This is a genomic window from Natronomonas sp. (assembly GCF_046483325.1).
GTDB lineage: Archaea > Halobacteriota > Halobacteria > Halobacteriales > Haloarculaceae > Natronomonas.
Genome location: NZ_JAWODL010000009.1, coordinates 1 through 55,155 on the forward strand (window position 1 = coordinate 1; position 55,155 = coordinate 55,155).

A 55,155-nucleotide genomic window follows, 5' to 3' on the forward strand; every position below is an offset into this window, starting at 1 on the left:
CTCCGACGAACTCGAAGCGCTGCGGATGTATCTCGACAAACGCCGCAAGCGCGATCCGTTCTGGGGGAAGTATGCGTTAGGGGCATGACACGACTTTTCGCTCGGAACCAATAACAGAACAGGATTATCGTCGGATTCGTCATCGTGGTGCTCGTCCTTAGCTACGGGAGTGTTCGGCCCTACTGAGATAAGCATTATCTGACAGTACCGGCGTGCTGAATACAGGGCGCGAATGCAGCGTGTCGCTCGGCACCGATATCACGGGGACTGAACCAACAGAGATCGGTACGATCAATTCCAATGAGCAGATGGAGAGACAGTACCGAGCGGAACGGTCCACTTACTCTGGCGGTTCCCAACATCGCGAGAGTATCGATGCGGCTTGGGGTAGAAATCGATAACGGTGGCTGGCCAACTGGTTCGCGGGCGACGCTTGAATCTCTCACTCGACTCCGCCGCAAAAAAGAATCTATCTGAGATTACGCTTCTTCTTCACAGTTCTCGTTCAGTTCGAACGTCCCACACGTCGCGAGGTCGGTGTACTGCTTGGTCGTCGCGACCACGTCGCTCACCTCACCGGTCGCTGGGTCGACGGTCCGCCATTCACCGTCACTCGCGTCGTGTGCCCAGAGGGTCTCGGTATCGTCGAATGCGAGCTGGCTGAGAACCGCGTAGCTGTCACGGTCACTCTCGCCGGAGACGATGACTTCGTCGTTGGCCGAATCGGCCAGATCGACTTTGAAGAACGCTCCGTTCACACTGAAGTACAGCACTCCGTTGTCATCAGCAGCGATGTCACCGAACGTGTTGCCGGTGATTGGTAGCGTACGAACGTTCTCCGCCGTCACACTCCCGCTGTCTTCCACGACACTTCCGTCGCTATTCAATTCGACTTTGAACAGGGCGTCGCCGCCTTGCGGAGTGAAGTAGTATGCACCGTCGTAGACCGTCGCACCTGCGATGTCGCCTCCGCCGGAGATACCGTTGTACACCTTGATCCCGAGACAGCCGTCCTCGTTCATCGTCTTGAGGAGGCCACCTTTTTCCGCGAAGTACCAGACCTCGGTGGCCGGATCGAACGCGAGTCCATTCGGGTAGTTCGCATCGGAACTGTTGTCCGGAATGTCCCCGACGACGGCTTCGACGAGCTCGCCTTCATCAGCGTCGTCTCGGATACTCCAGATGTCGACTTTGCCCTCTTCGCCTCCAACCCGTGACGTTCCGTACATCGGACAGTCTGGGAACGGCGTCTCTTCGAGGCAGAACTGGAGGTTGCTGATAGCAGCCGTGTTCCCCCCGTTGTTCTCGAGGCCCGACATATAGACGGTGCCCGGGTCATCCACAGTGTCACAGTCGCCACCGCCGAAGGCCATCACCGTCGTCGCGACGTATCCGTCCGCCTCCCATTCGACGGAGACTGGTTCGCACTCCTCTCCATCTTTGCTGTCCCAGTCCGTTATCTCGACGAGTCCAGTGTCCGTCTCCTCCTCGAAATAGCAATCGGTGATGTTCCCATCCTCATCCGTCTCGGTAACGAATTCGAATTTCACGTAGGCATCACCTTCAGTACACTCGAAGGCCTTGTGGCAGGGTTTCCCGCCCCCCTTGGCTGCGGCCACGCCACTGAACGAGACTCCGATGAGCGCTGCACCAGAGGCCGCCCCCGCGCTCTTCAGTACGGTTCGCCGGTCTATGCCCCACGCTTCTTTGAACTCTTCGCTTGTCATGGTAGTCACTCGAATTTGAGAGCGTCATATTCCAACGCGTGAGAAATCCACTCCTACTGCGGGTTACGCGCTCTTCGTGTTATAATATACTGCAGATGATATAAACTCATGTATTATCTAACATGTGCTAACACAGAGCCATGGCTCGCCAGTATTGATTAGGGAGCTACACTGCAAGGACAACTGTCAAACTGCTGAATACATCCTCTGAAGTCAGCACGCTATTTATGACAGAAGTCGAGTAATTCATCTGGTCATTCTGACTCTAGACCACGTATCTATTAGCATCCCAGCGTCCAGGATCACTCTGTGAATACCCGTGAAGGAGCCACGGCCAGTCCGATGAGGATCACAGGCCCAATGATAAAACCTGCCCAAGTCAGGAGCACGAGAGTGCCAGTGATTGCGAGACCAACGCGTCTCCGGGAAGTGAGCCTGTAATCGGGTTGCAGTCCGAGCCCTACCACCCAGCTGCCACCGACAACCGGGATTATGACAAACACTGTAGTGAGGAGTGCTGCAAGTGTCAGTCCGGTCTGTGCTAACGCAATACTCATTTGAACAGCAGTATTCACTGCTGTTCCAATCGCCAGCAGTCCGGCTCCGGTCAGCGCAATGCGGAGCCGTATCCCTCCCCATTCGCTATGCCATCGTCTTCGAACGACCCCTATTCCCACCAAAATCGTCAGAAAAAACGGACCAAACACCAAGAGAGGATGCTGGCCCTCCCAAAGATGTGTTCGAAAGAGATCGAATGGAATGGTTAGATACTCCATCGGGGACCACTCCTCTTGGTACCCGATTGTGACGCCGACTGGACCGGCTTGGTTTGCTGGCTCGTAGACGGCGATCACGTAGATCCGCTCCGTTTCGACTTGCTGATCAAAGCTGGCCGTATGATAGTTAGCCGACGGCGTGAATGGTTCGTAGGTCGCGGTATTGGGACGATTTCCCTCAACGACGATAGCACCCATACCGTCCGGCACAGTCACCCCCTCTGGGACAGGGTCAGTTGCATGAAGCGCTGGACTCATAACGACGATTGACGGAGTGAACCCCCCTGTACGAGGAGTGAACGTCCCAACGTGGAGGCGTTCACCTGTATGCAGGGTTACTCGATAGTACTTGACCGTACCTTCGCCGAGCGAATCGTAGAAGGCCCACGATTTTATCGGATCCGAAATCTCAACGGCTTGTTCTGGGGTCGTGTTGTCGTCTGGGTATTCCGGAACGTGAGCCAGTACCGGCGACGCAATCAGGAAAAATACAAGTAGTATAATAAACAGACGTCCTATTCGCATCGGTTTGACCATGATTCTGCAACGGATTAGCCGTTGTGTAAATTCTTAATCGATGAGTGGGTATAGCAGTGGTGCTACATAGATACTGTAAGGACACCGTAAGAAACGGGTGAGCTGGAAATTTGTCACCTAATATCCGGCGGCAGAGCTTTTGATTCCTCTATTTTAACCTGGGAAACTTTTCACTGCGCCCTCATACTCTAAGTCGTGCATGACAATAAGAAACAATATCCACGCTCCGCGTGTTCGATAAGGGCAGACAGGATTTCCGAGTCACTCAGATCAACAGTCAGCCCTCTTCAACCACCTCTACTGCCACTTCATTCCGTCTCATAAACGGCGGTGTCCACGGATCATTATACCGGAGGAGAGTGGGGTCGCCTACCGGTTCGATTCCTTCACCTTCAAGTGCGGACAGAAGCTTCCGTGTCCGCCGTGCAACCCGCCACTCGGGAGCATACCATGAAAACTGGTTCACAGCGACAGTCTTCTGTGGCTCGGTGACGAGTGTAACATCCGAGTCCGTCGGCTCTGGTGCAGTCTCAGGACTATACTCTGAAGGTAGATAGAACGCCATCCGGACCGTGTCAGCGTCGGTCTCAGTCGCCTCTGACCGAACAGGAGCAGTCATCGAGATTGATGTCCCTCTCTGTGTTTCGACGGGGGTAGTCATCGAGATCGACTCGTTACCTCGGTTGGCTCCCGAGAGGTATCTGAAGAGTTGCCGAAACGCAATCCACTGATTTGGTGCCGTCGTTTCGACGAGAACCGTCTGGGGATACTGACGCAGTTCACCGCCGTTTAAGATTCGTAGCTGTTCATACGGCACTGAGTTCGCCTTCCTAGTTGAGTAGATACCCCATCCAACCCAGCCGGCAAATACCACGCCACCGCCAACAAGTACCGCCTTCGTGAGCGGTTTCATACAACACCTTCGTCGTCCGTACGGATTAATGAACTGCCGAGACAAGCTCTGACGTGATTTTCTGCATACTGCATGGACACTCTGTATCGGTCACGTCGCCACTGAACGGCGTTTGGGAAGTTTCTACCCGTGATGGACACGGCGTAGTGCATCAGCCGTCGCTGTCCCCGAGATACGGATGTATTTCTGCGCAGTCGCCAGATCGCTCCACCCCATTAGCGCTTGGAGCGGCATCGGGGCAACGCCCTTGCAGGCGTGGTAGCTGGCGGCGGTCGCTCGTAGACAGTGTGGATAGACACGCCCCGAAAGGCCAGCTTCCTCGGCAGCAGCCTGCACTCGTTTGTTGAATGTTGACCGCGAGCGGGAAAATGCATCGTACCGGTTAGCGAAACGCTCAACGCACAACTCCAGTCGAAGCGAGAGATCTTTTTCACCATTCGTTTCCCACGGCTACAGAACAGAGGTGGGTATCTAAAAAGCCCGTGTACGATGAAAATAGGCCGTGTATTACAGAGAATCGAGGAGAAAGCCTCGCGCTTTAGCGCGGGGAGGATGTCAACGGTTGTGTCTTTGTTCTACCTTGTTCAACTCGATCAGCAGCCGAAAGATCGCCTTCACGAGGTTCGCGTCCACGTCGAACTGTTCGGCGTTCGCTCCGGCGCGTTCCATCACCGCTTCCTCTTGAGATTCGTCCGTCGTCGGCAACCCCTTCTCTCGCTTTACCGCGGCGATACTCTCGGCGACGTACGTTCGTTGAGCGATCCGTTCGACGATCTCTTGGTCGATCGACCTGATCTCCTCTCGGAGTTCGTCGAGGTCCATCTCCGCCGGATCACCGCGCATCATCGTATCGTTGCTCCCGTCCGTTGTGTCGTTGTTACCCATGTGTGACCCTCCCGTTTACTCCAGGTCTCCGAAAGCGCTTCGAGCGTCTCGCGGTCGCCGACGGCGGTGTAGCTCGGTCCGGTCCCCGACAGCGAAGCGGCGGCGGCAGGTAGCGCCTCGACCAGCGGTTCCGTGGAGCGCTCCAATGCCGCGCAGAAGGCGAAGCCGTTGACGCACATCGCGTCCAGATACTCCCCCTCCATGGCGAGGTCGTACACGATGTCCGCCATCGGAGCGATGCGTTCACACCGTGACACGTCCGCGTCGGCCGAAAACCCCTGCTCGTCGGGCGTGTACACCAACACGTCCCAATCGGGATCCTCGCGCCGAAGCACCTCATCGGTCGTGTTGTCGGTCACGGTCACACCCCCGAGCATCGACGCCGATGCGTCGTCGAATGCGCCGGTTACCGTGACGCCGACCTCCCGCGCCGCATCGACGCCGATCCGGCAGGCGTCCTCTCGGTCGAGGTCAGCGTCGAGGGCGTCGAGCGTCGCAAGTACCGTCGCGTTTGCTGCCGCGCTGGAGCTTTTCAGCCCGGACGCCATCGGAATTTCGCTTTCGGTTCGTACGTGGCCGCCCTCTTCGTCCCCGAACTGCTCGATCACCGATTCGACGCAGCGTTCGACGAGCCGGGTGTCGCCGTCGGGTTTCTTGGCTATCTCGGCGGTTACCTCCCCGGTGTCGTCGAGCTCCACGGTCGCCTCGGTGTAGGCGTCCTCGATCGCGAACGCGGAGCCGTACCCGTTCGCGAGCGCGTTCAATACGGTACCGGCCGCCGGAGCGGCTGCACGACCAACCATCGCTTCACTCTCCCCGTGGGTGCTACAAAGCGATGACGGTCGCCGTGCGAATCCTGCACACGACGTGACACTTTGGAAATCCGCATCACGATCGAGTGTCGTCCGGCAGCCGCAGGGCTCCGGAACCCAGCCCACGAAAGATATGGATGCTCGCTAGGGGATTTGAACCCCTGTCATCGGCTCGAAAGGCCAATATGATTGGCCGGGCTACACCAAGCGAGCGACGTTTCCGAGTCCGATTCGGGACGGTATAAAACTGTCTGTATCGATCCGCGAACCGGATGCTTGCGCGCGGTTGGGTGCGCTTTCGCACGTCACGTCGGATCGTCTTCCGCAGCGATTTCGGCCTTCACTGTTCACACGTCGAAGACGACGTAAGCCCGCCATTCCGACGACTCCCGTTCGAGCGCCATCTCGGAGTACGTCACTGCTTTGATTTCGCGGGCCTCGATATCCTCGACTGGGACTCCCCGCGCCGACGCCTCCAGCGTCAGCGTGCCGTCCTCGTCGATCGAGGCGTGGTGATCCACCGGGAGCACGTCTCGGACGTCACGTTGATAGATTAGTTCGTCGAGATAGTCGAAGAGGAGCGCTTCTTTCGATTCGGCTCGTACGGTCATGGAGAATCGATCGCCGGTCTCGGGGATCGACTCACAGTGAGCGGCAGAGAGCCCGCTAGCGACGGCCTCGAAGACGTCGCTCAGCGTTTCACCGCTCGCTTCGACGGCGATATCGGCCGTGTGCTCGCGTAATTCGAACGTCATACCCTCGCTTCGATCTGGTGGATCAATACGCCCGCGGATCGAGTGTCCATCCCCCTCGAACTCGCACGGGTCGATGGAAACCCTTGCGGGGGAGTGACGTTCGAGGGCGGTGGAGTTATATTTGACCGAATCGTACGCTGTGGCAGTGAGTGTCACCATCGATCTCCGTGCGTTCGGCCCCGGTGACGACGCGTTCGTCGAGGAGGCGTGGGCGCTGAAAGAGCGCATTCGGCGGCGTGAAAACGTTCTCAAACAGCGCCGCGGCTTCTTCACCGACGCCTATCGTCGCTCGAAGGTGTACGCACTCGTCGAACCGGGATACGACTCGGAGACGCTAGTCGGGTTCGCGTCGACACGGCGCGACGGGTACATTCTCTTTTTGGCGGTCGCGCCGGAGTACCGTGGCGAGGGGCTCGGTCGACAGCTCGTCGCGGCGGTCGCCGACGAACACAGTTCGGTCACGTGTCACGCGCGATCCACGAACGACGGCGCGCTCGCGTTTTACGAACGCCTCGGCTTCGAGGTCGAACGACGGGTGGAAAACTACTACGAGGATCGTGGCGACGCCTACTACCTTCGGCTCGGCGACGGCGGCTTGGCGTCGAAGCTCTCGCGGTTCGTTCCCGGCGCGTAGCTCGCGACGGCAACGCTTTTTCACCCCCCTGTCCAAACCGAGGTATGGACGGCCGGACCCGTGAGTACCTCAAAGGCCGGTTCGGCGACCACTACCGCCGAACGACCGTTTCGCCACCCCCCGCGGGCAACGAACGCGAGTGGGGATACATCACGTGGGGGGCGGGCGGCACGACGATGGTTCGGCACAATTCGTACCTCGATCTCGCTGGCGGCGGCGACCTGGGCGGGTTCTTGGCCGGCGAGCGGCCGCGACACGTCTACTTTTCGGCGGGACGATACGACGATCCCGGTGCGGGATCGATGGGCGAAAAGGGGTGGCGCGGCTCGGATCTCGTCTTCGATCTCGACGCAGACCACCTCCCCGGCGTCGATCCCGAAACGACGACCTACGCGGCGATGCTCGACGCGTGTCAGGACGCCCTCCGTCGGTTGCTCGATCTCCTGGAAGTTGACTTCGGCTTCGAGAATCCCGAAATAGTGTTCTCCGGTGGTCGGGGCTACCACGTTCACGTCCGACGAGGCGACGTCTCCGGCTTGAGTCGACGCGCGCGCAGAGAAATCGTCGAATACGTCCTCGGCGAGGGGATCGAGTTCGAGGATATCGTCTCGACGCGAACCGTAAGCGGGAGCGCCGGCCGGCGTTCGCCCGCCCAGAAACGGACGTTACCCGACGGCGGGTGGGCCGAACGTACTCGACGCCGACTCGACGAGTTCGTCGACGAACTGCTGTCGATGGAAGAGTCGGACGCGATCGCCAGACTCCGGGAGTTCGACGGGATCGGCGAGGGGAAAGCCAACGCCGCGCTCAACGCGGCGCGGAACAATCGGGAGGAACTCGCCCGGGGGAACGTCGACGTTCATCCCGCAGTCCACGGTATCGCCCGCCTGATCTTTTCGGAGGTGGTTCGAGCGCAGTCAGCACCGATCGACGAGCCGGTGACGACCGACATCAATCGGCTCATCCGGCTGCCGGGGAGCCTCCACGGCGGGACGGGACTCGAAGTTCTGCGCATCGACCGCGCGGACCTCGATGCGTTCGATCCGCTGGTCGATGCGGTTCCCGATACGTTCGTCGGCAACGAGATCATGGTGTACGCCGACGAGGCGACGACGATCGAACTCCGGGGCGAAACATTTAGCATCCAGGAGGGTGTGCGTTCCGTCCCGGAGTACGTGGGTATCTTCGCGATGGCCCGCGGACACGCGAGCAAGGCAGGAGAATGAATCTCGACGAACTTCAGTCGGTGCAGGCACGCGAGCGTCAATCGAGCGACCTCCAGCACCTGCGTTCGTCGTTTTACAAGGAGGTCGGTGACTTCATCGGCGAGCTCAACGACAAGCGCGCGCGAGTCGTCGAGGCGGCGGATGATCCGTTTTCGGAGCCGGAAGTTAGACGGCTCACCGACGACATCGAAACGGCCGAGGGGACCATCGAGGCTATCTACGAACGTCGCGTTGGAAAGGTGGTAAAGAAGGCTTCGATCGCCGCAGCGGGAATGCCGGTCGAAGAGGACGGCCTGACCCGCGAGGAGGAGTCGCTGTTCACGGATCTCGTCGACCGGATCGAGCAGAACCGCGATCAGGTCCTCTCTGTACTTGACGGCGAGACGACGACGGTCTCGTGTACGATCGACGAGCGGTCGGACGACGCGTCGGTGGATTCCGTGTCAGACGACACTGCGACGGCCGACCCAGAAAAAACTGGACAGTCGCCAGCCTCGGAACCGAAGCCGGCGTCGACCGAGACCGACCCTACACGGAGCGGAGGCGGGATTAGCGCGGCCGATCTGATGGGCGGTGCGTCGGGCGGGGCTGCTCGTGCCTCGGACGCGGACCCTTCACTCGCGCCGCCGGACCGGTCATCGGAGTCGGCATCTGCCCCGGATACCCCATCAGCCGAGGCCGTGTCGCCCGAATCGCCGCCCGATGAGACCGCGCCGGCTTCGCCCTCGAACACCGAGGTCGAGATCGACGCCGAAGCGCGTGAGATTCCCGGACTGCCGCGAACGACCGTCCGAATCACCGCGAACGTCGGCGAGATCGTCGGTGCGGACGATCGTGATTACGACCTCAGCGCCGAGGACGTCGTCACGCTCCCGGAGCCGAATGCGGACGTCCTCGTCGAGAAGAACGCGGCTGAGCGTCTCTAGTCCGGGGACCGCTTTCGAGTTCACACCGGCGAGCAATCGCTTTGTTCCCCCCCGGTTCGGTGCGATATTTCCGCGAGATATTTGACCGACTCGGGTGTGAACCGCAACTCTACCGAATACGTTTGACGCGTTCTCTGCCTGCGTTTTTGAGAATAAGATTTAAATATCTTAGACACTAACTCGTAGTTAGTATGACTGAATATACGCAGTCGATTCGCGGCGATATCGACGGAGTGGTTCGTCACTACGAATACGACGACAGCACCGTTCTCGTCGCCGATTTCGGGTTCGTCAACGGGAGCGTCGATGTCGTCGACGGCACCGCGATAGTGGTCGTGGACGACGACCAGTACGAGTTCGACGTTCCGGACGGAGCCACCCGTGCGATTATGAACAATGGGATCGTCAGTATCGAGGTGGAGCGATAATCAATGAGACTCACGGTTAAACCGCTGAAACAGAAAGATGCTGGCCGTGGACTGGCAGCCATCGACCGAGCCGCAATGGAGGAGTTGGAGCTCGAAAACGGCGATTACATCGTCATCGACGGCGGTGACTCGCGCGCTGTCGCCCGCGTGTGGCCCGGCTATCCGGAGGATCAGAGCCGCGGCGTCGTCCGTATCGACGGTCGGCTCCGACAGGAGGCAGACGTCGGCATCGACGATAAGGTTCAGATCGAGCCCGCGGACGTAAACCCCGCAAAGCAGGTGACCGTCGCGCTGCCGCAGAACCTCCGGATCCGCGGCAACATCGGCCCGCACATCCGCGATAAGCTCAGCGGCCAGGCAGTTACGACCGGGCAAAACGTTCCGTTCTCGCTTGGTCTCGGCCCGTTGTCAGCCCAAAGCGGCCAGCGCATCCCGCTTCGAATCGCCAATACGGACCCCAGCGGAACCGTCGTCGTCACCGACTCCACGGAGATCAAAATCAGCGAAAAGCCCGCCGAACAGATCACGCACGCCGGCTCGGGTAGCGGACGGGCAGCGAGCGGCGGCACGCCCTCGATAACCTACGAGGATATCGGCGGCTTGGACGACGAACTCGAACAGGTTCGTGAGATGATCGAACTGCCGATGCGACACCCCGAACTGTTCCAACAGCTCGGTATCGAGCCGCCGAAAGGCGTCCTCCTCCACGGTCCACCCGGGACGGGGAAGACGCTCATGGCGAAGGCCGTCGCCAGCGAGATCGACGCTCACTTCACGGATATCTCCGGCCCGGAGATCATGTCGAAGTACTACGGCGAGTCCGAAGAACAGCTCCGTGAGGTGTTCGACGAGGCCGCCGAAAACGCGCCGGCGATCGTCTTCATCGACGAGATCGACTCGATCGCCCCCAAGCGCGGTGAGACGAGCGGCGACGTCGAACGGCGTGTCGTCGCCCAACTGCTGAGCCTGATGGACGGACTCGAGGAGCGCGGCGACGTGATCGTCATCGGCGCGACGAACCGCGTCGACGCCCTCGACCCCGCGCTGCGACGCGGGGGGCGCTTCGATCGGGAGATCGAGATCGGCGTCCCGGACAAGGACGGCCGCATGGAGATCCTGCAGGTCCACACGCGTGGGATGCCGCTCGCGGATGGGATCGACCTCCACCAGTACGCGGACAACACCCACGGATTCGTCGGGGCCGACCTGGCGAGTCTGACGAAGGAGGCCGCGATGAACGCCCTCCGTCGGATCCGTCCCGAACTCGACCTCGAGCAGGAGGAGATCGACGCCGAGATCCTCGAATCCATGTCGGTCACCGAAGGCGATTTCAAGGACGCACTGAAGGGGATCTCACCCAGCGCGATGCGAGAGGTCTTCGTCGAGGTCCCGGACATCACTTGGGACTCCGTCGGCGGCCTCGAGGACACCAAGGAGCGTCTCAGGGAGACGATCCAGTGGCCGCTCGACTATCCCGAGGTGTTCGCGGCGATGGACATGCAGGCCGCGAAGGGCGTCCTGCTGTACGGGCCGCCCGGGACGGGGAAGACGCTCATGGCGAAGGCCATCGCCAACGAGGCCAATTCGAATTTCATTTCGATCAAAGGACCCGAACTCCTCAACAAGTACGTCGGGGAGTCGGAAAAAGGCGTCCGCGAGGTCTTCGAGAAGGCCCGCTCGAACGCCCCGACGGTGGTCTTCTTCGACGAGATCGACTCGATTGCGGGCGAACGCGGCCAGCGGATGGGTGACTCGGGCGTCGGCGAACGTGTCGTCTCGCAGTTGCTGACCGAACTCGACGGGCTGGAGTCGCTGGAAGACGTGGTCGTCATCGCAACGACGAATCGACCGGACCTCATCGACTCGGCGCTGTTGCGCCCCGGTCGCCTCGACAGACACGTGCATGTTCCCGTCCCGGACGAGGATGCGCGACGGGCGATCTTCGCCGTCCACACCCGGAACAAGCCGCTCGCCGACGACGTCGACATCGACGAACTCGCTGATGAAACCGACGGCTACGTCGGTGCCGATATCGAGGCGGTCTGTCGGGAGGCCTCCATGGCCGCGACGCGGGAGTTCATCAACAGCGTCTCCGCGGAGGAGGCGGCTCAAAGCGTCGGCAACGTCCGGATCACCCGCGAGCACTTCGACGAAGCGCTCGACGAGGTCGGCCCGAGTGTCGACAACGAGACCCGAGAGCGCTACGAGCAGATCGAAGAGGAGTTCACCCCCGGCGAGGAACCGGCCGAACCCGAGATCAGCCGAACCTTCCAGTAAGCGCCGGGTCAGCATTCCCCGGTCGATTCTGAGCACGGTCGCCGGCAAGCATTTATCAGTCGATCACCCTCCATCCTGCGATGACTACGGACACCGAACCTCCCGATGGCGGATCTATCTCGAAGGCCACGCTCTTTATCTGTCCCGCGACCGGACGGCTCCGATCGACGAGGTGTGGCCGTTCGACACGCGAGACGGCCGAGCGGACGTGACGTGGCCCGACTGCGGTTCTTTGATCCTCAGTCAGCCGGAGTTCGACTCGGACGGATCGAAACGCCTCCTCCTCGTCTGACCACCACCCCCACCGCCGGACCGTGCCGACGACTTGCGAACTGTCCGGCCGTGTCGTCCCACTCGAACGGATCGACGACCCACAGGTCCTCCAAGAACATCATCTCCGCCCGGAAGCGCGTGCCGAGAGTCCGACGGTCATGTCCTGTCGACCCTGCCACGAGTAGATTTACGCAAGGCTTGGCAACGACGAACTCCGTGGAGGCTACGATACCATCGAGGCGCTTCGGGACGGGCTCTCGGGGTACGTCGAGTGGATCCGCGCCACGAACAAACTCGACATCAAGGTGCGACGAAGCGGCGGCTTTCGGAATCGGTAACGAGCGCCGGCCGGTGGCCAATCGAGGTCGCATCGTTCGCTCGTTGACGGCCCCCGCAGATTGGTGTCGGTGTCCCGCAGGATTAATCCATTCGACCGGGTAGATCACGTACATGAGTACCCTCCAGTACGTCGGCCTTTTTGCCTGTCTGGGCGGGCTCGCGGTCGTCTCCTCCATGGCCGTCCGCCGAGAGAACATCTCGGCACTCGTCAACGTGCTCGTATCGATTCTGTTGGTTCTCGTTCCCATACTCGTTGACGTGCTCGCTCACCGCGTGTATCAGGTCACTCTCGGGCTCTCACCGGAACTCCCACTGTGGATCGCCGTCGCTGGCTTGCTCCACGCCTCCGGGATGCTCGGCGTGTACGACGATGTCTGGTGGTGGGACCATCTCACCCACGCCCTCTCGGCCTCCCTCGTCGCGGCGCTAGCGTACGCGGCCCTTCTGGTCACCGTGGATCATGTTTTTTTCTCCGCTGGCAGCGGTCTCATCTGGATCGTGGTCGTGCTGTTGACGCTCCTTGCTGGCGTCTTCTGGGAGTTGCTGGAACTGCTGGGTAGAGTCCTCGAGCGTCAGTTCGGGGTTCCAAGTGTGCTCGATTACTACGGCCGACGCGATACGATCATGGACCTCTGCTTCGATATCGTCGGGGCTCTACTCGTTTTATTCCTCGATGTACGCCTCTTCGTGCCGATGGTGCAAGTCTCTCCCGACGCGACGGCGACGACGCTAGTGTTGGCTCTCGGTGGGTTGACCGTCGGCTCACTCGTCGTGTCTTTGATCCTCGCCATCGGTCACACCACATAATGCGTCTCCCGTTCGATCGGGAGCTTTCGAGGTTCGATCGACCGCGGCGCCAGCATTTATGCGCTGCCACCCGCAGTGTCGGTATGGAGTTCGTACGCTTCGCCCCGATCATCCTGGTCGCGATGCCGGTGGTTTGGCTCTGCGTGATGGCTGGCTACGCCTACGTCGACGCGCCGAACCACGGGATGTCACCGAACAAATGGGCCGCGATATCGTTTTTCGTCCCCCTCTTCGGATTCTTCGCGTACCTCTTCGAGCGCGAAGAACGAAATCGAGATTCCGACGACCGTGAGATGTTCACCGACGGCTTCGAGATTCACAAATCCAGACGTGACGACGTTTCGCTCGACCAACCGGACGAATCACCCGACGACGAACACCGTCGGTGAACGCGGCGGTACCGAAGTGCGAACAAAAAGCCCCGTGCTCTAGCGCAGGGAGGATGTCAATCGATCCGCTCGACGCCCGATTCCGTGATGACGTTGTCGAGGAGGTGAACCGGCGTCGCGTCGTACGCCGGATTGGCGACGGCGAACCCCTCGGCTGGTTCTCGCATCACCTCAGAGGACGACCGGTACTCGTTTTCGAAAATGAACCCGTTTTCGATCCGTTTCTCGCTCGCACCCACGACCGAGACGGGGACGGCGAGTTCGGCCGCCGTCGCCGCGATCGGGAACGTTCCGACGCGGTTGTACAGCGTCTCGTCGACGATCGAGGAGACACCGAGTAGCACTCTGCCGCAGTCGTCGAGGTAGTGGCCCACAGCGCCGTCGACGATGAGTGTGGTGTCGACGCGGTCGATTTCGGCGAGTGTTCGTGCGGTTTTCCGGCCGAGATACCGCGGGCGCGCCTCCGTGACGTAGACGTCGAGGTGATGTCCCTCGCGAGCGGCGAGTTCGATCGCCTCGACGACCGTCGAGGAGTAATCGTGAGTCAACACCGTGGCCCCGTCGGGCAGAAACTCGACGGCGTTCGCCGCCGCGCCGTGCTTGGCGGTTTCGACCGATTCGACCACTGCATCGATGGCCGATTCCGTCTCGACTTTCGCCGCCTCGATCGTCTCGAACGCCCCGTTTTCGACCCTCGAGAGGATCTCACGCTGGGTGTTGTGCAGCGACGCGTGGGAGGGTTGGGCGCGCCGGAGGGCGCTGGAGTTTCGATCGAGCGATCGAACGTACTCTTCGACGGTCGCGAAATCCCGGTCCAACAGCTCCCGCAACGCCTCGGCCGCCTTAACCGCGACGACCGATGACGAGTGCGTTTGCATCTCTCGAATCTCCTCGACTGTTTCGTCGATCATGCCCGTGAAATCGACCGGCGGCGGCATATGCCTTCGGGCGCGTTTCGCGTCTCGGCGTGTCGGTCTCCAACGACGTAGACGATTTCGAATCGGGTCCCGCCTCCATGCCGTTCGTGACGAAGATACGCCAACCGTGGGCGGCGACGACCCCCTCTACGATCGAGAGGTCGAGTTCGATCCCCTCCTCCCCGGTCGTGAAGTCCGATTCGAACACTTGCGCTCTGTGATCCGGCGGAACACCGGATCCGTCGTGTTCGACCGCGTTCCGAAACAGGTTCTCGAACGGCCGTTCGACGCGCACTCGGTCGGCTCGAACGTCGTACTCACCCTCTAGAACGCATGTCGGGTCCCTCGTTCGGGAGTGGTTCCAACAGCGGCGGGCTCCGACGGGGACGTGACTTTTGTGTGGCTTTTCTCGCTCGCCTATCGGGAGATCGAGAGGATGCCGAGATGAGTTGGTCCATCCGTTCGAGGGCCGACGCGACTCCCGTGAGGTGTTCGCTGTCGCGCCTCGTCCGCGTCCAGTGTCGAGGCGATCATCTGGTGTCTGTCTCCCGATGCGACGGGGGTACATATGCAATCCCGTCCTCATTTCGGTAGCGGTTCGATCTGACGATCGGTTCCGATACCGAACGTGTCGCTTATTTCGTTGGCGACGTAACGACAGTCGATGACCGATGGGGTCGCGACGGAGGCGGCTATGGACGCGTTTTCGTACTTGCACGCCGACGTTCGCGCGGCGCTGTCCGAGCGCGGATTCACCACGCCGACGGAGCCACAGCGAAGGGCGATTCCGCAGCTGACGGACGGCGATCACGGCCTCATCATCGCTCCGACCGGATCCGGGAAGACCGAGACGGCGATGTTGCCCGTCCTCTCCGCGATCTGTAGCCGAGAACGGAGACACGGGATACAGGCGCTTTATATCACGCCACTCCGGGCCCTGAACCGCGATATGCGAGAGCGGCTCGACTGGTGGGGTGAGGCCCTGGGAATCGAGGTCGCGGTTCGACACGGCGACACCACCGATTACCAACGGCAAAAACAGGCCGACGATCCGCCGGACGTGCTCGTGACGACGCCGGAGACGCTGCAGGCGATGTTCACGGGGAAGAAGCTCCGCCGAGCGATCGCCGACGTCGAACACGTCGTCGTCGACGAGGTTCACGAACTCGCCGCGTCGAAGCGGGGCGCACAGCTCGCGATCGGGCTCGAACACCTCCGCGAGCACGCGGGGCCGTTCCAGCGGATCGGCCTCTCCGCGACGGTCGGCGATCCCGAGGAGGTCGGCCGGTTTCTGACGGGCGACCGCGGCTGTCGGATCGTCGAGGTCGAGGCAGGATCGAACGTCGACGTGTCGGTTCGAACGCCGGAGATCGAGTCGGCCGATCGGACCGCTGCCGGCGAGTTGTTGACCGAAGCCGACATCGCGAGTCACGTCCGAGTCATCGACGAACTCGTCGCGGCGCACGATTCGACGCTCGTGTTCGTCAACACGCGGCAGACCGCCGAGGGGCTCGGATCGCGGCTGAAATCCTACGGAACCGATGTCGGAATCCACCACGGATCGCTGTCGAAAGCCGCCCGGATCGACGTTGAGGACCGGTTCAAGACGGGCGAACTCGACGCGCTGCTTTGTACCTCCTCGATGGAACTCGGGATCGACGTCGGCCGGATCGATCACGTCGTCCAGTATTCGAGCCCCCGAGAGGTCAGACGACTCTTACAGCGGATCGGGCGCGCGGGGCACCGGCGCGACGAGGTCTCCTCGGGGACGATCATCGCGACGACGCCGGACGACGTTTTCGAGGCGCTCGCCATCGTCGATCGGGCCGAACGCGGCGAAGTCGAACCCGCCGGGATTCACCACGCGAGCCTCGACACGGTCGCGAACCAGATCCCGGGGTTACTCATGGGGTTCGGCGAACTGTCAGCCGCTCGCGGCTACGACATAGTCACCCGTGCGTACCCGTTCCGTAGCCTCTCCGAAGAACAGTTCAAGGCGGTCGTTCGAGAGCTTTCGGGGAACCGACTTCTGTGGCTCGACGAGGACGCCGATCGCATCGAGAAATCCGGCGGCACGTGGCAGTACTTTTATGCGAACCTCTCGATGATCCCCGACGAGGCGAACTACGTCGTCAAGGACATGGCCTCCGGGGAGTCCGTCGGCACGCTCGCCGAACGGTTCGTCGTCACCTTCGCCGCGCCGGGTGAGACGTTCGTTCAGCGCGGTGAGATGTGGCGAATCACGGAGATCGACGACGAGACAGAGGAGGTGTTGGTCTCGCCGGTCGGATCGCCGACCGGCGAAGTGCCGTCGTGGGTCGGCCAGGAGATCCCTGTGCCCTACGACGTCGCCCAACACGTCGGGCGGACGCGGGCGGAGACGCGAGCGCGGTTCGACGACGGGATGGGACGCGGACACGTCGCACGGGCGCTCGCCGATCGGTTCCCGACCGACGAACACACTGCGAGCGAAGCGCTCGCGCCGGTCGAGGCCCACGAGGGTCCGGTGCCCTCTGATCGTCGGGTCCTCGTCGAGGGGTTCGGCCGGGAGATCGTGCTCAACGCCGCGTTCGGGCATACGATAAACGAGACGCTGGGTCGGCTGCTGTCGGCGCTCATCGGACAGCGAACCGGTTCCTCGGTCGCGATGGACGTCGATCCCTACCGAATCGAGCTCGAAGTTCCATCGGGAATCACTATGGGTGACGCCGTCGAGATACTGGAGACGACCGATCCCGAACACGTCCCGACGCTCGTGGAACTGAGCCTGAAAAACTCCGACGCGCTGAAGTTCACGCTGGCACAGGTCGCAGCGAAGTTCGGCGCACTGAAACGCTGGAAAGGGAAGGGCTCGAGCCAGAACCGATTCGGGAAGGATCGACTACTCAAAGCGCTCGAGGACACGCCGATCTACGACGAGTCGATCCGGGTCGTCCTCCACGAACAACTCGACGTGGATGGCGCGAGCGACGTAGTTCGCCGGATTCAGGCGGAGAATCTCGAACTCGAAACGGTCGGCGGGCGGACGGCGCTCGGCCGGGCCGGTCGGTCGTCGGGGCGGGAACTGCTCTCGCCGGAGAAAGCCGACGCATCCGTCGTCGAGACGGTCAAAGAGCGAATCATGGACGACCGGGTGCTCCTCGCGTGTCTACATTGCAACGAGTGGGATCGGAGACAGACCGTCGAGCGAGTCCCCGAACAGCCGGAGTGTCCGAACTGTGCCTCGACGCGTATCGCGGCGCTGAATCCGTGGGCCGACGAAGTGCTGGATTCCGTTCGGACGGACGAACACCGGAAGAGCGACGATCAACGAAAACAAACCGAACGAGCGTACAGGGCCGCGAGTCTGGTTCAGAGCCACGGCAAGAAAGCGGTGATCGCACTTGCGGCGCGGGGTGTCGGTCCCCGCAACGCCGCGTTGGTGATCAACAATCACCGTGAGGACGAGATGGATTTTTACCGGGACATCATCGAGCGCGAACGCCAGTACGCCCGAACGAAGTCGTTTTGGGATTGAGTATCCCGACTACTCCGCCGCTGGGGCGTGTCGGCTCCGTTTCGCTCGAAGCGACAGCACTGAGGTGTAGAGGATCGCCGCGGCGACGACGACGGCGGCTCCGACGACCATGATCAGTCCGACCGTCTCCAGCAGTTCGCTGCCGAGATACGATCCGATCTCGCCGATTCCGACCGCAATCGAACCAACCAACAGCATTCCACCGAAGTAGATCTTGATGCCGTCGGCGTCGACGACCGCGGTCGCGGCCGAACCGATACGCGCGCCGAGTGCGCTACCGAACAGGAGCGGAGCGACGATCGAGAGGTCGACGCCGCCGCCCTGTCCGTACAGGTAGCTCCCGATCGCGCCGGAGAACACGATCTCGAAGAGGTCCGTCCCAACGGCGACCGGAACCGGGACGCCGACCGCGTAGATCATCGCAGGCATGCGGATGAATCCGCCGCCGACGCCGAGAAAGCCCGACAGGAGCCCCGTCAGGAACGCGACGATCGTGATGACCCACAGAGAGACCTGCACGTCGCCGCGGAGGGTGACCATCGGCGGAATTCGAATCGTCCGCTGGATCCGTTTCGCCGTTTCCGGAATGTCGTACTCACTGAGGTCCTTGTCGGCGGCGTCGTGATCGACCCCCACGCCACCGCCTTTGAGGGCCTCACGGGTGACGAGTAGGCCGATGCCACCGAGTAACAGCACGTACGCGACACTGATAATGCCGCCCGCTAGCCCGAGCGTTTCGAGATAGAAGACGCTCGCGCGACCCACTTCGATCCCGAGCGTCGTCCCGGCGATCATGATCGCGCCGAGTTTGTAATCGACCTGCCCGAGATCGTGGTGTTTCAGCGTCGCGATGACGGCCGTCCCGAAGACGAACGCCATCCCGCTTCCGACCGCCACGCGAGCCGGATATCCCATCATCAAGAGGGCGGGCGTGACGAGGAAGGAACCGCCCATCCCGAAGAAGCCGAAGAGGATGCCGACGACCAGTCCGAAGCCGACGAAGAGCGCCAGCAGTTCGGGGGACCCGCCGACGGCGGCGAGGCTACTGTCCAGCATCGTCTTGGCCTCCGACGAGGATATTCATAAGTTTCGGACCGACCAACCGTTCGAGGCCGCCGTACCCGACGTAGAGGATGACCGCTTCGATCAAAATGGCCCCTATCAGGAGCGCGGTCTCCGGATCCCAGGTCGGAACTTCTAGTCCCGCCATGGTTCACCCATTCGATCCGTTCGTTCGATTGTTTGGAGTTGCTCCATTTCTGCTCAATATACCGTATCCGATGGAGGGATATAATGGTTGTGTCTGATTGGTACAATACTATATTCCGGTAACCCCTGTCTCGCCATACATAACTTACGAGTAGGTTTTTGTACCGCTGTTGAGCGTTTCGTCCGACGCCGCTGGGTGAGAAATTCATATGTGGAGATCCGTCGTAGTTCAACCATGCGAGCACTCTGTGCGACAGATCTATCGGCGGCCAGCGAAGCGGCGATCCAAAACCAAACGTGTCTGGACTGCCTCGGCCGCATCGGTGTCGACGAGATTCATCTCGTGACCGTCGTCCCGTCGAACGTTCACGCCGGGATGCCGGGGATCGACTTCGAGAGTCGACGACAGACGGCGCTCTCGAAATACCGCGACGTGATCGAACGGGCCGGGTTCGACGTCGAGACGCACGTCGTTCGCGGAACGCCTCACAGGCGGATCAACGGTATCGCCGAGACGATCGTCGCCGATCTGGTCCTCGTCGGCTCTCGCGGAAAGAGCCCGCTCGAGAACCGCGTCATCGGCTCGACGGCGCGGAACTTAGCGCGGACCACAGTCGTCCCGCTCGTCGTCAATCGCATCGAGCGCGGCGATGACGATCCCGCCCCCGTCCGAAAGCACCTCTTTCGACACGTCCTCTATGCGACCGACTTCTCCGAGAACGCGTCGCGCGCGTTCGAGGCCTTCTCGTATCTGCGGCACGCGACGCGTCGCGCGACGCTCGTGCACGTCAAAACGCCGAAGGATCCAGAGCTGACCGATGAAGCGTCCGCAGTCTCCGATCGATTGCGGGAGCGTGCCGAGACGCTGGAAGAATGGGGCATCGAAACCGAAATCGACGTTCGTAGGGGGGATCCGGCTGACGAGATCCTCCGATCGGAGGCCGCCCACTCGCCGACCATAACGCTCGTGGGTTCGCGCGGACACAGCCGGATGCGCCGCCTTCTTTTGGGGAGCGTTTCCGAACAGGTCGTTGCCCAAGCGGACGCGAACGTGTTGCTCATCCCGACGTCGCAGGTCTGACACGGCATACGATCTTCGACTGGCCTTCCTTGCGTCTGCGACGATTCATGTATATTGTAGAGTATTGTGAGAACTATCCAAAACTATTATACGTTCCTCTCCCCTAACCAGCAGTGTATGAGTTCCAACGCAGAACCCATCCCGACCGAACCGATTCAGCTAACCGACGCGGAAGGTCTCGACGAGGCCGTCTCCACCTACGACGTCGTCCTCGTCGATTTCTACGCGGATTGGTGCGGTCCGTGTCGGATGATGGAGCCGACGATCGAGTCGATCGCGAGCGACACCGACGCTGCCGTCGTCAAAGTAGACGTCGACCGGCTCTCGGGACTCTCGTCCCAGTACGGCGTCCAAGGCATCCCGACGTTACTCCTCTTCGCCGACGGCGAGAACGTCGAACGGCTCGTCGGCGTGCAGTCGGCCGATCAGCTCTCGAGCCTGATCGGGAGGTACACAGCGTAGATGCCCGCGGAACCTCTCGACGTGGTGATCGTCGGCTCCGGCGTCGCCGGTCAGTCGTCAGCGATCTACGCCGCGCGTGCGGATCTCGATCCGCTCGTTTTGACCGGTGACGAGCCGGGCGGCCAGCTCACGCTGACGACCGGCGTCGAGAACTACCTCGGCTTTCCCGACGGCGTCGGCGGTCACGAGCTGGTCCGGCGCGGGCGCGAGCAGGCCGAATCGTTCGGGGCATTGTTCGAACACGCCTCCGTCGTCGACGCCGATCTCGACGGTCGGCCGTTTCGGCTGACCCTCTCGAACGGCGAGACCATACGGACGCACGCCGTCATCCTCGCGACCGGGGCGAGCGCCCGAACGCTCTGCGTTCCAGGTGAGGACGAACTCATGGGATACGGGCTCTCGACGTGTGCGACCTGCGACGGCGCGTTCCACCGCGATCACGACGTGCTCGTGGTCGGCGGGGGCGACGCCGCGATGGAGGAGGCGCTGTTCCTCACCAAGTTCGCTGATTCCGTGACCGTCGTCCACCGTCGCGAGGAGCTTCGCGCTTCGGAGATCCTCGCTCGGCGCGCCACGGAGAACGACGATATCGAGTTCCGGTGGAACGCGGAACTCGCCGAGATCCACGGCTCGCCGTCGGAGGGCGTCACGAGCGTCACGCTCGTCTCTCACCCCGACGGTCATCCGAGCCGACGCCGTGACGATGGCGACGAGCGCGTCGAAGTCGAGCAACTCGACGTGCAGGGTGTCTTCTACGGGATCGGCCACGAGCCGAACACCGACTTCCTCGTCGACACCCCCCTCGATCTCGACGACCGCGGATACGTTCGAACCGATCCCCGAACCACCGCGACGGCTGTCGACGGTGTGTTCGCCGCCGGCGACGTGGCCGATTCGCGGTACCAACAGGCCATCACAGCGGCCGGAACCGGCTCGATGGCGGCACTCGACGCCGAGGCGTATCTCGACGAACTGACTCACGAGCCCGAACTCCTCGCATGACGCCCGAGGAACTCCGCGAGGACGTGCCCGCCCTCCACGAATCGACGTATCTCAATTTCGGCGCACACGGGCCGAGTCCCCGGTACGTCGTCGAGGCTGCCTCGGACTTCTTGGCCGAGCACGAGTACGGCTCCGGGGTTTCGGACCCGTATGACACCGCGTTCGGTGCCTATCGGGACGTTCGCGAACGTATCGCTGCCTTCATCGGTGCGGACGCCGACGAGATCGCGCTGACGGAGAGTACGACGGACGGGATCAATCGGATCGCGAACGCGTTCGAATGGGAGCCCGGCGACGTCGTCGTTCGAACCGATCTGGAACATCCCGCCGGAATTTTGCCGTGGAAGCGCCTGGAATCCCGCGGCGTCGAGGTACGCGTCCTCGAAACGACCGACGGGGCGATCGACACCGACGAGTTCGCCGACGCGGTCGCGGACGCGAAACTCGCTTGCACCAGCGCGACGACGTGGACGCACGGGACGCAACTGCCGGTCCGCGAACTCGCCGAGATCGCCTCTGATTCGGACGCGTTCTCGCTCGTCGACGCCGTTCAGACGCCCGGACAGGGGGCGATGGACGTACACGAGTGGGGCGCCGATGCGGTCGCGGCCGCCGGTCACAAGTGGCTGCTCGGTCCGTGGGGCTCGGGGTTTCTATACGTCGACCGAAAGCGTGCGAACGAACTCACCCCCGGCTCGATCGGCTATCGGAGCGTCACGACGCCCACAGCGGACGATATCGAGTACAAGCACGGGGCAGCCAGATTCGAGATCGGGACCACGTCGCCGGCTCCGCACGTCGGCCTCGTCGAGGCGATGGACGCGATAGAGGAGGTCGGTCTGGAGACGATCGAGACGCGGATCGAAACGCTCACCGACCGTCTGAAAGACGGGGTCGACGGTGACCGGCTCTTGAGCCCGCGCGCATACGACTCGGGTCTGGTCAGCATCGCGGGCGACGACCCCGACGCGACCGTCGATCGGCTCGCTGAACGTGGGATAGTCGTGCGTTCACTGTCGTCCCCCGAGGCGGTTCGCGTGTCGGTACACGCCGTCTCGACGGCATCCGAAATCGACTTACTCCTGGACGTCATCGGTGATCGGACATGACGGAGACGACCCGAGTCTGGATGGTCGAACGGACGTACTCCGACGACGAACAGAACCTCATCATCCTCACCTACGCGACCCCGGACGGACGCCAATACTTCCGGAAGGAGCGGGCCCTGACGAGTTTCACCGGTGACTCGAGAGCGACGCCGGCAAGTCTCGAAGTCGAGACGTCAAACCTCGGGGTCGTCGAGGACCTCGAGACACGCGAGCGATACGCGGACGAAGCGGCCCGAATGGCGGAAAAGTACGACCTCGACGAAGCTGTGTAGTCGTCGGTACCGAAGCCTCCCGAAACCACCGAAAGCGACAGCCTTTAGACGGTTACGGTCGCCTTCGTGCGTATGGGCGCTGAGAATCAGGAGCCGATGGTTCGGCCGGCCGATCCACCGGGCGATCCGTCGCCGTTCGAACGGCAGTCTGGTGAGACCGTCTCGGAGTACGTCGATCTCGCGTCGGATCTCGACGAGTCCGTCTCCGGTGCCGTTCGGTTCGACGAGTACGCGCAGATACTGTACGCGACGGACGGGAGCATCTACCAGGCGCGGCCGGCCGGCGTCGTTTACCCGAAAGATATCGACGACGTTCGCGCGGCCGTCGAGGTCGCCGTCGACCACGAGACGCCGATCCTCCCGCGCGGTGCGGGGTCGTCGCTCGCCGGTCAGACCGTCGGTCCGGGCTGTGTCGTTCTCGACATGTCCCGACACATGGACGGGCTACTCGAGGTCGACGCCGAGACACAGCAGGCTCGGATCCAGCCGGGGATCGTGCAAGACGACCTCGAGGACGAACTCACCGACGTCGGATTGAAGTTCGCACCAGACCCAGCCTCCTCGAACCGCTCGACGGTCGGCGGCGGGATCGGAAACAACTCCACCGGGGCACACTCCGTCCGGTACGGTATCACGGACGCCTACACCGAGGAAGTCAAAGCGATTCTCCCCGACGGCTCGCTGTTGCACGCTCGCGAGATTGTCCTCGACAGCGAGGAGTACGACGAGATCGTCTCGAAGGACGACCGCGAGGCCGAGATCTACGAGACCGTCCGTGGTCTCGTCGAGGACAACGAAGCGGAAATCGAGGCCCGGTACCCGGAACTCAAACGGCGCGTCAGCGGCTACAACCTCGATCGGGTCGTCTACGAGAACGACGGCGGCGAGGAGGTGATCAACCTCTCGAAGCTCTACGTCGGCAGCGAGGGAACGCTCGGCGTTATCGTCGAAGCGACCGTCGGCCTCGTGACCGTCCCCGAGGAGACGGCGCTCGCGCTGTATTTCTTCGAGGATCTCGTCGACGCAATGAAAGCCGTCCCCGAGGCGCTCGAATTCGACGTCAGCGCAGTCGAATTGATGGACGACGAGGTGTTCCGTCTCGCCGCCGAATCCGACGGCTACAGCGAGTACGCCGAGCCGATTCCCGAGGGGACGGCGGCGGCACTCATGCTCGAGTACGATTCGGAACTGCACGACGACTTCGAGGCGGCCATCGAGGCGACGAACGCCCACTTCGTCGAGGAGGGCGACGCCTTCGACGTCCTCGAGGCGTACACCGACGGGGATCAAAAGGACATCTGGTCGCTCCGAAAAGCCGCGATTCCGCTGTTGATGGGGTTACAGGGCGATCCGAAACCCTATCCGTTCATCGAGGACGCGACGGTGCCGCCGGAAGAACTGGCCGAGTACGTCGTCGGTTTCGAGGAAGTGCTGGAGGACCACGACACGTCGGCCGCGTATTTCGCACACGCGGGGAGCGGGACGCTTCACATCCGGCCGATCCTGAACCTCAAAGATGAGGAGGGGATCGAGAAGATGCACTCGATCACCGACGACGTGACGGATCTGGTGTTGAAACACCACGGCGCGTTCTCCGGTGAACACGGCGACGGGATGGCCCGGACCGAATTCAACCCGAAGATGTACGGTGAGGACCTCTGGAACGCGTTCAAGCAAGTCAAGACGGCATTCGACCCCGAGTGGTTCATGCATCCGGGGAACGTCGTCTACCGCGACAGTTCCGAAGACTTCGGCCCCGACAACCACCGCGGCGTCGGCGCAGACATGCGCGAGAACCTTCGGTACGGGTCAAGCTACCAGTCTCTCGAGCCGCAAACGAAGCTCGATTTCTCCGACGAGGGCGGATTCTCCCACCTCGTCGAACTCTGCAACGGCTGTGGGACCTGTCGGCAGACCGATGAGAACACGATGTGCCCGACGTTCCGAGCCTCCCGCGAGGAGGTTCAGACGACCCGCGGCCGCGCGAACACCCTCCGGGCGGCGATAAGCGGCGAACTCCCCGAGGAGGAGATCTACTCCGATCGCTTCCAAAAGGAAGTGCTCGACCTCTGTGTCGGCTGTAAGGGGTGTAAATCCGACTGTCCGACCGGCGTCGACTTCGCGAAACTGAAAGCCGAAGTCAAGTATAAATATCACGAGGAGGAGGGGACGAGCCTCCGTTCGAAACTGTTCGGCAACGTCGACCGGGTCAACTCGATCGGCAGCGCGCTCGCCCCGGTTTCGAACTGGGCGCAGAGCCTTCCAGGCTCGGATCTGATCGCGGAGAAGGTACTCGGCATTGCTCCCGAGCGCGACCTGCCGAAATTCTCGAACGAGACGCTCGTCGACTGGTTCGAATCCCGCGGGCCGAAGGTCGCCGAAGCCGACGCCGAGGACACCGTCCTCCTGTTCCCCGATACCTACACGAACTACAACTACCCCGAACCGGGCAAGGCCGCGGTCGAACTGCTCGAAGCGGCGAACGTCCACGTCCGCGTCGCCGTCGGTGAAGTCGCCGCGAGCGGGCGGGCGGCCTTCTCCATGGGGCTGCTCGACGAGGCCGAACGGCGCGCACAGACGAATCTCGACGCTCTGCTGCCGTACGTCGAGGACGGCTGGTCCGTGCTCTTCGTCGAACCGTCCGACGCCGTGATGTTCCAAGACGAGTACGTCGACCTGCTCGACGACGACCGCGTGCAGGACCTCGCCGTCGCCGCCTACGGCGTCTGTGAGTACCTCAACACGTACCGGGTCACCGACGACATCGAGTTCGACGCGTCCGACGAGTATCTAACGTATCACGGCCACTGCAACCAGAAGGCGCTCAACCGCGATCACCACGCCGCCGCGGCGCTGTCAGCGGCCGGCTACGAGGTCGACGCGCTCGATTCGTCGTGCTGTGGGATGGCCGGCTCGTTCGGCTACGAGGCCGAACACTACGAACTCTCGAAGGCGATCGGGGAGATCCTCCACGAGAAAGTCGAAGAGAGCCCCGGCAGCGAGATCGTCGCCCCCGGTGCCTCCTGTCGATCCCAGCTCGGAGACGACGATTTCGTGGGCGAAAGACCGGCTCACCCCGTCGAGAAGCTCCGCGAAGCGCTGGCCTGAATACGGGTCCACGGTATGAATTCGCTTTTCCCGAGACGCCACGCTTTTAGCCCGATCGATGCCTATCCGAGGGTATGCCCAGATCACGCGAGGAGTTCGACGACCTCCGCGAGTTCGAATTTCGAGATCCGGTGGAGGTTCTCGACGCCGAGCAGTTGTACACCGTCTACGAGATCGCCCGTTTGCTTCAGGGGCTCGCCCCCGACACCGAACTCGACCCCGCGACCGAGGACATTCTCCTCGATTGGGCGATCCCATGGATGCTCGACCACAGCGAATCGTTCGTGTTCGCCGAACCCGAGGCTGACGACGAACCGGGGTACTACGGTCTCCGATGAAACTGCTCGTCGCCGGTAGCGCCGAAGTCGACGCCGGCAAGACGACGTTCACCACGGGTCTGATCGAGCGGACGGGGATTCGCGGCTTCAAGCCGCGCGCCGGGAACGGCTACTGGTACGATCAGGACGACTACCGACGCGCCGTCGAGGAGAAGCGGCTGTACGGAAAAGACGCGCGGAAGATCGCCGCGGCGAACGGGGACGTACGCCCCGAGGCGATCAATCCGATCCATCGGTTGTGGCTGCCGACGCCCGGGCGCGGGAAGGGGATCTTGGGCCGCGACGGACGGCGTTTTCTATTCGATCGCGTGACGCGTGATTCGGAGGATACCTACGTGATCAACGGCAAAACGGAGATTCCGCCGGCGGCCGAACGGGCGTTCCCACTCGCTCCGGCATTGAGCGTCGAGTCGCTGTCCGAACTGAACGAACTGATGGCCGAGCGTCACGCGCCAGCGCTCGACGCGCTCGCCGAGGAGATCGAAACGCGCGACGGCGCGATCGTGGAATCCTACGCCGACATCGCCCGCCCGCTCTCGGCGTTCGCTCCGGACGCCGTCGCGGTCGTCGAACCGCGTCGGTGCCGAATCTACGACGGCGAGCGGTACGCGAAAGCCTGCGACGTGGCGAGCGGAAGCGCCCACGAGGGCAGACTTGAGGAGCGGGTCGAGTCGGTCGTCGGGCTCCTCGATCCGGACGATTCACTGACGTTACCGGCGCTGTCGAGCGAGGAACGAAGCGATCGGGCAGTCATCGCGGACGCGTACGAGGAGGCCTACGATGCGCTCCTCGCGGCAGTCTGAGGGTGAAAGCGACGGTCACGTGCGGTCCGGTTCGACGCTCTTAAATAGCTCATTCCCGTCGCTGCAAACGAGACAGGCGTAGCCTGTTTCACGCCGTAGTAGCTCGTAAGGCTGAAACTACGGAGGTGAACGATGGCAGATTCGATAGAGGACGCAGTATCCCGCGCACTAAGCGATGCACCCGAGCGGAACTTCCGCGAGACGGTGGACCTCGCTATCAACCTGCGCGACATTGACCTAGCAGATCCCAACAACCGGGTGGACGAGAGCATCGTCCTACCATCGGGTACGGGCCAGGACACGCGTATCGTTGTCTTCGCGGAGGGCGAGACCGCCCTCCGAGCCGAGGACGTCGCAGACGAAGTACTCGACAGCGACGACCTCGAAGACCTCGGAGACGACGACGACGCGGCGAAAGACCTAGCTGATGAGACGAACTTCTTCATCGCGGAGGCCAACATGATGCAGAACATCGGTCGCTACCTCGGGACCGTACTCGGTCCCCGAGGGAAGATGCCGACACCGCTGCAGCCCGACGACGACGTCGTCGAGACGGTCAACCGGATGAAGAACACCGTTCAGGTCCGCTCCGGCGAGCGACGCACGTTCCACACGCGCGTCGGCGCCGAAGACATGAACGCCGACCAGATCGCCGACAACATCGACGTCATCCTACGCCGATTGTTTACGGACCTCGAGAAGGGTCCCCAGAACATCGATTCGGTGTACGTGAAGACGACGATGGGTCCGTCGGTGGAGGTGCCCGCATGAGCGCCGAGGCGGAACGCAAAACCGAGACCATTCCGCAGTGGAAACGCAAGGAGATCGACTCGATCGTCGAGTTCCTCGAGACCTACGGTTCTATCGGCGTCGTCGACATCACGGGGATCCCGAGTCGCCAGTTGCAGGACATGCGCCGTGAACTCCACGGAACCGCGGCCCTGCGCGTCTCGCGGAACACCCTGATCGAACGCGCGCTCGAGGACGTCGACGACGGGCTCGAAGACCTCGTCGAACACGTCGAGGGACAGATCGGGTTGATCGGGACGAACGATAACCCGTTCGGGCTCTACCAACAGCTCGAAGCCTCGAAGACGCCCGCACCGATCAACGCCGGGGAAGTTGCCCCGAACGACGTCGTCATTCCGGAAGGCGACACCGGCGTCGATCCCGGACCGTTCGTCGGCGAACTCCAGACGATCGGGGCCAACGCCCGGATCGACGGCGGTTCGATCAAGGTCGTCGAGGACTCGACCGTGCTCTCCGCCGGCGAGGAGGTCTCGGCCGACCTCGCGAACGTCCTCGGCGAACTCGGGATCGAACCCAAGGAGGTCGGACTCGACCTCCGCGGCGTGTTCTCCGAAGGCGTGCTGTTCTCGCCCGAGGAACTCGATATCGATATCGACGAGTACGTCGCGGACCTCCAGTCGGCATCCAGCGCCGCACGCAACCTCTCTATCAACGCCGAGTATCCGACGACGCGGACCGCGCCGGCGATGCTTGCGAAGGCGGCCGGCGAAGCGAAATCCGTCGGCCTGTCGGCGGCGATCGAAAGCCCCGATCTGGCCGACGATCTCGTCTCGAAGGCCGACGCGCAGGTTCGCGCGCTCGCAGCCGCGATCGACGACGAGGAGGCGTTGCCTGAGGAACTCCGCGGCGTCGAGGCCGCCGCTCCTGCGGAGGAGTCGGCCGACGACGATGACGACGCGGACGGCGATGCCGACGCAGCAGACGAATCGACTGAAGAAGACGACGCCGAGGACGACGCCGACGACGGCGGCGACGCGCTCGGTAACATGTTCGGGTGACTACCAATGGAATACGTTTACGCAGCACTCATTCTGCACGAAACTGACGAAGAGATCAACGAAGACAACCTGACCGGCGTGCTCGAAGCCGCCGGCGTCGACGTCGAAGAATCCCGCGTTAAGGCGCTCGTCGCCGCGCTGGAGGACGTCGACATCGAGGAGGCCATCGAGACGGCCGCCGCGGTTCCGGCAGCCGGCGCCGGTGGCGCTGCCGCGGGCGACGCGTCCGACGAGACCGACGACGAGGCCGAGGAAGCCGAGGAAGCCGAAGCCGAGGAAGACGAAGAGGAAGACGACGGCGACGACGGCGGCGAAGGCCTCGGCGAACTGTTCGGCTAGACGCGGTACTCGACGCTTTATCCTCGTTTTATTTTGGGGTCCGTAGCGGTGCGGCTCCCCCCGACGAAGACGGTCTCAGCCTACGAATCTCTGTACCTCCCGCTGTTGCGGTTGTCCCGGCGTGTTCGTGGCTTCCAGAGACGCTCGCACTACACCCGAAGCTTCACAACCGAATGTGGAGTATCCACGAGACGGGATGGTTGAGATCGTCGACTCGCTCTTTCTCCGTTTCCTCGTCGCCTTCGGAATCGGGGCGCTCATCGGACTGGAACGAGAACAGGCGGAGTCCGGCGGGATGTTTGCGGGCAGTCGCACGTTTCCGCTCTTTGCCCTGATCGGTGCCATCGTACAGGCGTTTTTCCCTGGACTGCTCGCCGCGACGTTGCTCGTCATCGCCATCCCACTGACGGTCGCGTACGTCGCGAAGGTCCTGACCGAAGGGGACATCGGACTCACGACGTTGGTCGCTGCCGTCCTCACCGTCCTTCTCGGGGCGATAACGGTCTCCTCGGAGCGCGGGACACTGGTCGCCATCATCGTCGGCGGGGTCGTTACCGTACTCCTGTCCGCGAAGCCAACGATCCATAGGATCGTCAATCGAATCGACGAGCGCGAACGCCGCGCCTCGCTCAAATTCATCCTCGTCGTGGTGGTCGTTTTACCACTCCTGCCGGATCGTGAGATCGACGTCCTGTACGGGCTCAATCCGCGGTTCATCTGGCTCATGGTCGGGTTCGTCACCGGGTTGAGCTTCGTCGCCTACATCCTGAGCCGGATCGTCGGCGCCAAACGCGGGATCGCCCTGACCGGTATTCTCGGCGGGTTCGTCTCCTCGACCGCGACGACCGTCTCGATGTCCGAACGAACGCGAGAGAACCCCGATATCTACAGAATCGGGACGTTCTCGATCGTCGTCGCGTCGATCGTTATGTTCCCCCGAGCACTCATCGAGGTCGCCGTCGTCAACCCGACGCTACTCCCCCAACTCCTCGTTCCACTCGGGGCGATGACGGGTATCGGAGTTCTCATCTCGGGGGTCGTCTACTGGGACTCACAGGCGGAGCCGGAGACCGAGGCCGATCTCAAGAACCCGTTCCGACTCCGTCCGGCGCTGTTTTTCGGCGCCGTCTTCGCGGTCGTCCTCTTGGTGTCCCAATCGGCTCACTCGGTCTTCGGCGTTTCGGGGATCTACGCGACGGCGTTCCTCTCGGGGCTGGCCGACGTCGACGCGATCACGCTCACGCTGAGCGCACTCGAAGCCGAAGGCGAGATCTCCGCCTCGACGGCGACCACCGGTATCGTCATCGGTGCGATCGCGAACACGCTCACGAAGGCCGGGCTCGCATGGCTGTTGGGAACCGCGGCCCTCGGCCGACGAGTGACGGTCGCCCTCGGGGCCGTTTCGGCGCTCGGCATCCTCGTCGTCGTCGTCCTCTGATCCGCCGGTAGGACCGCAGGTGTGGCCTCACGACGCGAAGCGATCGCCCGGCAGCGGTTCGAGATCGTCGTCGATACCGCACGGTATTTTCACGTCCCTACGATGGGTACCGAGACGTTCCAAGCCGTTGAGAACGAGTCCCCTGATACTTGTGATCTCACATCGAATTCGAGCGTGGAGGTTCCACAGATGCCAATTCAAGATCTTGCCCGGGAAAACGTCGTCAAAACAGGTCCCGAAACCCCGGTCTCGGAACTCGCCCAGCAGATGCGAGACGAAAACGTCGGGAGTGTGGTGATCGCGAGCGATAACAGTCCGACCGGAATCGTCACCGATCGCGATCTGACGACCCGCATACTCGCTGAAGAGGTGAATCCGGGCGATCAGACTGCCAACGATGTCATGTCGACGGACTTGTGTACCGTCGCCCCCGAGACGGGCTTTTACGAGGCTGCAGAGGCGATGAGCGAAAACGGTGTGCGTCGCTTGCCCGTTTGCGATGAGAACGACGAACTCGTGGGAATAATCACCGCCGACGACCTGACCGAACTCCTCTCGGACGAAACCCAACAGCTGGCGTCGGTCATCCGGGCACAACGACCCGAATACTAGCGGCAGCGCGCGCGTAGCGGGCTTCAGACTCGATTTTTGGGCGATCTCGGGGACCGTTTCGATCGTCAGCGGGTCGCTTTGATCCCGACGAAGGACCCGTCGCCGTAGCCCGAGTCGATAGGCTCCGGTTCGTCGATCTCGTCCGGCCAACGGTAGATCGTCTGCACGGACTCGAACGCGGAGAATCCCGCTGCTTCGAGCTTCTCGACGAGTTCGTCGGTCGAGACGAACACCGCATCCCGGTAGAACGGGTTTTCTGACTGTTTTTCCTGATACATCCGACCGACGGGGCTGTCTTTGTCGATATATCCGATGACGAGCGCCCCATTCGGGCGCAGAATCCGTCGGGCCTCAGCCAGCGTCTGGGCGATATCGTCGACGAAACAGATCGTCGTGACGATCAGCGCCGTGTCGAACGTCCCGTCGTCGAACGGCAGGCGTTCGGCAACGCCCCTGACGACTTCGATATCGCGTTTGCGAGCCAACGAAAGCATGTCACTCGCCGGATCGATGCCGACATGCATTCCCAGAGGAGCGGCGAACCGGGCGCTCCCGACGCCGATTTCGATACCGAACCCCGGCTGTGGGATCAGTCGCCTGAGCGCTTCGACCTCCGATCGGTAGGCCTCTTCGTGCGCGTCGAACCATTCCTCGTATCGTTCTGTGTGTCGTTCGAACGGTTGTGATTTCGGCATAGTGTTCGTTCGACCGACAGCCTCTTACGAGTACTGACGGCCGTGGACGGGATTCCGAACTCACGGGAAATGTCTCGCAAATCTTAGCCCCCGCCGCGCGGTCGACGTCGCCGCGCAGTCGCGAACGAGGGATATCCTCGCCAAGCCCTCTCCGTTCACCCGCGCCGGTTAGCACGGCCGATCGTCGTGGCCATGGTTTATATATCACGACGCGACCACTCCCTCTCGATGGAGGTGACACTCGCGCCGCGGGCGACCGCAGTTGCGCTTTGTTTCGTCGCCAGCGGTATCGCGCTCGGCACGATCAGCGGACTCGCGCCGGGACTACACGCGAACAACATGGCGCTGCTGTTGGCGGGCGTCGCACCGTCGATTCCGGGACCACCGCTGTACGTCGGGATGGCGATGCTCGCGGCTGGCGTCGTCCACACGTTCCTCGAAATCGTCCCGACGCTCGCGCTCGGTGTGCCCGATCCGGCGATGGCGATCGCGGCGCTCCCCGGTCACCGCCTCGTGATCGAGGGGCGCGGTCGGGAAGCGCTGCGGCTGTCGGCGCTCGGAAGCACCGCAGCGGTCGTACTCGCGGCCCCGCTCGCGATTCCGATCACCCGCGCGATGATTCGGCTCTGGCCGACGCTTCAGGCGAACCTGCCGCTCGTCCTCGGGTGCGTCGCGTTGACGCTGGTCGCGACCGAACGCGGTGTCACGTCCAAACTCGTCGCGTCGATCACCTTCAGCTTGAGCGCGCTGTTGGGGCTCGGCACGCTCGATCTCTCGCCGGAGGCACCGCTCGCGGCTGGAGGGATGCTCGCGCCGCTTTTCGCCGGACTGTTCGGCGCGCCGGTACTCATCGACGCCATCGGCGGCGACGGTGTGCCCCCGCAGGATGGCCCGGAGATCGCGGCCTCGAAACGGAGCGTTCTGGGGCTGTCGGGGCTCGGTACCGTCGCCGGTGCGATCGTGGGCTACGTCCCGGCAGTCTCGAGCGCCGTCGCGGCGACGCTCGCGCTTCTCGCGGTCCCCGGGCGGTACGGCGCGCGCGGATTCATCGTGGCGACCTCTGGGGTCAATACGGCCAACACGATCTTCGCCCTCTTCGCGCTCGTCGCGCTTGGATCGCCTCGAACGGGCGTTCTCGTCGCGCTCGAATCCGCGTCGGTGCCGCTTTCGATACCCCACTTACTCGTCGCAGTCGTGATCGGAGCGAGCGCCGGACTTCTCGGCGTCGTGACGCTCGGTGATCGGTATCTGGCGGTCGTCGGACGGCTGGATCCAACTCGGCTGTCGATCGCGTTGCTCTGTGCGCTCGCCGGCCTCGCGTACCTGTTCGCCGGCCGTCTCGGGATCGGAGCGTACGCCGCCGCGGCCGTCGTCGGACTCGTGCCGGCGCGGTTTCGTGCCCGGCGAGCGAATCTCATGGGGGTGCTCATCGGGCCGATCATCGTCGGATAGCGGCCGGACTCGACGAGGTGGTCACAGCCGATACGTCGGGCCGTCGTCGGTGTCCTGCACCTCGACGCCTAGCGCTTCGAGACTGTCGCGCAGGTCGTCGGCCCGCTCGTAGTTGCCCTGCTCGCGCTCGCGCGCTCTGAGTTCCAGAACCAACTCGACGAGTTCACCGGCGAGGGTCGCCTCGCCATCCGCGTCCCCGTCGAAGCCGAATCCGAGGACATCCTCACCGAACTCCTCGAACGTCTCGATCGACGCTTTGAGCCCGCGATAGTCGTACTCGTCGGCCTCGTCGAGGTGTCGGTTGGCCGCGGCGGCGAGATCGAACAGCGCCGCGAGCGCTTTGCGGGTGTTGAAGTCGTCGTTCATCGCCTCGGTGAACTCCGTTCGCGTCTCTTCGGCCGCCCCGCGGAGTGGGGATTCGACGTTCGTCCGTGCGTCGGGTCTGTCGGCGGCCGAGGTGATTCGATCGTAGGCCGTCTCGAGTCGATCCCACCGCTCGAGCGCCTCCTCGATCGCGGCCTCGCTGTAGGTCTGCGTCGAGTTGTACGAGGCCGAAACGAAGAACATCCGGAGCGGGTTGACGCCGAACCGCTCGACGGCCTCGCCGACGGGGATGAAGTTCCCGAGACTCGATGACATCTTCTCGTCGTCCATCTGAAAGAGGTCGGCGTGCAGCCAGTAGCGGGCGAACTGCTCGCCGGTCGCCGCCTCGCTTTGAGCGATCTCGTTTTCGTGATGCGGGAAGACGAGATCTCTGCCGCCCATGTGGATGTCGATCGAGCTATCGAGGTGCGTCATCGACATAGCCGAACACTCGATGTGCCATCCGGGTCGTCCCTCGCCCCACGGCGAGTCCCAGGTCTGGCCCGACGGCGCGTCGCAGTCGTAGTCGCGATCGGGCTTTCGGTGCTCCGTGATCGCGCTCTCGGAGACGCCGTCGGCCTTCCACAGGGCGAAATCCGACGGATGTCGTTTCTCCGAGCGCTCCTCCTCGACGCCTTGGGCCTCGACGTCTTCGATCGACTGATTCGAGAGCTTCCCGTAGTCGGGAAACTCCGTCACGTCGAAGTAGACGGACCCGTTCGATTCGTAGGCGTACCCGCGGGCTTCGAGGGTCTCGATGAGGTCGATGATCTCCGGGATGTGTTCGGAGACGCGCGGGTACACCTCGGCGCGTTTGAGATTGAGCGAGCGCATATCCGCGAGCAGTTGTCGGATGAACGTGCGGGCGACGGCGGATTCGTCGTCTCCGAGCGCTTCGCAGTCACGGCGCTCGCCGATGCGGGCCACGATCTTCTCGTTCACGTCGGTGATGTTCTCGACGTGACGGACGCCGTAACCGAGGTGCTCGAGCCACCGGTGGATAACGTCGACGTGGACCCACGTGCGAGCGTGTCCGAGATGGGCGTAATCCGACACCGTCAGGCCACAATAATACACGAGGACGTCGTCGGGATCGGCCGGTTCGAACTCCTCGCGTTCGCCCGAGAGCGTGTTCGAGAGGCGGAGCGTCATTGTCGGAGCCTCGCTTGGCGTCGGTTTCAATGCGTCGCTTGCGGGTTCGAGAGCGCGTCTTCGACGAGTCGGACGGCGTCGGGTCCCGCGCGGCGTTCGACGACGACCGCGATGTGGCCGTCGGTGCCGGCGGCGGCGACGGACTCGACATCGGCCGTACGGAGTCGACCTAACACCGCTTCGAGCGCCGACGTTTCGAACTCGCCCGCGGCGACGATTGCCGTCAGGTCGCCCCCGCTCGCAGCGAACACCAGGTCACCGACGGAGATGACACCCTTCGTCGCCTCTGTATCGTCGACACTCGTGATCCCCGACTGCATCGAGACGCTGACGCGGCGAGTCGTCCGTTCGAGTTCGCCGATTTCCTCCGCGTACCGGCGGAGAGCGGCCGCGACAGCATCGATTTCGCCGACGTCGAGAAACCGCGCGGCGGCGGTGTAGTTGACGATGTTCGCTCTGAGGGCGGTGTGCAAGAACGGATGGTTGCGGACAGCGGCCCGCGTCTCGGCGGCGACGGTCATATCCGGCGCGTCGCCCGCGATCTTCAAGGGGTTGTCGGTCGTACGTGAGGCGGACTGCCGTCGCCACCGCGGTCCCGGGATTTCCCGAAGGCCCTAAGACCGTCGTCGCCTACTGATGACACATGCAAGCGCTCGTTATCGTCGCCCACGGGTCGCATCTCAATTCCGACGCGAGCACCCCGACGTACGACCACGCTGACACGATCCGGGAGACCGGCGTCTTCGACGAGGTCCGGACGGGCTTTTGGAAGGAAGAGCCCTCGTTCCGCGAGGTGCTCCGAACCGTCGAGAGCGACGAGGTGTACGTCGTGCCGCTTTTTATTTCGGAGGGATATTTCACCGAGGAGGTCATCCCCCGTGAACTCCGACTCCATGGCTGGGACCTCGACGAGTGGGACTCCGACGGCACAAGTGCAACACACGCCACCTTCGAAGCGGCTGACGTCGGAAAGACGGTCCACTACTGCGGGCCCGTCGGTACCCACGACGCGATGAGCGACGTGATAGTCAGACGCGCCGAAAGCGTGACCGGTGATCCCGAGGTGGGTTCCGGATTCGCATTGGCTGTCGTCGGCCACGGCACCGCACGTAACGAGAACTCCGCGAAAGCCGTCCACCTCCACGCCGACCGGATCGACGAGATGGGGCGCTTCGAGGAAGTGAGGGCGCTCTTTATGGACGAAGATCCCGAAATCGACGATGTGACCGACTTCTTCGAGGCGACCGACATCGTCGTGGTCCCGCTGTTCGTCGCCGACGGCTACCACACCCAAGAGGACATCCCCGAAGACATGGGGCTGACCGACGATTATCGGACCGGCTGGGAGACGCCAGCCGAGGTCGATGGGCACCGAATCTGGTACGCCGGCGCGGTCGGCACCGAAGCGCTCACCGCCGACGTGGTCATCGAACGGGCGGCCGACGCCGGGGCGGACGTAGGAAACGCGATCGAGGATATCCGACACCGAACCGACGGCGAAACGGCCGATACCAAAGTGGAGGCGGGTGACTGACGTGAACGACGAGCAACTCGACGCCCTGGTGTCGGCGGCCGACGAGGGCATCGAGCGCGATGGATTGGTGGTCGCCCGAGACGGGGACGGCTACCGATTCGAGACGCCGGGGACGACACGGGCCGGCCTCTCGGAGTCCGAACTCCGACCGCTGGCGTCGGAGAACCCCTGGTTCGTCTCGAACTGGTATTACTGGGAGCGAACCGATCGTTCAGACACCGAACGGACGTTTCTCAGATACCTCGAGGACGCGGACGAACGCGCCGTCCCCGATCGGTACGAGGCGCTCGCGGACGGTGCGGTCGTCGCGTCGTGGGGACAACTTCGGATCGATATCGGACTCGCCTCGGACGGAAACAGAACGTACACCGTGCGAAACGAATCCGACGCCGACAAGCCGCCGGAATCGCTCGACGTGCTGACCGACCCGCTCGACGCCCGGGAACTCGTCAAAACCGACGACCGGGGGCGGTACCGGCCGCTGAAAACCGCGCCGACGCTGCCGACCGGTTGGGCGTTCGTCGACCTCGACGGCCGGTCGCTCGCCGAAACCGTCGAGTACGTCTATCCGGCTACGATCGCCAACTGGCATCTCGAACGTCGGGGGGAGTTGGACGTGAGTCACTGGCGCGAGACGATGGAGCGACAAAGCGGCATCTACGGCGTGATCAAGACCTGGGACCGCGGCGAAGGACACGAACACGTCGAGTTGGTCGCCGAGGCCTGCTGTGCGGACAGTCAGTGTCTAAAGCGCCGCGAGTGGGAATACGACGAGGACACCGAACTCGGCGTCGACGGCGGCGACGGGCGGTTCCCCTGCCGGGAACCCTGCTCGCTCGTCGTCACCGCCGCCCGGAAGTGGACGAAACTCGAAGCCGAACAGGAACGAACGTACGAGTTCGACCTGACGCCGAGCGAGAAAGCACAGGTCGAAGCGATCATCGACGCGGTCGCCGACGGCGAGGCCGACGACATTCGCGAAGCTGACATCTACCGAGGAGCGAACCGCTATCGGGCGCGGTTTCTCAGAGCGAAGCGATTCGACGACGAAGGGCGACTGTGCGGCGTCCCAGCCGGCGAGGACTAACCGAGTAAATAGTACGCGGCCGCCGCACAGAGGGTGGCGGCGACGATCGCAAGCCCCCCGACGAGGATATCGATGCCGCCGCCGGTGAAGACCGCGCCGATGGCGAGCAGTACGGCGACGCTCCCGAGAACGACGACCGGGACGATCCTAGCCAACGGCGGAAGCTCTGGGTCGGGATCCCGGTTCGGTTTCCCGAGTTCGGGATCGACTCGGACCGTCCCGTTCGCCGCCGTCCGGTCCAGCGTGACGTCCACGTAGTGGGTTTCTTGACCGTGTCCGACGACGACCTTTAGCTTGCCGCGGACCGTGTCGCTCGGCCACCCCGAGGGATCTCTCGTCTCGACGGTGATCGTCCGGCTCTCCCCGGCGTCGACGTAGTGGTTCGTCGCGCCGATCCGAGCGATATCCGAGAGTCGGTCGTCGAGATTGAGGTGGACGTGTGCCGCCTCGCCGTGGTTGTGTAAGCTGACGTCGAACGGCCCGCTGGCTTCGAACTTCGTCGGGACTGCGAGCGTGTGTAGCCCGTCACGGTTGACCGCGACGGCGAGCGAATCCGTCACGTGGCGACACACTCCCGGTGAGCTTAAAAAGTATACTGTCGGCGGTTACGCCGTCGCCTCGTCGCGCATGTCCGGCGGCAGGAGATTCGGAATGCCGTCCTCGATCGGATACTCCTCTCCGCACTCGGTGCAGACGAGCCGTCCCTCGAGGATTTCCTCGTCGTCCTCCCTGATCACTTCGAGTTCGAGCTCGGCCTTGTCAAGCGGACAGCACAGAATGTCCAAAAGCGTCTCTTTCATACCCTCGTCTGCGGCGGCGGCGATCAAAAGTATGGCGGGTCCTCCCGCAGCGCCGAACGAGCACTCGGACCCGATGACTGCTACCCGTCAGCTACTATACCGTGTCGGACCAACCGACGGCCGTGACCGGCGGTACCTACACGCTCTGTATCGAACTGCGACAGCGCGCGACGATCGAGATCGGTGCGCTCGGCGAACACCCCCTTCCGGCGGGTACGTACGCCTACACCGGCAGCGCTTTCGGATCCGGGGGATTCAGTCGCGTCGACCGCCACTACGATCTCGCGGCCGGCGCGAGCGAGACCCGACACTGGCACATCGATTACCTGCTCGGGCACGAACACGCCTCGATCGCCGGGGACGTTCGGACGCCCGATGCGGATATCGAGTGTGCCGTTGCGGACGCGCTGCCGCCGGCTCCCGCTTCGGGCTTCGGCTCTTCGGACTGTGAGTGTTCGTCGCATCTCGCCTACGACGAGGACGGCGGACGGCTTCGCGAGGCCGTCGCTTCGGCGCATCGCCGTGCGAACACTGACGACTGATCTCACGCACGCGCTGCGGACGTGACGTATATTCCCGCGAGAACGACGAGTCCGCCGGCGATCGTCGTCGGACCGGGCGCTTCGGCGAGTAAGAACAACGCGAGGATCGTCGCCCCGACGGGTTCGCCGAGCAGCGAGACGCTGACTACCGAAGACTCGACGTGCTCGAGCGCCCAGTTGATCACGGTGTGGCCGAACAGACCGGGGCCGACCGCGAGGGCGAAAAACAGGAGCCACTCGCGGCGGTCATAGCCGGCCAGCGGGAGTCCCTGCGCGACGGCGACGACGAGCAGCGTGAGCGCACAGGCGGTGTAGACGACGAGTACGTACGGAACGACGGCGACCCGCTGGCGGAGCGAGCGACCGACTAACACGTAGATGGCGGCCATGAACGCCCCGAGGACGGCGAGGCCGTTTCCATAGAGTGGTCGGGATCCCTCGATCGCCCCCCCTGAGAGAAGTTCACCGGCCGACATCGCCGCCATACCGACGATCGCGACGGCGATACCGATCATCTTCCGGGTCCCGATACGCTCGCGCAAAAAGAGCGCCGCACCGACGGCGACGAAAAGCGGCTGCGATTGAACCAGCGTGACGCTCGCGGCGACGCTCGTCCACTCGAGGCTCTCGAAATACGCCGCAAAGTGGATGGCTAATGCCGCGCCAGTTAGCGTTGCGACGAGTACGTCCCGCGGTTCGAACGCCGAGAACTCCCCACGGTATCGAGTGAACACGAACGGGGCGACGAGAAGCGTCGTCAAGCCCACTCGATAAAAGGCCAACACGACCGACGGCGCGTCGCTCCATCGGACGAGGATCGCGCTCGTCGAGACAGCCACCACGGCGACTGCCAGCGCGACCACGGGCGGCGTCCTCGCTTCGAGGGCGTCGAGCACACGACCGCTGCGACGGCCACCGGCAAGTCGGTTTCGCAACGGAAACCATCGACGTGTCGGGCACCGTCGCCGGTGGTGTCGGACTCTCGCGATTCGGCACGGGGCCGGTCTCGATTCTCGGCGCCGTCGAACCGGTTTCTACGGTCGTACTCGTCGTGTGACGCTGTCGGTCGTCCGTAGAACCGCCATACCTATTTTATGGCGCGTCGAATGCTCACAAGTGTCAATATCACACGCTTGCTCGGAGGGTACGTTGAATGAGCGATGACCGATCGCGTCCCACTATCGGTCCGGTCGAGGTCGTTTTCTTAGCTCTCACTTTGTGTCTCGCCGGTATCCACATGTATCTCGCGCTCTTCGACCCGACCACGGTGGGTAACCGCAGCGGGCAGTTCCTGCTCATCGCTCTCGCGTTCCTCGCCGGCTTCGTCGTTCGACTGACTCCGCTTTGGCATTCACTGTTGTACCTTTTGGGGGCCGCTTTCGCCCTCTTTCTCGGTGCGCTCTGGCTACTCGGTGGGACAGAGCGGTTCACGATCGGCCTCGTAACCGGGGCAGTGGCGAGCGTGTTCGTCGCCTTGGCGCTGTATCTGTTCGTTCGCGAGGAGTTTACTGCCGTGGAGGCCTGAGGCGGATCCCTGTGTCGCTTTAATACAACTGTATGCGGATCACGTCGGTTTCTCCAAGAGCCTCTTCGTCGTCCGGTGGCGGTCACGGAACATCGGTTCGAGTCCGATCCGTCCCAGCGGCGACAGAACGCGGCCGATCCGTCCGCCGGGCAGTCGGTACTCGACGTGATCGACGACTACCGTCTCGTCCCCGTCGGCGAAGAACTGGTGTGTGTGCTCCCACGCTGCGAACGGTCCCGACTCCATCACGTCACGAAACATGCCGGATCCATCCTCCAGTGTCCGTTCAGTGATGGCTGAAATCATTCGCTGTCTCGGACCGACGCCGAAGGGTTGAACCGAGAGTTCGATCCGGGAGCCGGCGTCGAGTTCGTCGGGATCGGGGTCGCCGTCGGGGCCGGTGACGTCCTCGACTTCGAGGTGCATGAACTCGGGCGTCAGCGCTTCGAGTCCGTCCGTGGTCGAGTGAAACGCCCACACCTCCTCGAACGGGGCCTCGATGCGCGTTTCGCGGCGATACGTGGCCATACAGACGCTACGGGGGCGGCGGGCAAAACTGCGTGGGTGGCGGAGACGGTCGGCGATCCGCGGTTACTTGAGTCGCTCTTGGAGAAACGATGGGTGTGCTGCCTCGACGCCCTCGATCGAGAGGATCCCCTCACGGATGATCTCGCCGACTTCGCCCCCGTCGGCGGCTCTGACTTCGGCCATCAACATGTGGTCGCCGCTGGAGGTGTACAGCGACTCGACGGCGTCGAGTTCTTTTAGCTCCCCGGTGACTTCGACGTAGCGTTCGCTCGCGACGTCGATTCCGACCAGCGCGATCGACGTGCCCACGAGCTTTTTTGGGTCGATGTCCGCCGAGTACCCAACGATGACGCCCTCCGATTCGAGCTTTTGGATGTACTTTCTAGCCGTCGGTTTCGACACGTTGGCCCGCTCCGCGATCTCGGTGTACGAGGCCTGCGCATCGTCTTCGAGGACGGCAAGAATCCGATCCTCGGTCTCCACGCTCATAACGTATGGTTTTACGTCCGTGAAAAAATATCTTCCGAAGTGAAAAAACCAAACCGGCAACTCGGGATCATCGTTTCGACTCCTCGGTTGCGGTGAACGAACCTCGGTCTCGCCGCCTCACGCGGCCGTCACGGGCGGAATGGGGGCACGCTTAAGACGGAGCCACCGACAGCATCGCATGTATGACCCTAGATGACATCGGTCACGTGGCCGTCCTCGGTGCGGGAACCATGGGCCATGGGATCGCCGAGGTCGTCGCGCTCGCGGGATACGACGTGACGATGCGCGATATCGAGACGGAGTTCGTCGAGGCAGGCTACGAGGATATCGAGTGGTCGCTCGAAAAGCTCGACGGGAGCGGACGGCTCGGTGAATCGCCGGACGACGTGTTGGCACGGATCGAAACGACGGTCGATCTCGAATCCGCGGTCTCGGATGCTGACTTCGTCATCGAAGCCGCCCCCGAAGAGCTCGAAATCAAACACGGGGTCTTCGAAGCCCTCGACGAGTACGCTCCAGCCCACGCCGTTTTGGCGTCGAACACCTCGTCGCTACCGATCACCGATATCGCCGCCGCGACCGACCGTCCCGACTCCGTCGTTGGGACGCACTTTTTTAACCCACCCGTCAAGATGGATCTCGTCGAAGTCATCTACGGCGAGCGGACATCCGACGAGACGGCCGAAACCGCCTCAGACTTCGTCGAATCGATCGACAAGACGCCGATTTACGTCCGGAAGGACGTCCGCGGCTTCGTCGTCAACAACGTGCTCGGCCCCTTCGTCGAGGAGGCGGCGTGGATGGTCAGCGAGGGTACCGCCGAGATTCGCGAGGCTGACGCCACGATGGTTCACGAGCGGGAGTACCCGATGGGGCCGTTCGAACTCGGCGATCTCACGGGGATCGACGTCAGCTACCGGGTGCGCGTGGAGGCCGAGCGCCCCGTCCCGCCGATTCTCGAATCGAAGGTCGACGCGGGCGCAATCGGTCGGAAGACCGGCAAGGGGTACTACGATTACGGGAGCGACGACGGTGCGAACTACACTCCTGAGGACGCGTCCGAGGCTTTCGATTGGCTGCGTATCGAAGCGCGGATGAGCAACGAGGCGGCGAAGTTGATCGGCGACGACGTGGCGACGCCCGAGGCCATCGATACCGGTCTGAGACTCGGGGCTGGCTTCCCGGAGGGACCGTGTCGCCGCGCCGACGGGATCGGCCTCGACGCCGTGCTCGAAAAGCTCGACGCGCTATACGAGTCGTACGACGAGGATCGCTACAACGTCTCACCGTATCTCCGAGAGCTGGTCGAGTCCGGACGAACGGGTAAGGCGGCCGGTGCGGGCTTTTACGAGTACGCCGAAACGGACGGCGGCACCGGCACCGAGGAGCGCGGCGTCTTCCACGAGATCGAGGTCGGTGATACCGATGTTACCGACGGTAGAACAATCACGGGCGCCGACGTGACCAACTTCGCTGGCGTCTCGGGGGATTTCAATCACATCCATATGGACGAAGAGCGTATGCGCGAGTCCATCTTCGGCGAGCGGATCGCTCACGGTATGCTCGTGTTGAGCGCCGCGACCGGACTCATCTGGCAATACCGGTCCCTCGAAATGCGCGATGCGGTCGTGGCGTTTTATGGCCTCGACGATCTCCGATTCCGAAAACCGGTCTACACCGGCGATACGATCCACGTCAAGATGGAGGTCGTAGAGACGACCCCCCGGCCGGATGGGCCCGGAAACGGGACCGTCACGTTCGCCCTCGAGATCAAAAATCAGCGCGACGAAGTCGTCATCTCGTGTGAGATGACCTCTCTGTTGAAGTGACGTTCCGTCAGTACTCCTCGTAGGCGAGGGTCATGACCCACTGGGAGAACGCGTCGCTTTGCGGGTCGATTTCCTCGTCGCCGACGAACGGGGAGAGCAGATCACCGGCCATCAGAAGCGAGAAATCGAGATCACGCGGGTCGAGAATGGGCGTGACGTAATAGGTGTTGTGCCCCTCGTAGACCGTCTCGGCTCGCTCGACGAGCTCCATCTCCTCGAGTTTGTCTAGTATTCGGCTCCCCTTTCTCGAATCGACGTCGAGTTCCTTCCAAAAATCGCTTTGGTGGATACCACCGGTCGTCCGTATCAGTTCTAACCCTTCGCGCTCTACCTCCGAGAGATCGGTTTCGGCGGCGGTACTCATCGTGCCGAACTTGACCAGCGAGCGATTTAAATCATTGCTTGTCCGTCCAGTAGGGTGACGAGCACGGTCGTCGAACCCTCCTCGGCTCTATATCGCGAGCGTCCACCGACGCGAGCGTCCGAGAACCAAAGCTACTATTTTTCGGAAGATGGAGTGTGAGTATGTCACGAGAGACCACTCAGATCGATCTTCCGCCGACAGCGTCGCTCTCTGCGATGGTAACGCCGTTCAAAGCCGACGAATCCGTCGATCACGACGCCCTCTCGCACGTTGCTGACTGGACGATCGACCGGGGGATCGACGGCCTCGTCCCCTGCGGAACGACCGGCGAGTTCGCGAGCCTTACACGCGAGGAACGACGGTCGGTCATCGAGACGACGGTCGAGGCGGCCGACGGTCGCGTTCCGGTCATCGCCGGGGCCGCCGCGACGACCGTTCAGGGCGCTTGCGAGTTCGTCGACGACGCGGCGGCGGTCGGCGCGGACGGAGCGTTGATCACGCCGCCGTACTACCACGCGGCGAACGATCCGGCCGGCAATCGGATGTTCTACGACCGGGTCGCCGCCGACAGCGCGTTGCCGATCTACCTGTACAACATTCCCTCGTGTACCAGCGGTCCGTTGACGCCCGAAACCGTCGAGACGCTCGCGTCCAACGAAGCCGTCCACGGGATCAAGGACACGAGCGGCGATTTCAGTACAGTCGAGCGGTTCGTCGCGCGGACGCCGGATTCGTTTCGGGTCCTGCAGGGGTACGACGACCACTTCGTCGGCGCGCAAACGATGGGTGCCAATGGCGGGATCAACGCGCTGGCTGGTGTCTTCCCCGGCGCGTTCGGGTCACTCTGTGAGGCGATGGACGACGGCGACATCGTTCGAGCCAGAGGGATTCAACAGCAAGTCCTCTCGCCGGTGTTCGACGCTGCACTCGAATACGGATTCGCTCCGGCGACGAAGGTTGCACTCTGCGAGCGGAGCGTCCTCGACCGTGCGACCGTCCGTCCGCCGCTCGTTGAACTCGACGAGTCGGAGCGGGCGGCCGTGGCCGAGGTCGTCCAAACGGCCGTCTCGTCCCTCGATTGAGTAGCCCGTTTGAACTCAGACACGCTCGTCGACCCGACGGAACGACGTCTCACACGGCGGGCCGTCGGCGTACTCGAAGACCCGTTCGTCTCCGAGTCTGAGTAGCGACGAGGATCGGGTTCCGAAGCCGTCGTCGTGGATGCAGACACCGTAGTCGTGATCGCCGAGGATCGAGCCAGCCCGTTCGGTCCACTCGGCGGCGGTCTCACCCGCCCTGGGCTGCAGTTCCGCGCGGACCCGCTCGGCGTTCGCCGCTTGCTGGCGGCCGATTTCCGGTCGCCGCTGGGGAACAAACCACTCCCCGTCGAAGCCGACGTTGACGACGATGTGGACGCCCGATCCCAGTCGGTGTATCGCATCCGCTTCGGAATCGTGTGCGACGAGCAGACACCGTTCCTCGTCGGCGATGAGCAGCTGAAACGGCGCGTATTCGCGCGCTTCGAGCTCACCTTCTATCCGGTCGAGTGCTCCCCGGGCCGACCGTGCACCCAGTGCGTCGTCGACGAGTAACCCGCGCGAGCGCTCGCCGTCCCCCGGTACCCAACGGTTGGTGACTGCGACCAACACGCCGTCGGCGTTGTAGCCGATCCACGTCCCGCCCGCGCGCTCGTCCCGCGGGGCGATGATCGGCGGGTCGCCCTCCCGGACGCTCGGCGGGGACGATGGACGGTCGGTCGCCTCGTCACGGTTCGCGGCGACACATATCGGTGCGTCGTCGAAGACGCGCCAGGCGACGATGAGAGTACACACGATTCCGCCTTGGATCGACGGGGGGTTGAATGTTACCCGCGCACGGTGGTGCGGGGAATCCTGCTGTCACGAAGGCAGGATTTCTGTTTCCACGACGTGACTTGCAGACACACGCTGGAAGCCAGCGGTGTCGGTAGCGGTCACGGTCTCCACTGGCGTTGATTCGGGCCATCCCAGCCCCGGTTCAGAAAACCCGCGTTTGCGGACGTTCATCGCCGCGGTCGCGCCCCTATTCGTCTCGAATCCGCACGACGGGCGAGAGTGTTCTCCGGCCCAGATGAGTTTCGCCGTCTCCACAACACCGAGCGCGTTCGTTGGTCGTCCCGCAGGCGGGCACTTGGACGGCGTCTGCCGTACAGATCGCCTTTATATTCGAGCAAGGTACTGAATGTCGCCACGCCGCGTCTTGCTTGTTCCGACCGTTGCCATCCACTTGAAGCATATGCCGAACGTTCGGATTTTCGACGAACACGGCGTCGCGCTCGCGGACTAGCCACGTCGTTATCGAGCGAAAACTGTCAGCCACCAGCAAATGCGAGACGACCTTGACGGGTGTGAGTTCTCCGCGCCGAAGCTGCGGAACGTCGTCCGGTACTACACTCGAGGCCGATGGGACGAAGACGGGACACTTCCCGACGACGGCGAACTAAAACGTCGCGTGCCCATCTCACGCCGGATCGTCGAGGAGGCGATCGACGACCGCGTCTCGATCGACGGTTCCGGAGGCCGTCCGAGGGAGCGCCGTCGCGAAGCCGATCGTCCGCGGGATCTTGTACCCCGCGAGACGCTCCCGACAGTGCGCGTCGAGCGCCTCAATCGACGGTTCGTCGTCGAGCGGAACCACGAGCGCGCCGACGCGTTCGCCCCACTGCTCGTCGTCCAATCCGACGACGCTGCAGTCGGCAACCTCGGGGTGAGCCCGGAGCACGGCGCACACTTCGACCGGATCGACGTTCTCGCCGCCGGTGACGATCGTCACGTCGGCGCGTCCGAGCACGTACACACGCCCGTCTTCGTCGCGGTACCCCTTGTCACCCGTTCGTAGCCCGCCGTTTACGAACCGATCGGCCGTCGTGCCCTCGTCGAGATATCCCGGAGTGACCATCGGTCCGGTGACGATGAGTTCGCCCGGCTCGCCCGGTTCACACGGGACGCCCAATCGGTCGACGACCGAGAGTTCGGCGAACATGAGTGGGTGTCCGACCGATTCCGGCGCCTCGCGTGCCACCTCGGGGCGGGCGGTGGCGATCTGGGAGGCGGTTTCGGTCATCCCGTAGGTCGGGGCGACCGGGACGTCGTGTCGCTGGGCGCGTTTCAGCAGTTCGGACGGACAGGGCGCACCGCCGAGGAGGACGAAGCGAAGGTCGGGGATCGCACCGGCGTCGAGCAACCGTTCTAACATCGTGGGGACGAGCGAAACGGCGGTCGAGTCGGCCGCTTCGAGCGCTTCGAGCGTCGCTTCGGGATCGAACTCGCGCTGCATCGAGAGCGCTGTTCCGTACAGTACCGAGCGGTAGACCGGGGCGAGCCCACCCATGTGGTACATCGGCAGCGGATCGTGCCAGCAGTCGTCGGAGCGGAGCCCGAGCCGGAAGGCCGAGGCGGTCGCGCTCGCGAGAACGTTCCCGAGCGTCAACACGACCGCTTTCGGCTGGCCCGTCGTCCCCGAGGTGAACATGACGACGAGCGGATCGTCGAGTTCCCACTCCGGAATGTCGAACGGTTCCGGAACCTTCTCACTCAGTGAGGCCGCCTTCCCCGTCGACGCGTCGAAGGACAACATCGTCCCGTCAGTCGCTTCTTCGATCGTCGCCTCGGTCTCTCGCTCGCAAATGACGACCGTTGGATCGACCCGATCGAGTTGGGTTTCGATCTCCGTGGCGGTCAATCGAGCGTTGATCGGCACTAAAACCGCTCCGAGACGTTGGACGGCGTGGACCGTCGTGACGAACTCCGAACGAGCCTCCGAACAGATCGCCACGGGATCGTCGACGCAGACGCCGGATACCGCGAGCCGACCGGCGAGCGTCTCGACGCGACCGTTCAACTCAGCGTAGCTCCGATCGGTTTCTATCGGACCCGCCGCCCGCAGAGCCGTCGTTTTCGGGGTCGAGTGAGCCCGGACGGCCAGCCAGTCTCGCATCGTTCCGTCAGCCCCTTCAGCGCGGTGGAATATTGCCTTTTCCCTGCGGAACGGCGATCGCGCCTTCTTCGACCGATTCGATCGATTCGGTGAGGTCTTCGGCGAGCAAGTCGCCCGTCGCGAGGCCGCAGGGCCTGATTCCACGAACGGAAGCGGCCAGGTGGACGGCCGCCGCGCGGGCGATCGAGCCGTCGATCGTCGTCGTGACGAGGCCGTCGAGCCCGGCCGTCCGTGCGGTCTCGATGACGTCCCGTGCGACGTCGATCCCCCCGAGCGCCATCGGCTTGCAGACGAGTACGTCCGCCGCCTCGGCGTCGATGACGGCTTCGACCCCGTGTTCGACGAGCGATTCGTCGAGGGCGATCTCGACGCCGCGATCGCGCAACCGGGAGTGCTCTCGCAGCCGATCGGCAGAAAGCGGCTGTTCGACGACCGCGATATCCAGATCTGCGAGCGTCGGAAGCAGCCGATCCGCCGTCGTCTCGTCCCAGGCACCGTTCGCGTCGACTCGTAGTTCGACGTCTGGACACGTCGATCGGACCGATTCGAGCCGCTCGACGTCGACCGCTGGCGCTTGGGCTCCGATCTTGACTTTGACGGCCGGGTAGCCCGCGCGGACGGCCGCACACGCGGCGTCGGCCGTCTCCACGGACGACCCATCGCCGACCGTCGCGTTGGCGGGAACCGACTCGACGCGCTCTCTCGCTCCCAGATACCGATAGAGCGGCAGACCAGCCTTCCGTGCACGAGCGTCGATCACCGCGAGCGAGACGCCGTGTCGTGCCGCCCGTGTCCCACGTAGCTGATCGCCTCGCAGCGCCGACACGGGATCGTCGACGCTCCTGAGTGCGCTCTCGCAGGCGTCGAGCGACTCGGTCCAGCCCGAAAGTGGCGTCGCCTCGCCGACGCCGGGCGTTCCATCGATCTCGATCCGTATGCGGAATCCACGGCGCGTTTCGATCGTCCCCCCCGCCGTCTCGAGCGGACGCGAAAGCGGGAGCGAAAACGGCTCGATACTCGGTGCGGTCATCGTTACAGGAACGCCGGGGCGGCGAGCCCGGCAGCGAAAAGCGTCGAGTGGGTGAACAGTAGCTGACCGGTCCGTTCGAGCGCGGGGTTGAGCGCCTCGCCGTCGGCCCGTTGCCAGACCGTCTCGCCGAGCGTGACCGCCAACGGCGCGGTGAGAAGCGGTGACAGAACGGCGACGTGGTAGCCGTCAAGCCAGAAGACGACCGGGATCGCGTATGCGAGGCCGACCATCGCGGACCACTCGATCCGACTCGCTCGATAGCCGAGAAGCACCGCGAGCGTCCGCTTGTCCGAGGCGGCGTCTGTCTCGCGGTCGCGGATGTTGTTGACGACGAGGATCGCCGTCGACAGCCCGGCTGCCGGAAGCCCGGCGACGATTGCGGCCGCCGGAACCGTCCCTTCCGGAACCCACAGCGGAACCCGTCCGGCGACGCCGCCGACCGCTTGGACGTAGTAGGTGCCAGCGACGGCGACCAGACCGAAGAAGACGAACACGAAAAGATCGCCGAGCCCGCGGTAACCGTAGGGAAGCGGGCCGCCGGTGTAGGTGATCCCGGCGACGACGCTCGCGAGGCCGACGGCGAGGATCGGCACGCCGCCGATATAGACCAGATACGTCCCGATCAGGATCGCCAGCCCGAACGTGGCGTACATCGCCCGTCTGATGGATTCGGGATCGATGAGCCCGCCCGCGGTGACCCGAGTGAACCCCTCGCGGTCCTCGGTATCCGCGCCCCGGACGGCGTCGTAGTAGTCGTTGGCGAAGTTCGTTCCGATCTGCAAGAGCAGTGCGCCAACGAGCGCGAAGACGGCCGGAATCAGCGCGAAGACGCCCGCGCCGATCGCGAGTCCGGTACCGACTAACACCGGTGCCGCACCCGCCGGAAGCGTCTGCGGGCGCGCCGCCATGAGCCACGCCTTCCGGGTCGAAACCGCCGCTGTCATTGTCCGATCCTCCGGGCGGGCACGGTATAAGTACGCGGTGTTTTGCCCCGCGATCGTTCGTCGTCCGGTCGGCTCCGTCCCGATGTGTCAAAGCCGGATTTGTGTCTTGCGGGGCGTTATATGTCAGGCGAACCGCGTTCCGATATGCACCGCCGATCGCTCTTCGGCGCGCTCGGGTCGAGTGTGTTCGCTGGCGTCGCCGGCTGTACCACGTTCGACTCCAAACGCGAGCTCGTCGAGGAGGAACGCACGATCGATCCCGCCGACAGCGCGCTCTCTGCCCGGGAGTTTCAGACGGCGGCCGCCGAGATGCACGAGGGTCACGCGGCGGGCGGCGTGTGGGGACGCGACCAGACCGCCATCGACCACGAACTCGACTTTGAGGGCGCGTGGTCGGCGACGCTTTCTCATCACGACGGGACAGAGTCCGATCACCTCCTCGCGATGTACGCGTTGCCGCCGGCCCCCGAGGGGACCCGATCGTCGCAGGTGTGGCTCTGGAGCGGCGTCGATCCGTCCGACGGGACGAGCGTCCACCGTCTCAGCACGGGGATCTCACTCCCCGAACCCGATTTCAGCCTCGGGATCTACTCGCCGGCCCAGGACTACGACGCCGAAGACGTGTCGAGCTATCGCGTCGAGGGCGGTCGCCTAGACGCGGCCACGCTGGCGGCGACGATGCCGCTCTCGAACGGTCGGATCGGGATCGACGAACGAACGCAGATCGGCGACGGCGGCGCGTACGCTCTCGAGTGGACGGGCGAGAGCGAGACGCTGCAGTCGCTCGCCGCCACCACCGAAGTCAGGTGGCTGGCGGACACAGACGGCGAGGTCGTGTGGACGGTCGCGGCCGAAACGTCGCGGTGAACGACGCGCGACGACACACCTTTTTGCCCGTTCGTCCCGCATTCCGTTCAATGGTTTCGGAACTGTTCGAGGAGTCCCGCTGGGAACCGATCACCGACGAGTTCGAAGACCTCACGTATCACCGATCGACGGAGACCGGCGCGGTCCGAATCGCCTTCGATCGCCCGGAGGTCCGCAACGCCTTCCGCCCGGAGACCGTGGACGAACTGTACACCGCCATCGATCACGCGAAGCGGCAGACCGACGTCGGCTGCGTGCTCCTGACGGGCAACGGCCCCTCGCCGAAGGACGGCGGGTGGGCGTTCTGCTCGGGCGGTGACCAACGCATCCGAGGCGAGGCGGGCTACGAGTACGAGGACCGCGAAGACGGAACCGGCCCGGATCCGGAACGGCAGTCCGCACCTCGCCTCCACATTCTCGAAGTGCAGCGACTCATCCGCCACATTCCCAAACCGGTCATCGCCGTCGTTCCGGGGTGGGCCGTCGGCGGCGGCCACTCGCTGCACGTCGTCTGTGACATGACGCTCGCCTCGGAGGAACACGCGAAGTTCCTCCAGACCGATCCCGACGTGGCCTCATTCGACGCCGGCTTCGGTTCGGCATACCTCGCTCGGCAGGTCGGACACAAGAAAGCACGGGAGGTGTTCTTCCTCGGGAGGACCTACTCCGCCGAGGAGGCCGTCGAGATGGGAATGGCGAACGAAGCCGTCCCCCACGCTGAGCTCGAAGCGACCGCCCACGAGTGGGCCGAGACGATCTGCTCGAAGTCGCCGATGGCGATCCGCATGCTCAAGTACGCGTTCAACATGGACTCGGACGGTCTCGTCGGTCAACAGGTGTTCGCCGGCGAGGCCACGCGACTCGGGTACATGACCGACGAGGCCAAGGAGGGGCGCGACGCGTTCAACGAGGACCGCGATCCGGAGTTCGGAAGGTTCGAGTGGCACTACTGACCCTTCCGTCGAGACGACCGTCTCGAGTTCTCGGTGGTGGCCCGAAGACCCATCGGTCCGAGGTAGGAACCCTCTGCCGTGCGTTTCCGTCGCGTCTTCGAGGCGATCTATCGGTGGAAACGGCCGTTCGAACCCGCGGACGCGATGGTCAACAGCCCGGATGAATCGGCGGGGCGGGCCGGTGTTACGGGCCGCTCTCGGCGTCGTCTTCGTCTGGCTCGGGGCGCTCAAAGTAGTGCGACACTCGCCGGCCGACGAGCTCGTCGCGGCGATCGTCTACGTCGTGCCGCCCGAGGTGTCCGTTCCGATGCTCGACGTCTGGGAGGTGCTCATCGGAATCTGTCTCTTGCATCGTCCGTTGCTCGGGCCCGGCCTGCTGTTGTTGTTCTTTCGGCTCTCGGGAACGTTCCTTCCGCTCGTGTCCCTCCGGGAGGTGGTCTACACCTACACGACGTTCCCGTACGCCCTCACGACTGAAGCACAGTAGAAGATAAAAGACCTCGCCACCATCGGTGCCCCGCTCGTGATCGGTGGCACCGTCCGTTCCGACGACCGTCCGGTCGGCCAGCCGGAATTGGCGTCCGTCTCCTCCCGATGGGGGCGGTTCAGTCGCCGCTCACGGGCACTCTAGACCCCGCATCGACCGGACGTTCGCCGAGATCGATCGTCCCGTCGCTCTCGACGGTCACCTCGTATCCCGCGTAGACGAACGAGACCGCGCCGTCGGACATCCGTTTCACGACTGCGTCCAGCGCCTCGGGGTCGATGGCATCGTACAGCGGTGGGAGTTCCACCGGATCGCTGTCGTCCGCCGTCGATACCCCCCGAATCACCCGCTCGGATACTGTCGACATCGTTTCTACCATGTCCAGTACGATACAGGGATATTACATAAACGTACGTCAGACAATGGCATGATTTCTGACAGACCTGCGGAAGTTTGCGGTAGGGGGTCGATTTCGATCCCTGTGGAGTTCGATCGCTGTTCGATATCGAGCGGTCACTGGGGTCATATGGCCTTCTCGGCTGTGGTTCGAGGGGTTGCTTCGTTTCACCACCTCGCTCCAATTTCACGATCGCCCGATCCGTTCTCTCTCACGTGACTATACTGACTCGTGATACTCGGCGGGCCATCGGAATGTCACTCATCCCGAAAACGATCCGCAACCGCCCGAGCGAGGCGCCGTCGTTCCTCGTGGCTTCGTTCGCTGTCTGTTTGCACTTCGATCACCTGCGTTCCGTCGCTCTCAAGCGATTCGGCGTATCGGTCGCGGAACTCGCGACGACCGTCGGCGCGAGCGAATCCGAGATCGTACAGCGCCGCCGAGTGCTCGAAATCGAGGCCGTGTGGGGTCCGGAACCACTCTTCGAACGTCTCGTGTTCCTCGATCGGAAGGAGGTGGAAGATACCGCCGCCGTCGTTGTTGAGACACACGATCGTCGCGTCGACGCCGGACCTTGAGACGGCGAGCAACCCGTTCATGTCGTGGTAGTACGCGAGGTCGCCCGTCACGAGTACGAGCGGATCGTCCGTCCCGTACCCCGCACCGAGCGCGCTCGAGGTGATCCCGTCGATCCCCGAGGCACCGCGGTTCCCGAGCGCGGTCACGTCGGCCTCCCGGGGTCGACCGAACCGGTCGATGTCTCGAACCGGCATCGAGTTCGAAACGAAAAGCGTCGACGGGTCGGGTGCGAGATCGACGACGTCGGCGAGGATCGCTCCCTCGGGCGGTTCCTCCCCTCCGACGATCGACCAGTACTCGGACTCCGCGTTCGCAAGCGCGTCGGCGAACGGATCCCGTTTTCGGTCGACGGCGGCGGCCAGATCTGTAGCGGTCTGTGTTTCGTCCGAGATGACGAGATCTGTCGCGGTGAACGTCGCCTCTCGCCACCCGCCGGCCGGATCGACGACGAACTGCCTCGCCCCGGAATCGCGGAGATAGTGTCTGAGCGCTTTCGACGTCGGTGAGGCGCCGAAGCGGATGACGACGTCCGGCGTCGCGTCGAGTGTCGAAACGTAGCCGTCGTACCCGCCGCAGACGACCACCTCCTCGTGGTGAGTGCCGAAGCGGTGGCTTGAGAGCGGGTCGGCGACGACCGCGAACCCGGTCTCGAGCGCGAGCGAATCCAGCGCCTCTCGACTCGGACTGCCACCCTCTGTTGGACCGCAGACGATGAGTCCCGCCTCAGCGTGCTCGATCGCGTCGGCGATTCGTCGGCGCTCCTCATCCGAAAGCCGCGCCCGTCCACGGATCGTCTCGACGAACGGCCCGTCTCGTCCGGACGTCGCCGCTCGATCCCTCCCTTCGAACCCGTTTGGAAGCGTGCCATCCGGTACCCCTTCGGGTACCGATTCGTCGGTCGCATTCGGTTCCAGGGGTTTTCGGAGCGGTACGTTGAGGTGGATCGGACCGGGCATCGTGCCGATCGACGTTCCGACCCCACGGGCGAGCGTCGTCCGCAGCGAGCGGAGTTTCCTCTCCGTCGCCTCCGGCTCCGGGAGCGTTCTGTAGTCTCGAACCGAATCACCGTAGAACCTATGTTGGTCGATCGTCTGGTTGGCTCCGCTATCGGAAAGCTCCGGCGGGCGATCGGCGGTCAAAAGCACCATCGGGACCCGCGCTGCGTCCGCTTCGACGACCGCGGGGTGGAAGTTCGCGAGTGCCGTCCCGGAAGTGCAGACCAGCGGTGCCGGGGTCCCGGTTCGCTTCGCGTAGCCGAGCGCGAAGAACGCGGCCGACCGCTCGTCGAGGTGGGACACCGGTTCGATATCCGGATGCTCCGCGAGGGCGACCGTCATCGGTGTCGAGCGCGACCCCGGGGCTAACACCGCGGTTTCGATGCCTGCCTTGGCGAGTTCGTCTGCGATGATTCGGCCCCACAGAGCGTTGAGTTCGCCGACCATTCGATCACTCCAGTTCGTCCAAAATCGGACGGTATTTGAGCTGTACCTCGTCCCATTCGCGATCGGGATCGGAGTCGGCGACGATACCGACGCCGGCAAACAGCGTCACGGTGTCGTCGCGAGCGACCGCCGAGCGGATCGCGACCGCGAACGAGCCGTAGCCGGCGGCGTCGAACCACCCGACAGGAGCCGCATACCAGCCGCGCTCGAACGGCTCCGTGTCGCGGATCGTCCGAAGCGCCTCCTTCGGTGGGAGCCCCCCGACGGCCGGCGTCGGATGAAGGGCTTCGACGAGGTCGAGAACGTGCTCGTCGTCGGCGAGTTCGGCGGTGATCGGTGTCTCGATGTGTTGGACGGTCGCCAGTCGTCGGATCGATCGCTCGCCGGCACGTATCGAGGCCG

59 protein-coding genes, 1 tRNA gene and 1 pseudogene (1 of these 61 only partly in view) are annotated in these 55,155 nt (G+C 63.4%); 32 read left to right on the forward strand and 29 right to left on the reverse strand.

The genetic code is table 11. From position 1 onward, the window contains the following. Positions 1 to 479: 479 nt before the first annotated feature. The 8 genes from R6U53_RS01545 to R6U53_RS01580 form a co-directional block, all read right to left on the reverse strand. Entirely contained in the window at positions 480 to 1,727 is a 1,248-nt protein-coding gene (locus tag R6U53_RS01545) for a hypothetical protein (RefSeq protein WP_410320618.1), read from the reverse strand. 302 nt (positions 1,728 to 2,029) lie between these two features. Then, on the reverse strand, positions 2,030 to 3,040 hold the full coding sequence (locus tag R6U53_RS01550) for a hypothetical protein (protein ID WP_410320619.1): 1,011 nt from the start codon (positions 3,038 to 3,040) through the stop codon (positions 2,030 to 2,032). A 277-nt stretch (positions 3,041 to 3,317) separates the two neighbouring features. Continuing rightward, entirely contained in the window at positions 3,318 to 3,953 is a 636-nt protein-coding gene (locus R6U53_RS01555; RefSeq protein WP_410320620.1) for an SOUL family heme-binding protein, read from the reverse strand. Positions 3,954 to 4,076: 123 nt separating this feature from the next. Further along, on the reverse strand, positions 4,077 to 4,358 hold the full coding sequence (locus R6U53_RS01560) for a tyrosine-type recombinase/integrase (protein WP_410320621.1): 282 nt from the start codon (positions 4,356 to 4,358) through the stop codon (positions 4,077 to 4,079). Between the two features lie 150 nt (positions 4,359 to 4,508). Beyond that, complete coding sequence (locus tag R6U53_RS01565) at positions 4,509 to 4,838, reverse strand: chorismate mutase (protein ID WP_410320622.1); 330 nt, start codon at positions 4,836 to 4,838, stop codon at positions 4,509 to 4,511. Beyond that, a complete protein-coding gene (locus tag R6U53_RS01570) occupies positions 4,796 to 5,641 on the reverse strand; it encodes a shikimate kinase (protein ID WP_410320623.1) in 846 nt (281 codons plus the stop codon). Before R6U53_RS01570 ends, R6U53_RS01565 begins: the two co-directional genes overlap by 43 nt. Before the next feature lie 147 nt (positions 5,642 to 5,788). Further along, positions 5,789 to 5,863, reverse strand: a tRNA-Glu gene (locus R6U53_RS01575). Positions 5,864 to 5,997: 134 nt separating this feature from the next. Then, a complete protein-coding gene (locus R6U53_RS01580) occupies positions 5,998 to 6,405 on the reverse strand; it encodes an archease (protein WP_410320624.1) in 408 nt (135 codons plus the stop codon). Between the two features lie 145 nt (positions 6,406 to 6,550). Between R6U53_RS01580 and R6U53_RS01585 the strand changes: the two genes are divergently transcribed. The 8 genes from R6U53_RS01585 (at position 6,551) to R6U53_RS01620 (ending at position 13,704) form a co-directional block, all read left to right on the forward strand. Further along, positions 6,551 to 7,039: a GNAT family N-acetyltransferase gene (locus tag R6U53_RS01585; protein WP_410320625.1), complete on the forward strand. Its 489-nt coding sequence runs from the start codon at positions 6,551 to 6,553 to the stop codon at positions 7,037 to 7,039. Positions 7,040 to 7,083: 44 nt separating this feature from the next. Next, positions 7,084 to 8,265, forward strand: a complete 1,182-nt coding sequence (priS, locus tag R6U53_RS01590) for a DNA primase small subunit PriS (protein WP_410320626.1) — start codon at positions 7,084 to 7,086, stop codon at positions 8,263 to 8,265. Beyond that, positions 8,262 to 9,191, forward strand: coding sequence for a hypothetical protein (locus R6U53_RS01595; protein ID WP_410320627.1), 930 nt, complete (start codon positions 8,262 to 8,264; stop codon positions 9,189 to 9,191). The genes priS and R6U53_RS01595 overlap by 4 nt, the downstream gene beginning before the upstream one ends. A gap of 191 nt (positions 9,192 to 9,382) precedes the next feature. After that, positions 9,383 to 9,619 (forward strand): hypothetical protein, encoded by a 237-nt coding sequence (locus R6U53_RS01600; protein ID WP_410320628.1) that lies wholly within the window; start codon positions 9,383 to 9,385, stop codon positions 9,617 to 9,619. Between the two features lie 3 nt (positions 9,620 to 9,622). Further along, positions 9,623 to 11,896 (forward strand): CDC48 family AAA ATPase, encoded by a 2,274-nt coding sequence (locus R6U53_RS01605; protein WP_410320629.1) that lies wholly within the window; start codon positions 9,623 to 9,625, stop codon positions 11,894 to 11,896. A gap of 80 nt (positions 11,897 to 11,976) precedes the next feature. Beyond that, entirely contained in the window at positions 11,977 to 12,108 is a 132-nt protein-coding gene (locus R6U53_RS01610; protein WP_410320630.1) for a hypothetical protein, read from the forward strand. 511 nt (positions 12,109 to 12,619) lie between these two features. Beyond that, positions 12,620 to 13,315, forward strand: a complete 696-nt coding sequence (locus R6U53_RS01615; RefSeq protein WP_410320631.1) for a hypothetical protein — start codon at positions 12,620 to 12,622, stop codon at positions 13,313 to 13,315. A gap of 83 nt (positions 13,316 to 13,398) precedes the next feature. Continuing rightward, entirely contained in the window at positions 13,399 to 13,704 is a 306-nt protein-coding gene (locus R6U53_RS01620) for a hypothetical protein (RefSeq protein ID WP_410320632.1), read from the forward strand. 56 nt (positions 13,705 to 13,760) lie between these two features. Here R6U53_RS01620 and R6U53_RS01625 read toward each other — a convergent pair whose 3' ends face one another. Further along, positions 13,761 to 14,615, reverse strand: coding sequence for a translation initiation factor eIF-2B (locus tag R6U53_RS01625; protein ID WP_410320633.1), 855 nt, complete (start codon positions 14,613 to 14,615; stop codon positions 13,761 to 13,763). After that, positions 14,548 to 14,916, reverse strand: a complete 369-nt coding sequence (locus R6U53_RS01630) for an ATP-binding protein (RefSeq protein ID WP_410320634.1) — start codon at positions 14,914 to 14,916, stop codon at positions 14,548 to 14,550. Before R6U53_RS01630 ends, R6U53_RS01625 begins: the two co-directional genes overlap by 68 nt. 369 nt (positions 14,917 to 15,285) lie before the next feature. Between R6U53_RS01630 and R6U53_RS01635 the strand changes: the two genes are divergently transcribed. Further along, on the forward strand, positions 15,286 to 18,138 hold the full coding sequence (locus R6U53_RS01635; RefSeq protein WP_410320635.1) for a DEAD/DEAH box helicase: 2,853 nt from the start codon (positions 15,286 to 15,288) through the stop codon (positions 18,136 to 18,138). Between the two features lie 9 nt (positions 18,139 to 18,147). On the opposite strand, the gene R6U53_RS01640 is transcribed toward R6U53_RS01635, so the two are convergent. Both R6U53_RS01640 and R6U53_RS01645 read right to left on the reverse strand, forming a co-directional pair. After that, positions 18,148 to 19,194 carry a sulfite exporter TauE/SafE family protein gene (locus tag R6U53_RS01640; protein ID WP_410320636.1) on the reverse strand — a complete coding sequence of 349 codons (1,047 nt, stop codon included), beginning with the start codon at positions 19,192 to 19,194 and terminating at the stop codon, positions 18,148 to 18,150. Next, positions 19,181 to 19,348 carry a hypothetical protein gene (locus R6U53_RS01645; protein WP_410320637.1) on the reverse strand — a complete coding sequence of 56 codons (168 nt, stop codon included), beginning with the start codon at positions 19,346 to 19,348 and terminating at the stop codon, positions 19,181 to 19,183. Before R6U53_RS01645 ends, R6U53_RS01640 begins: the two co-directional genes overlap by 14 nt. A gap of 234 nt (positions 19,349 to 19,582) precedes the next feature. On the opposite strand from R6U53_RS01645, the gene R6U53_RS01650 reads away from it, so the two are divergent. From R6U53_RS01650 to R6U53_RS01710, 13 genes are all read left to right on the forward strand, one after another. Further along, positions 19,583 to 20,428, forward strand: coding sequence for a universal stress protein (locus tag R6U53_RS01650; protein ID WP_410320638.1), 846 nt, complete (start codon positions 19,583 to 19,585; stop codon positions 20,426 to 20,428). A gap of 117 nt (positions 20,429 to 20,545) precedes the next feature. Beyond that, positions 20,546 to 20,890 carry a thioredoxin gene (trxA, locus tag R6U53_RS01655; protein ID WP_410320639.1) on the forward strand — a complete coding sequence of 115 codons (345 nt, stop codon included), beginning with the start codon at positions 20,546 to 20,548 and terminating at the stop codon, positions 20,888 to 20,890. After that, on the forward strand, positions 20,891 to 21,892 hold the full coding sequence (locus R6U53_RS01660) for an NAD(P)/FAD-dependent oxidoreductase (protein WP_410320640.1): 1,002 nt from the start codon (positions 20,891 to 20,893) through the stop codon (positions 21,890 to 21,892). It begins immediately after the preceding gene. Continuing rightward, a complete protein-coding gene (locus tag R6U53_RS01665) occupies positions 21,889 to 23,001 on the forward strand; it encodes an aminotransferase class V-fold PLP-dependent enzyme (RefSeq protein WP_410320641.1) in 1,113 nt (370 codons plus the stop codon). Before R6U53_RS01660 ends, R6U53_RS01665 begins: the two co-directional genes overlap by 4 nt. Beyond that, a complete protein-coding gene (locus R6U53_RS01670) occupies positions 22,998 to 23,273 on the forward strand; it encodes a hypothetical protein (protein WP_410320642.1) in 276 nt (91 codons plus the stop codon). The genes R6U53_RS01665 and R6U53_RS01670 overlap by 4 nt, the downstream gene beginning before the upstream one ends. A 72-nt stretch (positions 23,274 to 23,345) precedes the next feature. After that, entirely contained in the window at positions 23,346 to 26,381 is a 3,036-nt protein-coding gene (locus R6U53_RS01675) for an FAD-linked oxidase C-terminal domain-containing protein (protein ID WP_410320643.1), read from the forward strand. A 74-nt stretch (positions 26,382 to 26,455) separates the two neighbouring features. Next, entirely contained in the window at positions 26,456 to 26,719 is a 264-nt protein-coding gene (locus tag R6U53_RS01680) for a DUF5827 family protein (protein WP_410320644.1), read from the forward strand. Beyond that, the gene (locus R6U53_RS01685) at positions 26,716 to 27,522 is read left to right on the forward strand and encodes an ATPase (protein WP_410320645.1); all 807 of its coding nucleotides are present in this window, start codon (positions 26,716 to 26,718) and stop codon (positions 27,520 to 27,522) included. Before R6U53_RS01680 ends, R6U53_RS01685 begins: the two co-directional genes overlap by 4 nt. A gap of 132 nt (positions 27,523 to 27,654) precedes the next feature. Continuing rightward, positions 27,655 to 28,293, forward strand: a complete 639-nt coding sequence (locus R6U53_RS01690; RefSeq protein WP_410320646.1) for a 50S ribosomal protein L1 — start codon at positions 27,655 to 27,657, stop codon at positions 28,291 to 28,293. Beyond that, on the forward strand, positions 28,290 to 29,330 hold the full coding sequence (locus R6U53_RS01695; protein WP_410320647.1) for a 50S ribosomal protein L10: 1,041 nt from the start codon (positions 28,290 to 28,292) through the stop codon (positions 29,328 to 29,330). Before R6U53_RS01690 ends, R6U53_RS01695 begins: the two co-directional genes overlap by 4 nt. A 6-nt stretch (positions 29,331 to 29,336) precedes the next feature. After that, positions 29,337 to 29,669 carry a 50S ribosomal protein P1 gene (rpl12p, locus tag R6U53_RS01700; protein ID WP_410320648.1) on the forward strand — a complete coding sequence of 111 codons (333 nt, stop codon included), beginning with the start codon at positions 29,337 to 29,339 and terminating at the stop codon, positions 29,667 to 29,669. 196 nt (positions 29,670 to 29,865) lie between these two features. After that, positions 29,866 to 31,107, forward strand: coding sequence for an MgtC/SapB family protein (locus R6U53_RS01705; protein ID WP_410320682.1), 1,242 nt, complete (start codon positions 29,866 to 29,868; stop codon positions 31,105 to 31,107). 189 nt (positions 31,108 to 31,296) lie between these two features. Continuing rightward, positions 31,297 to 31,719, forward strand: a complete 423-nt coding sequence (locus R6U53_RS01710; protein WP_410320649.1) for a CBS domain-containing protein — start codon at positions 31,297 to 31,299, stop codon at positions 31,717 to 31,719. 65 nt (positions 31,720 to 31,784) lie between these two features. Here R6U53_RS01710 and R6U53_RS01715 read toward each other — a convergent pair whose 3' ends face one another. Then, positions 31,785 to 32,414, reverse strand: coding sequence for a class I SAM-dependent methyltransferase (locus tag R6U53_RS01715; protein ID WP_410320650.1), 630 nt, complete (start codon positions 32,412 to 32,414; stop codon positions 31,785 to 31,787). Between the two features lie 228 nt (positions 32,415 to 32,642). On the opposite strand from R6U53_RS01715, the gene R6U53_RS01720 reads away from it, so the two are divergent. Continuing rightward, positions 32,643 to 33,866 (forward strand): tripartite tricarboxylate transporter permease, encoded by a 1,224-nt coding sequence (locus R6U53_RS01720; protein ID WP_410320651.1) that lies wholly within the window; start codon positions 32,643 to 32,645, stop codon positions 33,864 to 33,866. A 21-nt stretch (positions 33,867 to 33,887) separates the two neighbouring features. On the opposite strand, the gene cysS is transcribed toward R6U53_RS01720, so the two are convergent. Together cysS and R6U53_RS01730 are read right to left on the reverse strand one after the other, a co-directional pair. Beyond that, positions 33,888 to 35,381 carry a cysteine--tRNA ligase gene (gene cysS, locus R6U53_RS01725; protein WP_410320652.1) on the reverse strand — a complete coding sequence of 498 codons (1,494 nt, stop codon included), beginning with the start codon at positions 35,379 to 35,381 and terminating at the stop codon, positions 33,888 to 33,890. Between the two features lie 26 nt (positions 35,382 to 35,407). Next, positions 35,408 to 35,902: a hypothetical protein gene (locus R6U53_RS01730; protein WP_410320653.1), complete on the reverse strand. Its 495-nt coding sequence runs from the start codon at positions 35,900 to 35,902 to the stop codon at positions 35,408 to 35,410. A 122-nt stretch (positions 35,903 to 36,024) separates the two neighbouring features. Between R6U53_RS01730 and R6U53_RS01735 the strand changes: the two genes are divergently transcribed. Both R6U53_RS01735 and R6U53_RS01740 read left to right on the forward strand, forming a co-directional pair. Then, complete coding sequence (locus R6U53_RS01735) at positions 36,025 to 36,915, forward strand: CbiX/SirB N-terminal domain-containing protein (RefSeq protein ID WP_410320654.1); 891 nt, start codon at positions 36,025 to 36,027, stop codon at positions 36,913 to 36,915. Next, a complete protein-coding gene (locus R6U53_RS01740) occupies positions 36,908 to 38,002 on the forward strand; it encodes a DR2241 family protein (protein ID WP_410320655.1) in 1,095 nt (364 codons plus the stop codon). The genes R6U53_RS01735 and R6U53_RS01740 overlap by 8 nt, the downstream gene beginning before the upstream one ends. Here R6U53_RS01740 and R6U53_RS01745 read toward each other — a convergent pair. Then, positions 37,999 to 38,562, reverse strand: coding sequence for a hypothetical protein (locus tag R6U53_RS01745; protein WP_410320656.1), 564 nt, complete (start codon positions 38,560 to 38,562; stop codon positions 37,999 to 38,001). The two genes, R6U53_RS01740 and R6U53_RS01745, sit on opposite strands and share 4 nt — an antisense overlap. 45 nt (positions 38,563 to 38,607) lie before the next feature. Continuing rightward, positions 38,608 to 38,802, reverse strand: a complete 195-nt coding sequence (locus R6U53_RS01750) for a methytransferase partner Trm112 (RefSeq protein WP_310676825.1) — start codon at positions 38,800 to 38,802, stop codon at positions 38,608 to 38,610. A 122-nt stretch (positions 38,803 to 38,924) separates the two neighbouring features. Here R6U53_RS01750 and R6U53_RS01755 point away from each other — a divergent pair, with 122 nt between their 5' ends. Then, positions 38,925 to 39,344: a GIY-YIG nuclease family protein gene (locus tag R6U53_RS01755; protein ID WP_410320657.1), complete on the forward strand. Its 420-nt coding sequence runs from the start codon at positions 38,925 to 38,927 to the stop codon at positions 39,342 to 39,344. A gap of 2 nt (positions 39,345 to 39,346) precedes the next feature. Here the strand turns inward: R6U53_RS01755 and R6U53_RS01760 are convergent, their stop codons facing one another. Next, complete coding sequence (locus R6U53_RS01760) at positions 39,347 to 40,240, reverse strand: DMT family transporter (protein ID WP_410320658.1); 894 nt, start codon at positions 40,238 to 40,240, stop codon at positions 39,347 to 39,349. 257 nt (positions 40,241 to 40,497) lie between these two features. Between R6U53_RS01760 and R6U53_RS01765 the strand changes: the two genes are divergently transcribed. Next, positions 40,498 to 40,869, forward strand: a complete 372-nt coding sequence (locus R6U53_RS01765) for a hypothetical protein (protein ID WP_410320659.1) — start codon at positions 40,498 to 40,500, stop codon at positions 40,867 to 40,869. A gap of 39 nt (positions 40,870 to 40,908) precedes the next feature. Here R6U53_RS01765 and R6U53_RS01770 read toward each other — a convergent pair whose 3' ends face one another. Both R6U53_RS01770 and R6U53_RS01775 read right to left on the reverse strand, forming a co-directional pair. Then, complete coding sequence (locus tag R6U53_RS01770; protein ID WP_410320660.1) at positions 40,909 to 41,397, reverse strand: SRPBCC family protein; 489 nt, start codon at positions 41,395 to 41,397, stop codon at positions 40,909 to 40,911. 63 nt (positions 41,398 to 41,460) lie between these two features. After that, the gene (locus R6U53_RS01775) at positions 41,461 to 41,886 is read right to left on the reverse strand and encodes a winged helix-turn-helix transcriptional regulator (RefSeq protein ID WP_410320661.1); all 426 of its coding nucleotides are present in this window, start codon (positions 41,884 to 41,886) and stop codon (positions 41,461 to 41,463) included. 182 nt (positions 41,887 to 42,068) lie between these two features. Here R6U53_RS01775 and R6U53_RS01780 point away from each other — a divergent pair, with 182 nt between their 5' ends. After that, complete coding sequence (locus tag R6U53_RS01780) at positions 42,069 to 43,715, forward strand: 3-hydroxyacyl-CoA dehydrogenase NAD-binding domain-containing protein (RefSeq protein ID WP_410320662.1); 1,647 nt, start codon at positions 42,069 to 42,071, stop codon at positions 43,713 to 43,715. A 7-nt stretch (positions 43,716 to 43,722) separates the two neighbouring features. Here the strand turns inward: R6U53_RS01780 and R6U53_RS01785 are convergent, their stop codons facing one another. Next, a complete protein-coding gene (locus R6U53_RS01785; RefSeq protein ID WP_410320663.1) occupies positions 43,723 to 44,079 on the reverse strand; it encodes a helix-turn-helix transcriptional regulator in 357 nt (118 codons plus the stop codon). A gap of 161 nt (positions 44,080 to 44,240) precedes the next feature. Here R6U53_RS01785 and dapA point away from each other — a divergent pair, with 161 nt between their 5' ends. Continuing rightward, positions 44,241 to 45,161 carry a 4-hydroxy-tetrahydrodipicolinate synthase gene (dapA, locus tag R6U53_RS01790; RefSeq protein WP_410320664.1) on the forward strand — a complete coding sequence of 307 codons (921 nt, stop codon included), beginning with the start codon at positions 44,241 to 44,243 and terminating at the stop codon, positions 45,159 to 45,161. 15 nt (positions 45,162 to 45,176) lie between these two features. Here the strand turns inward: dapA and R6U53_RS01795 are convergent, their stop codons facing one another. The 5 genes and pseudogenes from R6U53_RS01795 to R6U53_RS01815 all read right to left on the reverse strand — a co-directional run bounded on the left by R6U53_RS01795 (position 45,177) and on the right by R6U53_RS01815 (position 50,028). Beyond that, positions 45,177 to 45,911, reverse strand: coding sequence for an NRDE family protein (locus R6U53_RS01795; protein ID WP_410320665.1), 735 nt, complete (start codon positions 45,909 to 45,911; stop codon positions 45,177 to 45,179). Positions 45,912 to 45,977: 66 nt separating this feature from the next. Beyond that, positions 45,978 to 46,416, reverse strand: a pseudogene (locus R6U53_RS01800) (zinc ribbon domain-containing protein); the annotation flags it as partial. A gap of 162 nt (positions 46,417 to 46,578) precedes the next feature. Next, positions 46,579 to 48,054, reverse strand: a complete 1,476-nt coding sequence (menE, locus tag R6U53_RS01805; protein ID WP_410320666.1) for an o-succinylbenzoate--CoA ligase — start codon at positions 48,052 to 48,054, stop codon at positions 46,579 to 46,581. 16 nt (positions 48,055 to 48,070) lie between these two features. Further along, positions 48,071 to 49,084 (reverse strand): mandelate racemase/muconate lactonizing enzyme family protein, encoded by a 1,014-nt coding sequence (locus R6U53_RS01810; RefSeq protein WP_410320667.1) that lies wholly within the window; start codon positions 49,082 to 49,084, stop codon positions 48,071 to 48,073. 2 nt (positions 49,085 to 49,086) lie between these two features. Then, the gene (locus R6U53_RS01815; RefSeq protein ID WP_410320668.1) at positions 49,087 to 50,028 is read right to left on the reverse strand and encodes a 1,4-dihydroxy-2-naphthoate polyprenyltransferase; all 942 of its coding nucleotides are present in this window, start codon (positions 50,026 to 50,028) and stop codon (positions 49,087 to 49,089) included. Between the two features lie 144 nt (positions 50,029 to 50,172). Between R6U53_RS01815 and R6U53_RS01820 the strand changes: the two genes are divergently transcribed. The 3 genes from R6U53_RS01820 (at position 50,173) to R6U53_RS01830 (ending at position 52,335) form a co-directional block, all read left to right on the forward strand. Continuing rightward, entirely contained in the window at positions 50,173 to 50,895 is a 723-nt protein-coding gene (locus R6U53_RS01820; protein ID WP_410320669.1) for a hypothetical protein, read from the forward strand. A gap of 50 nt (positions 50,896 to 50,945) precedes the next feature. Beyond that, positions 50,946 to 51,848: a 1,4-dihydroxy-2-naphthoyl-CoA synthase gene (locus R6U53_RS01825; RefSeq protein ID WP_410320670.1), complete on the forward strand. Its 903-nt coding sequence runs from the start codon at positions 50,946 to 50,948 to the stop codon at positions 51,846 to 51,848. Between the two features lie 160 nt (positions 51,849 to 52,008). Next, positions 52,009 to 52,335 (forward strand): hypothetical protein, encoded by a 327-nt coding sequence (locus R6U53_RS01830; protein ID WP_410320671.1) that lies wholly within the window; start codon positions 52,009 to 52,011, stop codon positions 52,333 to 52,335. A 118-nt stretch (positions 52,336 to 52,453) separates the two neighbouring features. On the opposite strand, the gene R6U53_RS01835 is transcribed toward R6U53_RS01830, so the two are convergent. From R6U53_RS01835 to R6U53_RS01845, 3 genes are all read right to left on the reverse strand, one after another. Further along, a complete protein-coding gene (locus R6U53_RS01835) occupies positions 52,454 to 52,714 on the reverse strand; it encodes a HalOD1 output domain-containing protein (protein ID WP_410320672.1) in 261 nt (86 codons plus the stop codon). 275 nt (positions 52,715 to 52,989) lie between these two features. After that, complete coding sequence (menD, locus tag R6U53_RS01840) at positions 52,990 to 54,753, reverse strand: 2-succinyl-5-enolpyruvyl-6-hydroxy-3-cyclohexene-1-carboxylic-acid synthase (RefSeq protein ID WP_410320673.1); 1,764 nt, start codon at positions 54,751 to 54,753, stop codon at positions 52,990 to 52,992. Between the two features lie 4 nt (positions 54,754 to 54,757). After that, positions 54,758 to 55,155 carry the 3' portion of an isochorismate synthase MenF gene (locus R6U53_RS01845; RefSeq protein ID WP_410320674.1) on the reverse strand. It continues 940 nt past the right edge of the window, so only the last 398 of its 1,338 coding nucleotides appear in the window; its start codon lies beyond the right edge, outside the window; it ends in the stop codon at positions 54,758 to 54,760.

What these genes read in the sequence shown, in the direction of transcription:
- R6U53_RS01545 (WP_410320618.1), bottom strand. Translation starts at nt 1,727, where the DNA reads ATGACAAGCGAAGAGTTCAAAGAAGCGTGGGGCATAGACCGGCGAACC.
- R6U53_RS01550 (WP_410320619.1), bottom strand. Translation starts at nt 3,040, where the DNA reads ATGGTCAAACCGATGCGAATAGGACGTCTGTTTATTATACTACTTGTA.
- R6U53_RS01555 (WP_410320620.1), bottom strand. Translation starts at nt 3,953, where the DNA reads ATGAAACCGCTCACGAAGGCGGTACTTGTTGGCGGTGGCGTGGTATTT.
- R6U53_RS01565 (WP_410320622.1), bottom strand. Translation starts at nt 4,838, where the DNA reads ATGGGTAACAACGACACAACGGACGGGAGCAACGATACGATGATGCGC.
- R6U53_RS01570 (WP_410320623.1), bottom strand. Translation starts at nt 5,641, where the DNA reads ATGGTTGGTCGTGCAGCCGCTCCGGCGGCCGGTACCGTATTGAACGCG.
- R6U53_RS01580 (WP_410320624.1), bottom strand. Translation starts at nt 6,405, where the DNA reads ATGACGTTCGAATTACGCGAGCACACGGCCGATATCGCCGTCGAAGCG.
- priS (WP_410320626.1), top strand. Translation starts at nt 7,084, where the DNA reads ATGGACGGCCGGACCCGTGAGTACCTCAAAGGCCGGTTCGGCGACCAC.
- R6U53_RS01595 (WP_410320627.1), top strand. Translation starts at nt 8,262, where the DNA reads ATGAATCTCGACGAACTTCAGTCGGTGCAGGCACGCGAGCGTCAATCG.
- R6U53_RS01600 (WP_410320628.1), top strand. Translation starts at nt 9,383, where the DNA reads ATGACTGAATATACGCAGTCGATTCGCGGCGATATCGACGGAGTGGTT.
- R6U53_RS01605 (WP_410320629.1), top strand. Translation starts at nt 9,623, where the DNA reads ATGAGACTCACGGTTAAACCGCTGAAACAGAAAGATGCTGGCCGTGGA.
- R6U53_RS01610 (WP_410320630.1), top strand. Translation starts at nt 11,977, where the DNA reads ATGACTACGGACACCGAACCTCCCGATGGCGGATCTATCTCGAAGGCC.
- R6U53_RS01615 (WP_410320631.1), top strand. Translation starts at nt 12,620, where the DNA reads ATGAGTACCCTCCAGTACGTCGGCCTTTTTGCCTGTCTGGGCGGGCTC.
- R6U53_RS01620 (WP_410320632.1), top strand. Translation starts at nt 13,399, where the DNA reads ATGGAGTTCGTACGCTTCGCCCCGATCATCCTGGTCGCGATGCCGGTG.
- R6U53_RS01625 (WP_410320633.1), bottom strand. Translation starts at nt 14,615, where the DNA reads ATGATCGACGAAACAGTCGAGGAGATTCGAGAGATGCAAACGCACTCG.
- R6U53_RS01635 (WP_410320635.1), top strand. Translation starts at nt 15,286, where the DNA reads ATGACCGATGGGGTCGCGACGGAGGCGGCTATGGACGCGTTTTCGTAC.
- R6U53_RS01640 (WP_410320636.1), bottom strand. Translation starts at nt 19,194, where the DNA reads ATGCTGGACAGTAGCCTCGCCGCCGTCGGCGGGTCCCCCGAACTGCTG.
- R6U53_RS01645 (WP_410320637.1), bottom strand. Translation starts at nt 19,348, where the DNA reads ATGGCGGGACTAGAAGTTCCGACCTGGGATCCGGAGACCGCGCTCCTG.
- R6U53_RS01650 (WP_410320638.1), top strand. Translation starts at nt 19,583, where the DNA reads ATGCGAGCACTCTGTGCGACAGATCTATCGGCGGCCAGCGAAGCGGCG.
- trxA (WP_410320639.1), top strand. Translation starts at nt 20,546, where the DNA reads ATGAGTTCCAACGCAGAACCCATCCCGACCGAACCGATTCAGCTAACC.
- R6U53_RS01660 (WP_410320640.1), top strand. Translation starts at nt 20,891, where the DNA reads ATGCCCGCGGAACCTCTCGACGTGGTGATCGTCGGCTCCGGCGTCGCC.
- R6U53_RS01665 (WP_410320641.1), top strand. Translation starts at nt 21,889, where the DNA reads ATGACGCCCGAGGAACTCCGCGAGGACGTGCCCGCCCTCCACGAATCG.
- R6U53_RS01670 (WP_410320642.1), top strand. Translation starts at nt 22,998, where the DNA reads ATGACGGAGACGACCCGAGTCTGGATGGTCGAACGGACGTACTCCGAC.
- R6U53_RS01675 (WP_410320643.1), top strand. Translation starts at nt 23,346, where the DNA reads ATGGGCGCTGAGAATCAGGAGCCGATGGTTCGGCCGGCCGATCCACCG.
- R6U53_RS01680 (WP_410320644.1), top strand. Translation starts at nt 26,456, where the DNA reads ATGCCCAGATCACGCGAGGAGTTCGACGACCTCCGCGAGTTCGAATTT.
- R6U53_RS01685 (WP_410320645.1), top strand. Translation starts at nt 26,716, where the DNA reads ATGAAACTGCTCGTCGCCGGTAGCGCCGAAGTCGACGCCGGCAAGACG.
- R6U53_RS01690 (WP_410320646.1), top strand. Translation starts at nt 27,655, where the DNA reads ATGGCAGATTCGATAGAGGACGCAGTATCCCGCGCACTAAGCGATGCA.
- R6U53_RS01695 (WP_410320647.1), top strand. Translation starts at nt 28,290, where the DNA reads ATGAGCGCCGAGGCGGAACGCAAAACCGAGACCATTCCGCAGTGGAAA.
- rpl12p (WP_410320648.1), top strand. Translation starts at nt 29,337, where the DNA reads ATGGAATACGTTTACGCAGCACTCATTCTGCACGAAACTGACGAAGAG.
- R6U53_RS01705 (WP_410320682.1), top strand. Translation starts at nt 29,866, where the DNA reads ATGGTTGAGATCGTCGACTCGCTCTTTCTCCGTTTCCTCGTCGCCTTC.
- R6U53_RS01710 (WP_410320649.1), top strand. Translation starts at nt 31,297, where the DNA reads ATGCCAATTCAAGATCTTGCCCGGGAAAACGTCGTCAAAACAGGTCCC.
- R6U53_RS01715 (WP_410320650.1), bottom strand. Translation starts at nt 32,414, where the DNA reads ATGCCGAAATCACAACCGTTCGAACGACACACAGAACGATACGAGGAA.
- R6U53_RS01720 (WP_410320651.1), top strand. Translation starts at nt 32,643, where the DNA reads ATGGAGGTGACACTCGCGCCGCGGGCGACCGCAGTTGCGCTTTGTTTC.
- cysS (WP_410320652.1), bottom strand. Translation starts at nt 35,381, where the DNA reads ATGACGCTCCGCCTCTCGAACACGCTCTCGGGCGAACGCGAGGAGTTC.
- R6U53_RS01730 (WP_410320653.1), bottom strand. Translation starts at nt 35,902, where the DNA reads ATGACCGTCGCCGCCGAGACGCGGGCCGCTGTCCGCAACCATCCGTTC.
- R6U53_RS01735 (WP_410320654.1), top strand. Translation starts at nt 36,025, where the DNA reads ATGCAAGCGCTCGTTATCGTCGCCCACGGGTCGCATCTCAATTCCGAC.
- R6U53_RS01750 (WP_310676825.1), bottom strand. Translation starts at nt 38,802, where the DNA reads ATGAAAGAGACGCTTTTGGACATTCTGTGCTGTCCGCTTGACAAGGCC.
- R6U53_RS01765 (WP_410320659.1), top strand. Translation starts at nt 40,498, where the DNA reads ATGAGCGATGACCGATCGCGTCCCACTATCGGTCCGGTCGAGGTCGTT.
- R6U53_RS01770 (WP_410320660.1), bottom strand. Translation starts at nt 41,397, where the DNA reads ATGGCCACGTATCGCCGCGAAACGCGCATCGAGGCCCCGTTCGAGGAG.
- R6U53_RS01775 (WP_410320661.1), bottom strand. Translation starts at nt 41,886, where the DNA reads ATGAGCGTGGAGACCGAGGATCGGATTCTTGCCGTCCTCGAAGACGAT.
- R6U53_RS01780 (WP_410320662.1), top strand. Translation starts at nt 42,069, where the DNA reads ATGACCCTAGATGACATCGGTCACGTGGCCGTCCTCGGTGCGGGAACC.
- R6U53_RS01785 (WP_410320663.1), bottom strand. Translation starts at nt 44,079, where the DNA reads ATGAGTACCGCCGCCGAAACCGATCTCTCGGAGGTAGAGCGCGAAGGG.
- dapA (WP_410320664.1), top strand. Translation starts at nt 44,241, where the DNA reads ATGTCACGAGAGACCACTCAGATCGATCTTCCGCCGACAGCGTCGCTC.
- menE (WP_410320666.1), bottom strand. Translation starts at nt 48,054, where the DNA reads ATGCGAGACTGGCTGGCCGTCCGGGCTCACTCGACCCCGAAAACGACG.
- R6U53_RS01810 (WP_410320667.1), bottom strand. Translation starts at nt 49,084, where the DNA reads ATGACCGCACCGAGTATCGAGCCGTTTTCGCTCCCGCTTTCGCGTCCG.
- R6U53_RS01815 (WP_410320668.1), bottom strand. Translation starts at nt 50,028, where the DNA reads ATGACAGCGGCGGTTTCGACCCGGAAGGCGTGGCTCATGGCGGCGCGC.
- R6U53_RS01820 (WP_410320669.1), top strand. Translation starts at nt 50,173, where the DNA reads ATGCACCGCCGATCGCTCTTCGGCGCGCTCGGGTCGAGTGTGTTCGCT.
- R6U53_RS01825 (WP_410320670.1), top strand. Translation starts at nt 50,946, where the DNA reads ATGGTTTCGGAACTGTTCGAGGAGTCCCGCTGGGAACCGATCACCGAC.
- R6U53_RS01830 (WP_410320671.1), top strand. Translation starts at nt 52,009, where the DNA reads ATGAATCGGCGGGGCGGGCCGGTGTTACGGGCCGCTCTCGGCGTCGTC.
- R6U53_RS01835 (WP_410320672.1), bottom strand. Translation starts at nt 52,714, where the DNA reads ATGGTAGAAACGATGTCGACAGTATCCGAGCGGGTGATTCGGGGGGTA.
- menD (WP_410320673.1), bottom strand. Translation starts at nt 54,753, where the DNA reads ATGGTCGGCGAACTCAACGCTCTGTGGGGCCGAATCATCGCAGACGAA.